This is a genomic window from Aeromonas sp. R5-4, from assembly GCF_040908215.1.
In the GTDB taxonomy this organism is placed as follows: domain Bacteria; phylum Pseudomonadota; class Gammaproteobacteria; order Enterobacterales; family Aeromonadaceae; genus Aeromonas; species Aeromonas veronii.
In genome coordinates this window covers 83,126-137,825 of the sequence record NZ_JBFODG010000036.1, presented here as the reverse complement: position 1 = coordinate 137,825, position 54,700 = coordinate 83,126, and the positions used below count along the sequence as shown (strand labels likewise).

Annotated in this window: 59 protein-coding genes (2 of these 59 cut by a window edge); 18 read left to right on the top strand and 41 right to left on the bottom strand. The window is 58.8% G+C overall.

Annotation, left to right across the window (positions count from 1 at the left end; genetic code table 11):
- The 4 genes from lspA to murJ all read right to left on the bottom strand — a co-directional run.
- Window positions 1-353, bottom strand: partial view of a signal peptidase II gene (lspA, locus tag AB5Y83_RS20810; RefSeq protein WP_005340447.1) — the 5' portion only. The gene continues 145 nt to the left of window position 1, outside the view; the window shows 353 of its 498 coding nt (coding positions 1-353); the start codon lies at window positions 351-353; the stop codon falls past the left edge of the window.
- Window positions 353-3,235, bottom strand: coding sequence for an isoleucine--tRNA ligase (ileS, locus tag AB5Y83_RS20805; protein WP_368175887.1), 2,883 nt, complete (start codon window positions 3,233-3,235; stop codon window positions 353-355). Before ileS ends, lspA begins: the two co-directional genes overlap by 1 nt.
- Window positions 3,235-4,209: a bifunctional riboflavin kinase/FAD synthetase gene (ribF, locus tag AB5Y83_RS20800; protein ID WP_111901026.1), complete on the bottom strand. Its 975-nt coding sequence runs from the start codon at window positions 4,207-4,209 to the stop codon at window positions 3,235-3,237. Before ribF ends, ileS begins: the two co-directional genes overlap by 1 nt.
- A 155-nt stretch (window positions 4,210-4,364) precedes the next feature.
- Entirely contained in the window at window positions 4,365-5,927 is a 1,563-nt protein-coding gene (gene murJ / locus AB5Y83_RS20795; protein ID WP_368175886.1) for a murein biosynthesis integral membrane protein MurJ, read from the bottom strand.
- Between the two features lie 191 nt (window positions 5,928-6,118).
- Here murJ and rpsT point away from each other — a divergent pair, with 191 nt between their 5' ends.
- A complete protein-coding gene (rpsT, locus tag AB5Y83_RS20790; protein WP_005308808.1) occupies window positions 6,119-6,382 on the top strand; it encodes a 30S ribosomal protein S20 in 264 nt (87 codons plus the stop codon).
- A 49-nt stretch (window positions 6,383-6,431) separates the two neighbouring features.
- Here rpsT and AB5Y83_RS20785 read toward each other — a convergent pair whose 3' ends face one another.
- The 8 genes from AB5Y83_RS20785 to rppH form a co-directional block, all read right to left on the bottom strand.
- Complete coding sequence (locus AB5Y83_RS20785; protein WP_013724128.1) at window positions 6,432-6,734, bottom strand: metalloregulator ArsR/SmtB family transcription factor; 303 nt, start codon at window positions 6,732-6,734, stop codon at window positions 6,432-6,434.
- Between the two features lie 51 nt (window positions 6,735-6,785).
- On the bottom strand, window positions 6,786-7,718 hold the full coding sequence (gene nhaR, locus AB5Y83_RS20780; protein ID WP_005340434.1) for a transcriptional activator NhaR: 933 nt from the start codon (window positions 7,716-7,718) through the stop codon (window positions 6,786-6,788).
- The gene (locus AB5Y83_RS20775; RefSeq protein ID WP_019445581.1) at window positions 7,705-8,112 is read right to left on the bottom strand and encodes a hypothetical protein; all 408 of its coding nucleotides are present in this window, start codon (window positions 8,110-8,112) and stop codon (window positions 7,705-7,707) included. Before AB5Y83_RS20775 ends, nhaR begins: the two co-directional genes overlap by 14 nt.
- Complete coding sequence (nhaA, locus tag AB5Y83_RS20770; protein ID WP_064338810.1) at window positions 8,109-9,299, bottom strand: Na+/H+ antiporter NhaA; 1,191 nt, start codon at window positions 9,297-9,299, stop codon at window positions 8,109-8,111. Before nhaA ends, AB5Y83_RS20775 begins: the two co-directional genes overlap by 4 nt.
- Window positions 9,300-9,523: 224 nt before the next feature.
- Window positions 9,524-10,318 (bottom strand): thymidylate synthase, encoded by a 795-nt coding sequence (gene thyA, locus AB5Y83_RS20765; RefSeq protein WP_021230959.1) that lies wholly within the window; start codon window positions 10,316-10,318, stop codon window positions 9,524-9,526.
- A complete protein-coding gene (gene lgt, locus AB5Y83_RS20760) occupies window positions 10,318-11,142 on the bottom strand; it encodes a prolipoprotein diacylglyceryl transferase (protein WP_031227775.1) in 825 nt (274 codons plus the stop codon). Before lgt ends, thyA begins: the two co-directional genes overlap by 1 nt.
- A gap of 67 nt (window positions 11,143-11,209) precedes the next feature.
- Window positions 11,210-13,489 (bottom strand): phosphoenolpyruvate--protein phosphotransferase, encoded by a 2,280-nt coding sequence (gene ptsP / locus AB5Y83_RS20755; protein WP_005340422.1) that lies wholly within the window; start codon window positions 13,487-13,489, stop codon window positions 11,210-11,212.
- Window positions 13,490-13,503: 14 nt separating this feature from the next.
- On the bottom strand, window positions 13,504-14,031 hold the full coding sequence (rppH, locus tag AB5Y83_RS20750; protein WP_005340421.1) for an RNA pyrophosphohydrolase: 528 nt from the start codon (window positions 14,029-14,031) through the stop codon (window positions 13,504-13,506).
- A 733-nt stretch (window positions 14,032-14,764) separates the two neighbouring features.
- Here rppH and mutH point away from each other — a divergent pair.
- Window positions 14,765-15,439 (top strand): DNA mismatch repair endonuclease MutH, encoded by a 675-nt coding sequence (gene mutH, locus AB5Y83_RS20745; protein ID WP_042059668.1) that lies wholly within the window; start codon window positions 14,765-14,767, stop codon window positions 15,437-15,439.
- A gap of 80 nt (window positions 15,440-15,519) precedes the next feature.
- Window positions 15,520-15,843, top strand: coding sequence for an isoamylase early set domain-containing protein (locus AB5Y83_RS20740; RefSeq protein WP_005348910.1), 324 nt, complete (start codon window positions 15,520-15,522; stop codon window positions 15,841-15,843).
- Between the two features lie 108 nt (window positions 15,844-15,951).
- On the opposite strand, the gene rplS is transcribed toward AB5Y83_RS20740, so the two are convergent.
- The 5 genes from rplS to ffh all read right to left on the bottom strand — a co-directional run bounded on the left by rplS (window position 15,952) and on the right by ffh (window position 19,465).
- The gene (gene rplS / locus AB5Y83_RS20735; RefSeq protein WP_005313505.1) at window positions 15,952-16,299 is read right to left on the bottom strand and encodes a 50S ribosomal protein L19; all 348 of its coding nucleotides are present in this window, start codon (window positions 16,297-16,299) and stop codon (window positions 15,952-15,954) included.
- Window positions 16,300-16,331: 32 nt separating this feature from the next.
- Entirely contained in the window at window positions 16,332-17,081 is a 750-nt protein-coding gene (trmD, locus tag AB5Y83_RS20730; RefSeq protein WP_005340400.1) for a tRNA (guanosine(37)-N1)-methyltransferase TrmD, read from the bottom strand.
- Window positions 17,082-17,115: 34 nt separating this feature from the next.
- Window positions 17,116-17,637, bottom strand: coding sequence for a ribosome maturation factor RimM (rimM, locus tag AB5Y83_RS20725; protein WP_005340394.1), 522 nt, complete (start codon window positions 17,635-17,637; stop codon window positions 17,116-17,118).
- A gap of 24 nt (window positions 17,638-17,661) precedes the next feature.
- Window positions 17,662-17,910 (bottom strand): 30S ribosomal protein S16, encoded by a 249-nt coding sequence (gene rpsP / locus AB5Y83_RS20720; protein ID WP_005340392.1) that lies wholly within the window; start codon window positions 17,908-17,910, stop codon window positions 17,662-17,664.
- 178 nt (window positions 17,911-18,088) lie between these two features.
- A complete protein-coding gene (ffh, locus tag AB5Y83_RS20715; protein WP_005340391.1) occupies window positions 18,089-19,465 on the bottom strand; it encodes a signal recognition particle protein in 1,377 nt (458 codons plus the stop codon).
- Between the two features lie 209 nt (window positions 19,466-19,674).
- On the opposite strand from ffh, the gene ccsA reads away from it, so the two are divergent.
- Window positions 19,675-20,463: an inner membrane protein YpjD gene (ccsA, locus tag AB5Y83_RS20710; protein WP_005340390.1), complete on the top strand. Its 789-nt coding sequence runs from the start codon at window positions 19,675-19,677 to the stop codon at window positions 20,461-20,463.
- A gap of 42 nt (window positions 20,464-20,505) precedes the next feature.
- A complete protein-coding gene (locus tag AB5Y83_RS20705; protein WP_005348906.1) occupies window positions 20,506-21,786 on the top strand; it encodes an HlyC/CorC family transporter in 1,281 nt (426 codons plus the stop codon).
- A 40-nt stretch (window positions 21,787-21,826) separates the two neighbouring features.
- Here the strand turns inward: AB5Y83_RS20705 and AB5Y83_RS20700 are convergent, their stop codons facing one another.
- The gene (locus AB5Y83_RS20700) at window positions 21,827-22,297 is read right to left on the bottom strand and encodes an Rrf2 family transcriptional regulator (protein ID WP_005340388.1); all 471 of its coding nucleotides are present in this window, start codon (window positions 22,295-22,297) and stop codon (window positions 21,827-21,829) included.
- 111 nt (window positions 22,298-22,408) lie between these two features.
- On the opposite strand from AB5Y83_RS20700, the gene hmpA reads away from it, so the two are divergent.
- On the top strand, window positions 22,409-23,602 hold the full coding sequence (gene hmpA, locus AB5Y83_RS20695; RefSeq protein WP_368175885.1) for an NO-inducible flavohemoprotein: 1,194 nt from the start codon (window positions 22,409-22,411) through the stop codon (window positions 23,600-23,602).
- A 99-nt stretch (window positions 23,603-23,701) separates the two neighbouring features.
- Here hmpA and AB5Y83_RS20690 read toward each other — a convergent pair whose 3' ends face one another.
- The 6 genes from AB5Y83_RS20690 to AB5Y83_RS20665 all read right to left on the bottom strand — a co-directional run bounded on the left by AB5Y83_RS20690 (window position 23,702) and on the right by AB5Y83_RS20665 (window position 28,661).
- Window positions 23,702-24,286 carry a sel1 repeat family protein gene (locus AB5Y83_RS20690; protein ID WP_213387709.1) on the bottom strand — a complete coding sequence of 195 codons (585 nt, stop codon included), beginning with the start codon at window positions 24,284-24,286 and terminating at the stop codon, window positions 23,702-23,704.
- Between the two features lie 395 nt (window positions 24,287-24,681).
- Complete coding sequence (gene mdh, locus AB5Y83_RS20685) at window positions 24,682-25,617, bottom strand: malate dehydrogenase (RefSeq protein ID WP_005340384.1); 936 nt, start codon at window positions 25,615-25,617, stop codon at window positions 24,682-24,684.
- Between the two features lie 221 nt (window positions 25,618-25,838).
- On the bottom strand, window positions 25,839-26,501 hold the full coding sequence (gene artM / locus AB5Y83_RS20680; protein WP_005348902.1) for an arginine ABC transporter permease ArtM: 663 nt from the start codon (window positions 26,499-26,501) through the stop codon (window positions 25,839-25,841).
- Between the two features lie 3 nt (window positions 26,502-26,504).
- Window positions 26,505-27,155 (bottom strand): arginine ABC transporter permease ArtQ, encoded by a 651-nt coding sequence (gene artQ, locus AB5Y83_RS20675; protein WP_005357976.1) that lies wholly within the window; start codon window positions 27,153-27,155, stop codon window positions 26,505-26,507.
- Between the two features lie 3 nt (window positions 27,156-27,158).
- Window positions 27,159-27,896, bottom strand: a complete 738-nt coding sequence (locus AB5Y83_RS20670; protein WP_019445594.1) for a transporter substrate-binding domain-containing protein — start codon at window positions 27,894-27,896, stop codon at window positions 27,159-27,161.
- Window positions 27,897-27,920: 24 nt separating this feature from the next.
- Entirely contained in the window at window positions 27,921-28,661 is a 741-nt protein-coding gene (locus AB5Y83_RS20665) for an ATP-binding cassette domain-containing protein (protein WP_101530180.1), read from the bottom strand.
- A 201-nt stretch (window positions 28,662-28,862) separates the two neighbouring features.
- On the opposite strand from AB5Y83_RS20665, the gene argR reads away from it, so the two are divergent.
- Complete coding sequence (gene argR / locus AB5Y83_RS20660; protein ID WP_005340378.1) at window positions 28,863-29,333, top strand: transcriptional regulator ArgR; 471 nt, start codon at window positions 28,863-28,865, stop codon at window positions 29,331-29,333.
- A gap of 90 nt (window positions 29,334-29,423) precedes the next feature.
- On the opposite strand, the gene AB5Y83_RS20655 is transcribed toward argR, so the two are convergent.
- The 5 genes from AB5Y83_RS20655 to glnK all read right to left on the bottom strand — a co-directional run bounded on the left by AB5Y83_RS20655 (window position 29,424) and on the right by glnK (window position 34,819).
- On the bottom strand, window positions 29,424-30,329 hold the full coding sequence (locus AB5Y83_RS20655; RefSeq protein WP_136502300.1) for a Dyp-type peroxidase: 906 nt from the start codon (window positions 30,327-30,329) through the stop codon (window positions 29,424-29,426).
- A 103-nt stretch (window positions 30,330-30,432) separates the two neighbouring features.
- Window positions 30,433-31,467 (bottom strand): ABC transporter ATP-binding protein, encoded by a 1,035-nt coding sequence (locus AB5Y83_RS20650; RefSeq protein ID WP_368175884.1) that lies wholly within the window; start codon window positions 31,465-31,467, stop codon window positions 30,433-30,435.
- Window positions 31,468-31,549: 82 nt separating this feature from the next.
- Window positions 31,550-33,175, bottom strand: coding sequence for an ABC transporter permease (locus AB5Y83_RS20645; protein ID WP_368175883.1), 1,626 nt, complete (start codon window positions 33,173-33,175; stop codon window positions 31,550-31,552).
- A gap of 39 nt (window positions 33,176-33,214) precedes the next feature.
- Window positions 33,215-34,222, bottom strand: a complete 1,008-nt coding sequence (locus AB5Y83_RS20640; protein WP_005340374.1) for a Fe(3+) ABC transporter substrate-binding protein — start codon at window positions 34,220-34,222, stop codon at window positions 33,215-33,217.
- 258 nt (window positions 34,223-34,480) lie between these two features.
- A complete protein-coding gene (gene glnK, locus AB5Y83_RS20635; RefSeq protein WP_005341406.1) occupies window positions 34,481-34,819 on the bottom strand; it encodes a P-II family nitrogen regulator in 339 nt (112 codons plus the stop codon).
- A gap of 201 nt (window positions 34,820-35,020) precedes the next feature.
- Between glnK and arfB the strand changes: the two genes are divergently transcribed.
- Window positions 35,021-35,437, top strand: a complete 417-nt coding sequence (arfB, locus tag AB5Y83_RS20630) for an alternative ribosome rescue aminoacyl-tRNA hydrolase ArfB (RefSeq protein ID WP_368175882.1) — start codon at window positions 35,021-35,023, stop codon at window positions 35,435-35,437.
- Between the two features lie 32 nt (window positions 35,438-35,469).
- Window positions 35,470-35,961, top strand: a complete 492-nt coding sequence (locus AB5Y83_RS20625; protein ID WP_368175881.1) for a methylated-DNA--[protein]-cysteine S-methyltransferase — start codon at window positions 35,470-35,472, stop codon at window positions 35,959-35,961.
- A 362-nt stretch (window positions 35,962-36,323) separates the two neighbouring features.
- Here the strand turns inward: AB5Y83_RS20625 and AB5Y83_RS20620 are convergent, their stop codons facing one another.
- From AB5Y83_RS20620 to tapT, 4 genes are all read right to left on the bottom strand, one after another.
- A complete protein-coding gene (locus tag AB5Y83_RS20620) occupies window positions 36,324-36,749 on the bottom strand; it encodes a hypothetical protein (protein ID WP_236316900.1) in 426 nt (141 codons plus the stop codon).
- 194 nt (window positions 36,750-36,943) lie between these two features.
- The gene (yaaA, locus tag AB5Y83_RS20615) at window positions 36,944-37,717 is read right to left on the bottom strand and encodes a peroxide stress protein YaaA (RefSeq protein ID WP_236316899.1); all 774 of its coding nucleotides are present in this window, start codon (window positions 37,715-37,717) and stop codon (window positions 36,944-36,946) included.
- A 47-nt stretch (window positions 37,718-37,764) separates the two neighbouring features.
- Window positions 37,765-38,874: a type IVa pilus ATPase TapU gene (tapU, locus tag AB5Y83_RS20610; RefSeq protein ID WP_005340356.1), complete on the bottom strand. Its 1,110-nt coding sequence runs from the start codon at window positions 38,872-38,874 to the stop codon at window positions 37,765-37,767.
- 28 nt (window positions 38,875-38,902) lie between these two features.
- Window positions 38,903-39,937 carry a type IVa pilus ATPase TapT gene (tapT, locus tag AB5Y83_RS20605; protein ID WP_005340354.1) on the bottom strand — a complete coding sequence of 345 codons (1,035 nt, stop codon included), beginning with the start codon at window positions 39,935-39,937 and terminating at the stop codon, window positions 38,903-38,905.
- 39 nt (window positions 39,938-39,976) lie between these two features.
- On the opposite strand from tapT, the gene AB5Y83_RS20600 reads away from it, so the two are divergent.
- From AB5Y83_RS20600 to AB5Y83_RS20580, 5 genes are all read left to right on the top strand, one after another.
- Entirely contained in the window at window positions 39,977-40,678 is a 702-nt protein-coding gene (locus AB5Y83_RS20600; RefSeq protein WP_019445603.1) for a YggS family pyridoxal phosphate-dependent enzyme, read from the top strand.
- Between the two features lie 142 nt (window positions 40,679-40,820).
- Window positions 40,821-41,645, top strand: coding sequence for a pyrroline-5-carboxylate reductase (gene proC / locus AB5Y83_RS20595; protein ID WP_368175880.1), 825 nt, complete (start codon window positions 40,821-40,823; stop codon window positions 41,643-41,645).
- Between the two features lie 11 nt (window positions 41,646-41,656).
- The gene (locus AB5Y83_RS20590; RefSeq protein WP_005341416.1) at window positions 41,657-42,208 is read left to right on the top strand and encodes a YggT family protein; all 552 of its coding nucleotides are present in this window, start codon (window positions 41,657-41,659) and stop codon (window positions 42,206-42,208) included.
- Window positions 42,208-42,510 carry a DUF167 family protein YggU gene (gene yggU / locus AB5Y83_RS20585; RefSeq protein ID WP_103251367.1) on the top strand — a complete coding sequence of 101 codons (303 nt, stop codon included), beginning with the start codon at window positions 42,208-42,210 and terminating at the stop codon, window positions 42,508-42,510. The genes AB5Y83_RS20590 and yggU overlap by 1 nt, the downstream gene beginning before the upstream one ends.
- A 43-nt stretch (window positions 42,511-42,553) precedes the next feature.
- A complete protein-coding gene (locus AB5Y83_RS20580; protein ID WP_005340339.1) occupies window positions 42,554-42,973 on the top strand; it encodes a DUF4426 domain-containing protein in 420 nt (139 codons plus the stop codon).
- 101 nt (window positions 42,974-43,074) lie between these two features.
- Here the strand turns inward: AB5Y83_RS20580 and AB5Y83_RS20575 are convergent, their stop codons facing one another.
- The 7 genes from AB5Y83_RS20575 to AB5Y83_RS20545 form a co-directional block, all read right to left on the bottom strand.
- Window positions 43,075-44,271: a NupC/NupG family nucleoside CNT transporter gene (locus AB5Y83_RS20575; protein ID WP_160881766.1), complete on the bottom strand. Its 1,197-nt coding sequence runs from the start codon at window positions 44,269-44,271 to the stop codon at window positions 43,075-43,077.
- A 182-nt stretch (window positions 44,272-44,453) separates the two neighbouring features.
- A complete protein-coding gene (locus AB5Y83_RS20570; protein WP_005340335.1) occupies window positions 44,454-45,389 on the bottom strand; it encodes a LysR family transcriptional regulator in 936 nt (311 codons plus the stop codon).
- Window positions 45,390-45,471: 82 nt separating this feature from the next.
- On the bottom strand, window positions 45,472-46,008 hold the full coding sequence (locus AB5Y83_RS20565) for a glutathione peroxidase (RefSeq protein WP_005340333.1): 537 nt from the start codon (window positions 46,006-46,008) through the stop codon (window positions 45,472-45,474).
- A 58-nt stretch (window positions 46,009-46,066) separates the two neighbouring features.
- Window positions 46,067-46,630 carry an NnrU family protein gene (locus tag AB5Y83_RS20560; RefSeq protein WP_042053314.1) on the bottom strand — a complete coding sequence of 188 codons (564 nt, stop codon included), beginning with the start codon at window positions 46,628-46,630 and terminating at the stop codon, window positions 46,067-46,069.
- Window positions 46,631-46,862: 232 nt separating this feature from the next.
- Complete coding sequence (locus tag AB5Y83_RS20555) at window positions 46,863-47,996, bottom strand: glycerate kinase (protein ID WP_279488825.1); 1,134 nt, start codon at window positions 47,994-47,996, stop codon at window positions 46,863-46,865.
- Between the two features lie 9 nt (window positions 47,997-48,005).
- Window positions 48,006-49,268, bottom strand: a complete 1,263-nt coding sequence (locus AB5Y83_RS20550; RefSeq protein ID WP_005340326.1) for a GntP family permease — start codon at window positions 49,266-49,268, stop codon at window positions 48,006-48,008.
- A gap of 118 nt (window positions 49,269-49,386) precedes the next feature.
- On the bottom strand, window positions 49,387-50,502 hold the full coding sequence (locus AB5Y83_RS20545; protein WP_204382214.1) for a sugar diacid recognition domain-containing protein: 1,116 nt from the start codon (window positions 50,500-50,502) through the stop codon (window positions 49,387-49,389).
- A 209-nt stretch (window positions 50,503-50,711) separates the two neighbouring features.
- On the opposite strand from AB5Y83_RS20545, the gene AB5Y83_RS20540 reads away from it, so the two are divergent.
- On the top strand, window positions 50,712-51,086 hold the full coding sequence (locus AB5Y83_RS20540) for a YacL family protein (RefSeq protein WP_026034971.1): 375 nt from the start codon (window positions 50,712-50,714) through the stop codon (window positions 51,084-51,086).
- A gap of 66 nt (window positions 51,087-51,152) precedes the next feature.
- The gene (locus tag AB5Y83_RS20535) at window positions 51,153-51,449 is read left to right on the top strand and encodes a hypothetical protein (RefSeq protein WP_005348860.1); all 297 of its coding nucleotides are present in this window, start codon (window positions 51,153-51,155) and stop codon (window positions 51,447-51,449) included.
- A 68-nt stretch (window positions 51,450-51,517) separates the two neighbouring features.
- Here the strand turns inward: AB5Y83_RS20535 and AB5Y83_RS20530 are convergent, their stop codons facing one another.
- Complete coding sequence (locus tag AB5Y83_RS20530; protein ID WP_368175879.1) at window positions 51,518-52,255, bottom strand: substrate-binding periplasmic protein; 738 nt, start codon at window positions 52,253-52,255, stop codon at window positions 51,518-51,520.
- Between the two features lie 120 nt (window positions 52,256-52,375).
- On the opposite strand from AB5Y83_RS20530, the gene AB5Y83_RS20525 reads away from it, so the two are divergent.
- Window positions 52,376-53,206, top strand: coding sequence for a CPBP family intramembrane glutamic endopeptidase (locus tag AB5Y83_RS20525; RefSeq protein WP_236381137.1), 831 nt, complete (start codon window positions 52,376-52,378; stop codon window positions 53,204-53,206).
- A gap of 198 nt (window positions 53,207-53,404) precedes the next feature.
- On the top strand, window positions 53,405-54,700 hold the 5' portion of the coding sequence (locus AB5Y83_RS20520) for a sphingomyelin phosphodiesterase (protein WP_368175878.1). The gene runs 21 nt beyond the window's last position; only the first 1,296 of its 1,317 coding nucleotides appear in the window; it begins with the start codon at window positions 53,405-53,407; its stop codon lies off the right edge, out of view.

The window sequence follows — 54,700 nt, the reverse complement described above, 5'->3', positions numbered from 1 at the left end:
ACCAGTCGATCAAAGACGTTGCCAAGGGCGCCGCCGATGATGAGTGAATAGGCGATACCGCTCCAACGCTGGGTCACCGACTGCTTGCGCAGCCAGTGGATCAGCAATCCACAGATGGCAAAAGCCAGCACCGCGAAGAACCAGCGCTGCCAGCCCCCCTGATCAGCCAGAAAGCTGAATGCGGCCCCCTTGTTGTAGACGTGAACCAGGTTGAAGAAGGGGGTGATCTCCACCCCCGGGTAACCAAATGGCAGCAACTTGACCACGGCGAGCTTGCTCGCCTGGTCCAGTACAAAGGCCAGCACTGCCAGCCACAGCCAACGCAGGCCGCTTTTATGTTGAGTCATGTTCATCAGGCAAATTGACGAGTTTCGCCGTCACCCTCAACGTTGGTGACGCAGCGCCCACAGATCTCTTCGTGACCCGCGATAGTGCCCACGTCCTCTACATGGTGCCAGCAGCGGTCGCACTTTTTGGCTTCAGAAGGCATCACTTGAACTCTGAATACGAGATCCAGAGGCTGAAGACCAAACAGTGTTCCAGGGACTGATTCATCCTCAACGTTCGAAACCTCATGAATTTCCACTTTCGATGTCAAGAAGACAAAGCGCAGTTCATTCCCAAGCTGTTTTAACCTATTAGCCAAGCTCTCCTCAGCATAAAGTTTCAGGCTAGCTTGTAGAGAACTACCAATCAGCTTTTCGCTACGAGCTGTTTCGAGTGCTTTATTCACCTCACCACGAACTGCCAACAAGTCATCCCAAAAACGGTTATCCAATAACTCATCATCAGCCAAACCAAATAAACCCTGATACCACTCCTCAGTAAACACGAACTCGCCACGATCACCCGGCAGCAGTGCCCAAATCTCGTCAGCGGTAAAGCTCATGATCGGCGCCATCCAGCGCACCATGGCCTCGGCGATGTGATAGAGCGCAGTCTGGCAGGAGCGACGGGCCAGGCTGTCAGCCTTGGCGGTGTACTGACGGTCCTTGATGACGTCCAGATAGAAGGAGCCCATCTCGATGGAGCAGAACTGCATCAGCAATTGGGTCACACCGTGGAAGTTGTAGGCATCAAACGCCTCTGTGATCCCTTTCTGTACCGCTTTGGCACGACCCACGGCCCAGCGATCCACCACCACCATGTCGGCAGGGGCCACCATGTCGGTCGCCGGATTGAAGCCGTTCAGGTTGGCCAGCAGGAAGCGGGCGGTGTTGCGAATACGGCGATACGCATCGGCAGAGCGCTTGAGGATCTCGTCGGAGACGGTCATCTCGCCGGTGTAGTCAGTGCTCGCTACCCACAGACGCAGGATGTCTGCACCCAGCTTGTTCATCACGTCCTGCGGGCTCACCACGTTGCCGATGGACTTGGACATCTTGCGACCCTGACCATCCACGGTGAAGCCGTGAGTCAGCACCTGGTTGTAGGGAGCCTTGTCTTTCATGGCCACACCGATCATCAGGGAGGACATGAACCAGCCACGGTGCTGGTCAGAACCTTCCAGATACATGTCGGCCGGCTTGCCATTGAACTCGGGACGGGCATCAACCACGGAAGCGTGGGTAGAACCGGAGTCGAACCAGACGTCCAGAGTGTCAGGCACCTTGTCGTACATGTCGGCATCGGCACCCAGCAGCTCGGCCTTGTCGAGATCCCACCATGCCTGAATGCCGGACTGCTCGACCCGCTTGGCGACCTCGTGCATCAGGCGCACGGATTCCGGGTGCAGTTCCTGGGTCTCTTTGTGGACGAACAGGGAGATGGGCACACCCCAGGTGCGCTGACGGGAGATACACCAGTCAGGACGGTTCTCGACCATCGCCTGAATACGGTTTTTACCCCAGGCCGGTACCCAGCCGCTCTGGCCTTGCTGGGCAATGCCGTCCTTCTCGATGCGCTCGATCTCTTCCAGCGCGCGCTTGCGCAGACCCTTTTGCTCCATGCTGATGAACCACTGTGGAGTAGCACGGAAGATGATCGGGGTCTTGTGACGCCAGCAGTGCGGATAGGAGTGGTTGAACACCTTGTGATGCAGCAGGGCGCCGCGCTCGGTCAGCACTTCGATCACGGAGGCGTTGGCCTTGAACACATGCTGACCGGCAAACAGTTCGGTATCCGGCAGGTAAACACCGTTGCTGCCAACCGGGTTGGCCACTTCCAGACCGTACTTCTGACCGACCACGAAGTCTTCCTGACCGTGGCCAGGTGCGGTGTGAACGGCACCGGTACCGGCATCCAGGGTGACGTGGTCACCCAGTACCACCGGCACGTCGAAGCTGTAGAAGGGGTGGTTGAAGCGCAGCAGCTCAAGCGCGGCGCCCTTGGCGTAACCCAGATTGTGGAACTTCTCGATACCGGCGCGATCCATCACATCCTTGACCAGCTCGGCGGCCAGGATCAGACGCTCGGGATGCTCACCTTCAACCTGCACCAGTGCGTAATCCAGATCGGCGTGCATGGCGATGGCGCGGTTGGCTGGCAGGGTCCACGGAGTGGTGGTCCAGATCACCGCAGAGATCGGGCCCTTGCCGGTGTGGCCTTCGGCGCAGTCAAACTTGGCGGCAACGGTCGCCTCATCAACGGCCTTGAAGCGCACATCGATGGAGGGGGAGTTTTTGTCGTAGTACTCAACCTCGGCTTCAGCCAGCGCGGAGCCGCAATCGGTACACCAGTGCACCGGCTTGGAGCCTTTGTGCAAGTGGCCGTTTTCAACGATCTTGGCCATGGAGCGGATGATGTTGGCTTCGGTGCCAAAATCCATGGTCAGGTAGGGGTGTTCCCAGTCACCCAGCACCCCCAGACGGATGAAGTCGGTCTTCTGCGCTTCGATCTGGGTCTTGGCGTATTTGCGGCACTCGGCGCGGAATTCGGCAGCGGAAACCTTCTCGCCCGGCTTGCCGACCATGCCTTCCACTTTCAGTTCGATAGGCAGACCGTGGCAATCCCAACCCGGCACATAGGGGGAATCGAAACCGGAGAGGCCCTTGGACTTGATGATGATGTCTTTGAGGATCTTGTTGACCGAGTGACCGATGTGAATGTTGCCGTTCGCATAGGGGGGGCCATCATGCAGAATGAAAGAAGGCTTGCCCGCTTTGGCGCGGCGAATAGCGCCGTAGAGATCCTGATCGTACCAACGTTTCAGCATGTTGGGTTCGCGCTTGGCCAGATCGCCACGCATCGGAAACTCGGTTTCCGGAAGATTCAGGGTGTGTTTATAGTCGCTCATCAGTCCTGGGTTCCCTTCTTTTCTAAAAGAGTGCTGGGTAAATTGAATTGTGGCAGCCCGAACCAGGCTCGGGCCGCCAGGGCATCTCGTTCGATCTGCTCTTTCAAGGCAGTGAAAGAGGCAAACTTCTGCTCTTCGCGCAGCTTGTGGCGAAGCAGCACCTTGACCTGCTGACCATATAGATCACCAGAAAAATCAAACAGATGTACTTCCAATCTGGCTTGTGTACCGCTCAAGGTCGGCCGTACACCCACATTGGCTACACCGGGGAAGGTCTTGCCGGAACATATCACTTCCACCGCAAACACGCCACCGACCGGGATCACCTGACGCTTGAGGGCCAGATTGGCAGTGGGAAAACCTATGGTGCGCCCCAGCTTGTCGCCGTGGGCCACCCGGCCGCTGATGGTGTAGGGGCGGCCAAGCATCAGCTCCACCTCCGCCATCCGGCCCGCCTTAAGGGCTTCACGCACCAAGGTGCTGCTGACCCGCTGCCGTTCGAGCTGGAAGCTCTGGGTGCTGATCACCTCGAAGCCGAAGCGATGGCCCGCCTCCTCCAGCAGGTGGAAATCCCCTTCCCGCCCCTTGCCGAAGCGAAAATCATCGCCGACCACCAGATAGCGCACCCCGAGCTTCTCCACCAGCAACTGCTCGATGAAGGTCGAAGCCGCCTGCTCGGCGAAGCGGTGGCTGAAGCGCACGCAGAGCATGCGATCGATATCCAGCCCCTGCAGCGCTTCGTACTTTTCCCGCAACCGGCTCAGCCGGGCGGGCGCCGCCGTGCCGGCAAACAGCTCCAGCGGCTGCGGTTCAAACAGCATGACGCAGGCGGGCAATCCCAGCTGGGCCGCTTTCTCCTTGAGACGTGCCAATACCGCATGGTGACCCTGATGAACCCCATCAAAGTTGCCAATGGTTAATACACATCCCCGGTGACGGGGCTTGAGATTGTGAATGCCGCGAATAAGCTCCATCAGTGCCTTGTGCGTTGCTGCCATGGAAATCGGCGGATTATATATCAGGCAGCAGGCAGGGTCAGCCCTCATAGCCTGATTTCAACTATCCGGGCCCAATCCCGCCCCTTGGCGGCGCCATGGGGCACTATCCCCATGGCGCAGCAGGATCACGGCTACTGCTGCCCCGATTTAAGGTGACGCGGCCGAATGCCCAGCAGCAGCAACACCACGGCATAGACCGCAGCCCCCAGCGACAGCAGCATGGTCAGCTGCAAACTGGCCTTGCCCATGCTCCATGCGCCCCACTGGGCCAGATCCGGCGACAGATAGGCGAGCACGCCCCCCATCAGCACGCTGGCGACCAGCAGCTTGAGGCAGAACACGCCGGTATGGCGGGAGGGACGATAGACGCTCTGCTGGTACAACCCCTTGAACAGCAAAGCCGCATTCAGAGTGCCCGAGCAGGCGGTCGAGAGCGCCAACCCCACGTAACCGAGCGGGTAGATGAAGATGAGGTTGCAGGCCATGTTGGCAATCATCGACATCACCCCGATCCGCACCGGCGTCTTGGTGTCCTGACGGGCGTAATAACCGGGTGCCAGCACCTTGATCAGCATCAGGGAGAGCAGACCGGTAGTGGAGGCCAACAGACTGGCACTCGACATGCTCACTTCATGCAGGCCGAACTCGCCGCGCATGAACAGCACCCGCAGAATCGGCTCGCGCATGACCGCAATGCCTATCATGGCGGGCAGGCCGAGCAGCATCACCATCCGCACCCCCCAATCCATGGTGCGGGAGAAGTCGGCCGGATCGGCATCCACATGCTTCTTAGCCAGCGCAGGCAGGATCACGGTACTGATGGCTACCGCAAACAGCCCGAGGGGGAACTCCAGCAGGCGATCCGAGTAGTAGAGATAACTGATGGCACCGGTCGCCAGGAAAGAAGCCAGCATGGTGTTGACCAGCAGGTTGATCTGGCTGACCGATACCCCGAACAGGGCGGGGATCATCAGGGTGCGGATCTTCACCACCCCCGGGTGATTCCATCCCCACTTGGGCCATACCAGCATGTTGATTTGGCGCAAAAAGGGGTACTGGAACAGAAACTGCACCAAACCGCCCAAAAAGACACCAATCGCCAGCGAGATCTCAGGTTTGTCCATCAGCGGCGCAATCCACCAGGCCGCCGCAATCATGGTGATGTTGAGAAACACCGGCGTGAACGACGAGACTGCAAAGCGGCCGAAGGTGTTGAGGATGGCTCCCGCCATGGCGGTAAAAGTGATAAACCAGAGGTAAGGGAAGGTGATTTTGAGCATCAGACTGGCGAGTTCGAACTTCTCGGCCGCGGGGCCGCCGTTCAGCCAATCCCAGAACCAGCCCCAGCCAAACAGCGCGGTCAGCACACCCGACCCCAGCACCCCGAGCAGGGTGACCACAGTCACTATCCCCCCCAGCGTGCCCGCTACCGCCGCCAGCAATTCACGCACTTCCCCCTCGTCGCCATTTTTCTTGTACTCCGTCATCACGGGAACAAAGGCCTGGTTGAAGGCACCTTCGGCGAACAGACGACGCAGAAAGTTGGGAATGCGATTGGCAAAAAAGAAGACGTCGGCGGCCACCCCGGCACCGAGCAGATTTGCGATGACCACATCGCGAACCAAGCCCATTACGCGGGATGCCAACGTCATTCCGGACACTATCATGCCGGATTTGATCAATTTCTTACTCAAGACGAGGCCTCTGGAACTGTCAGAATGAAAAGAATGCTGCTAGAATCGGCCGACAGTTTAACCGTCTCCCTACTGACACACCACCGGGAGGCGGTGTTTATTTGCACAAATCATTTGACAATATGTGGTTGGAAGGGCATATTTCCGGGCCTTTTCAATACACTCGCTAAGACAGTTTTAGGAGTTTTACCTTGGCTAACATCAAATCTGCTAAGAAGCGCGCTCTTCAGTCAGAAAAACGCCGTCAGCACAACGCCAGCCGTCGTTCCATGACCCGTACCTACCTGAAGAAAGTCATTGCTGCTATCGCCTCTGGCGACAAAGCTGCCGCGACTGCCGCTTTCGCTGTTGCTCAGCCGATCATGGATCGTATGGCGACCAAAGGCCTGATCCACAAGAACAAAGCTGCTCGTCACAAGAGCCGCCTGTCTGCCCAGATCAAAGCTATGGCTTAATCAGCGTCTGCTGATCAAAGCTGAAAAAACCGGCCTTAGTGCCGGTTTTTTATTTATCTGCGCTGCAATAAAGTCGATGCAGCAAACTGATCATTTCACGCACCTCATGGCTGCGCAGCGAATAGTAGACCGTCTGGGCCTCTTTGCGCGTCGTCACCAGCTCATCCCGCCGCAACAGCGCAAGATGCTGTGACAAGGCCGACTGACTCAATCCCAATCGCTCGTTGAGCTCCCCCACCGACAGTTCACGCTCCAGCAACTGGCACAGAATAAACAGCCGCCGTTCGTTGGCCAGCGCCTTGAGCAAGGCCACCGCTTTACTCGCATTGGCTTCCATCTCTTCAAGTTGCATCACATCTCTCCTCTACCACTGATCGCCGATGATACGTGGTGACGGGTCGTTTTAAAACGACAGGGTGGCCGGCTGGATGGCGGAGAAGTTCTCTTGGCCGGAAAAGAGAAAGGTAAAATCGCTCTCACAGACCCGCTTCACCGCCGGATGCTGGATCATCCGCTCGGCGAAGATGACGTAATACTCCTCCATCAGATCCTGAGTTTCCCCGATCAGCATCACCCCCTCCCCCTCGAGGATCTCCTCCCGATAGATGGTGGGAGCCATAAAGATGCCCTGATTGAAGAAGCCAAACGCCTTCATCAAGGCGGCATCATCAAACTCGCCAAGAATGCTGGGAGAAACCCCCTGCTGCTCGAACCACTGGGTCAGCTGACGCCCCATGGCGGTACGGCGACCGGGGATCAGTAGCTTGCGCTCTTCCAGACAGGCGGGAAAGGGCTTTTCGGGCAATGGCGCCTTGCAGAAGAAGCTGACGCCACAGCCGCCCAACCGCTTGGAGAGCAGCCCCGCATGCTGGCTGGAGTCCACTGGGCAGTCGGAGAGGATCATATCGAGCTTGTGTTCGCTCAGCTGCTCCAGCAGCAGTTCGTGGGTCGATTCGAAACAGCGCAGATGGATGGAACCATCATTGGGGATGACAGAGAGCAGCACGCGGCTGGCAAGGCGCTTGGAGAGGGCATCGGCGATGCCGACGTCGAACAGGATCTGGCTCTCCTTGCGGTAGTTGACGATATCGAGCATCTCGTAGGAGAGGCTGAACATCTTGTCGGCATAGCGAAACACCAGCTGGCCCAGCTCGGTCGCCTCAAGAGAGCGCCCCTTGCGTTTGAGCAGCTTGCCCCCGAGGCGCTGCTCCAGCAGCTTGATCTGACCGGTGACGGTTTGCGGGGTCAAAAAAAGGGCTTCCGCTGCCTGGGTAACGGAGCCCTTCTTCTGAGTCATCCAGAAATAGTAGAGATGGTTGTAGTTAAGGTGTGACATCCGATGGGGTTCCCGCTTGACGCGGACTCCGGTAGCAGCTGAGTTCAACCGCCAGAATGTCATACATGTCGCTAACCGAGTCAACCTTGTTCGCGCCAAACTGCTCCATCAGACTGGCCTTGAGGCGTGCCTTGTCCGGCATCCGGTCAGCGCAATAACGCTTGTTGGAGCGCTTGACCATCTCGCCAGCCCGGCTGCTTAGCGCCCGCTCGGAGAAGGTCTCGCCAAAGCGCGCCTTGGCCTGCTTGTCCCCCAGCAGCAGGGCACTGTCTACCACTCCGTTCAGATAGGCAGAGCAGTTCGCCGAAGCGGCGTCCTGCTTGCAATCCTCCAGCCCGCCGGCCCAGGCCGCTGGGCTCAACAACAGCATCAACAACCCTGTATGCAGCTTCATAGTCCCTCCGTACTCTGTTCCCCTTCACCCTTGGGAAGGGCCATGCGCAAGGCCAGATAGCCGACTACCGCCGCCATGGTGGAGCCCACCAGGATCCCGAGGCGAGAGTAGCTGCCGTAATCCAGCCCACCGTGCTCGAAGGCGAGCGACGCGATAAACATCGACATGGTGAACCCGATGCCACAGAGGATGCTGACCGCAAAAATCTGCTTGAAGTTGACCCCAGGCGGCAACTGGGCGATGCCCAGCTTGACCGACAGCCAGCTGATGGTGAACACCCCGAGCGGCTTGCCGATAAACAGCCCCAGCATGATCCCCATGGGTACCGGACTCAGCAGGGAGGAGAGACCAATCCCTTCCAGCGATACCCCTGCGTTGGCAAAGGCAAACAGAGGCAGGATCAGATAGGCACTCCAGGGGTGCAGTTGATGCTCCAGATACTTGAGTGGCGAGGCGTAACGCTTGCCGTTAAGCGGAACCATAAAGCCCACCACCACACCGGCCAACGTCGCATGGACACCAGACTTGAGCACCGCAACCCAGAGCACCAGACCAACCAGCATGTAAAGGCTGATCCTGTCCTCACCACGACGATTCATCCAAAGCAGAGTGAGGGTTGCCAGAATACCGATGGCCAGCGCCTCCAGCGACAACTGCTGGGTATAGAAGAGTGCGATGATGATTATGACGCCGAGGTCATCCATGATGGCCAGCGCCAACAGGAATACCTTGAGGCTCACCGGCACCCGCTTGCCAAGCAGCGCCATCACCCCGAGGGCAAAGGCGATGTCGGTCGCAGCCGGGATCGCCCAGCCAGCGCGCGCCACTTCATCCGAATAGTTGAAAAAGGCGTAGATCAAGGCCGGAGCCAGCATGCCGCCCACCGCCGCGATGGCCGGAAAAGTCGCTTGCACCCGAGAGGAGAGCGCCCCTTCCAGCATTTCACGCTTCACTTCCAGACCAACCAGCAGGAAGAAGATCGCCATAAAGCCATCGTTGATCCAGAGCAGCAGTGGCTTGTTGATGTCGAGAGCCGCGATGCGCACCTGCACCGGCGTGTCGAGAAACGCCTGATACCCGCCAGCCAGCGCGGTATTGGCTAAAATCATTGCCAGCATGGCAGCCATGATCAGAATAATTCCGGAGGCGGCCTCCAGCTTCAGGAACTTTTTGATTACGTCACTCATGGTTAAATTTTCCACCGTATTGCTTTGGTTTGAGTCTATCCCTTGCAACAACCAATGGAAAATCGTTTCTTGCTGCTCAATACAACGAAAAAACCGAAGGCAAAATAGAACATACCTGCTATAAGCAGGTTTTTCCTCGTCTCTGGCTACCGTTTTATTAATCAATAAAATGAATTTTCAATTATTTAACTGCATAAAAAAAGGCGCCCTGAGGCGCCTTGCTATCAGATGGCGACGGGCGCCTTGATGCCGGGATGGGGGTCATAACCCTCGATCTCGAAATCCTCGAACTTGTAATCGAAGATGGAGTCAGGTTTGCGCTTGATCACCAGGGTCGGCAGCGGGCGCGGCTCGCGGGAGAGCTGCAGAGCTGTCTGCTCCATGTGGTTGGAGTAGAGATGCACATCACCGCCAGTCCAGACAAAGTCACCCACTTCCAGATTGCACTGCTGGGCCATCATGTGGGTCAGCAGGGCGTAGCTGGCGATGTTGAACGGCAGGCCGAGGAACACATCACAACTGCGCTGGTAGAGCTGGCAGGAGAGCTTGCCGTCCGCCACATAGAACTGGAAGAAGGCGTGGCAGGGAGCCAGCGCCATCTTGTCCAGCTCGCCCACGTTCCAGGCGGAGACGATGATGCGGCGCGAATCCGAGTTGTGCTTGATGTCATCCACCGCCTTCTGGATCTGGTCGATGACAGACCCGTCGGCCGCAGGCCAGGAGCGCCACTGCGCGCCGTAAACCGGCCCCAGATCGCCATTCTCGTCGGCCCACTCATCCCAGATGCTGACGCCATTTTCCTTCAGATAAGCGGTATTGGTATCCCCATTGAGGAACCAGAGCAGCTCGTGAATGATGGAACGCAGGTGGCACTTCTTGGTGGTCACCAGCGGGAACCCCTCCGCCAGATTGAAGCGCATCTGATGGCCGAACAGGGAGACAGTACCGGTGCCGGTACGGTCAGACTTGACGGTCCCCTCATCGAGGATTTTCTGCATCAGGTCGAGATAAGCTCGCATTATTTCGCCTCCTTCACGGCATTACCGAACAGCTGCGGACGCTTGTAGGCGGCCCAGATCATCAGGGCACCGGCGATAATCATCGGGGTGGAGAGGATCTGGCCCATGCTGATCTCCTGGAAGTAGAGACCGAGCTGGCTGTCCGGTTGGCGCACAAACTCCACCAGGAAGCGGAACAGGCCGTAGAACAGCAGGAACATGCCGGAGATGGCACCGCGCGGCGGATTCTTGCGCCAGAACAGGTTGAGGATGATGAACAGCACCACCCCTTCCAGTGCGAACTGGTAGAGCTGGGAGGGATGACGCGGCTCGGGGCCAGCCTCCGGGAAGATGATGGCCCAGGGCACATCGGTGACCCGGCCCCACAGCTCGCCGTTGAGGAAGTTGCCGATCCGGCCAACGCCGAGACCGAACGGAATTAGCGGTGCCACAAAGTCGGCCACGGTGAAGAAGTGGCGCTTGGTCTTGTGGGCAAACCAGATCATCGCGGTGATCACCCCGATCAACCCACCGTGGAACGACATACCGCCGGTCCAGATCTTGAACAGATAGGTGGGATCCGCGAGGAAGAGATCGAAGTTGTAGAACAGTACGTAACCGACACGGCCACCGAGGATCACCCCGAGGAAACCGTAGAACAGCAGATCCGATACCTCGTTGCGGGTCCAGCCGCTGTTCGGTGCATCGGCGCGACGGCCAGCCAGCCACATGGCAAACGCGAAACCGAACAGGTACATGAGACCATACCAGCGTACCGATAGTGGTCCCAAACTGAATGCTACGGGATCAATCTGCGAGAAAACCCAATATCCATCGTGCTGCATATGCGGCCCCAGTCAAAATAAAAGCCGCATTTTCCGATCATTCGTCAGCAGGGACAAGGCATGATTATCAATCACTCTGTTTCGATTTATGACCGGCTCGCAGCAAACCGCCCAAACCATGCTCCTCCAGATAGCGGGCAAACAGGCCCCGCAGTACGTGGGGGTTGTCATGTTTGAGGCCATCGGCCATCAGTTCGGTCAACTCGCTCAGGGTGGATTGACGCAGCACGTACTTGATCCGAGCGATGTTGTGGGTGTTCATACTGAAGCGGCGATAGCCCATGGCCAGCAGCAGCAACACACCAACCGGATCACCGGCCAGCTCGCCACACACCGACACCGGCTTCTGGTAACGGTGGGAAGCATCAACCAGCTGTTGCAGGGCGCGGATCACCGCAGGATGGAAGGCATCGTAGATGTTGGCAACCCGGGAGTTGTTGCGATCCACCGCCAGCAGGTACTGGGTAAGGTCATTGCTGCCCACAGACCAGAAGTCGATGAGCGGCGCCATCTCCGGCAAAATAAAGAGGGCTGAGGGCACCTCGATCATCACCCCAAGGCTGGGGTAGCGGATCACCGCATCGCGGCTCGCCGCCTCTTCCGACACTTCCCGCCACGCCTGATCCAGCAGACGACGGGAGGCTTTGATTTCGCTGACGCTGCTGATCATCGGCAGCATGATGGCCAGATTGTCCAGCCCTTCACTGGCCCTCAGCATCGCCTTGAGCTGCACCAGAAACAGTTCGGGGTGATCCAGGGTGATCCGGATCCCCCGCCAGCCAAGGAAGGGATTTTCCTCGACGATGGGGAAATAGGGTAACGGCTTGTCGCCGCCCACATCCAGCGTCCGCATGCAGACCGGCCGGTTGCGGTAGGTCTCCAGAATGCCGCGATAGCGGGCAGTCTGCTCCCACTCGGAGGGGAAGCTCTCCTGCAGCATAAAGGGGATCTCGGTGCGATAGAGACCGACCCCGTCCGCCAGCTGATTGAGGGAGATCTCGGTATCGGCACTGAGCCCGGCGTTGAGCAGCAGAGAGACCTTGGTGCCGTCGGCCGTCTCGGATGGCAGGTTGTCGACGCTGCGCACCAGGGTATCGAGCGCCCGCTCTTCGCTCAGCAGCTGACGATACTCGGTCAGGATCACCTGATTGGGCTCGATGAAGAGATCGCCGCTGTAGCCATCGACGACCAGCATGCGACCACCGATGTCACCAAGGGGCAGATCTACCCCCATGATGGCGGCCACCCCCATGGCGCGGGCCAGAATGGCCGCATGGGAGTTGGTTCCCCCCTTGAGCGAGACCACCCCGGTCAGATACTCGCGGGGCACTTCCGCCAGAATGGTGGCTGTCACCTCGTCGGCGACCAGCACCACCGGCTCGCCGATGGAGATATGTTCCGGTTCATTCTGCACCAGTCGGCTGATCAGCCGCTGGGCAATATCCTTCACGTCGGTGGAGCGCTCCTGCAAGTAGGGATCCTTCATCCCCTTGAACTGCTCGATCAAGCGATCACTGATGAGCTTGACCGCAGAGACCGCAGTCCAGTGCTCCTTGCTCACCTTGTTGCGAATCGGCTTGATGTAGCCGGGATCGTTCAGCAGATGGAGGTAGATATCGAAAATCGCCACCGAATCCTGGCTGTAGCTCTCGCGAAAACGCAGCGCCAGACTCTCCAAGTCGTGCCGCACCTCCTCAACCGCCAGCTCCAGCCGCGCCAGCTGGCTGGCATGGTCTTCATCCTTGCGCGGGGTAATGGACGAGAGCGCTTTGCGGGGCCGCCACACCCAGGCCTTGGCCATGGCGATGCCGCTGGCACCGGCAATACCACGCAGTGGCTTGCTCCAGTCGGTCTTCTGCAACCACCCCTTGGCTTGCGCCTGAGCGATCCGCGCCGCCAGCTGGGCCGCCAGGGTGACCATGAAGGACTCTTCACCCTCATCGAAGCGGCGACTCTCCTTCTGCTGCACCACCAGAATGCCAACCACCTGACGCTGGTGCATGATGGGAGCGCCGAGGAAGGAGCGGAACGCCTCTTCGGCAACATCGGGCAGGAATTTGAAGCTGGGATGCGCGGGGGCATCAGCCAGGTTGATCAGTTCTTCTCGCTGACCCACCAGACCGACGATGCCCTGCTCGTAGGGCAGAGTCACCTTGCCGACTGCGGACGGGGCCAAGCCGTCGGTAGCCGCCAAGCGATAGCGGCGCACCTCGGGTTCCGAGACATAGACGGAGCAGCAGTCCACTGCCATGGCGTGCCGGGTCTGGCTCACCAATGCCTGCAAGGCCTGCTCGAGGGTATTGGCCTCGGCCATGCTCTCGACGATACGTCTCAGTTCCGTTAACAACTAATCTGTGCTCCTTAACGGGCGCGATTGCGTCGCCCATCCTTCTTGTTGACCTGCACTGCCGGCACTGGCATCGCCAGCGGGGCAAACTCTTTCATGACCCGGCGATAAACCTCCCGCTTGAACGAGACGACCTGACGCACCGGGTACCAGAAGCTGACCCAACGCCAGTCGTCAAATTCGGGATGGCCATGACAGCCGAACTGGATCCGCGACTCCTTGCCCGAATTCAGCTGTAACAGGAACCATTTTTGTTTTTGGCCAATACAGACCGGTGAACTGTCCCAGCGGACAAGACGTTTGGGTAAACGGTATTTTAGCCAGTTACGACTGGTGGCCATGATGGTCACATCTTCGGGCTTGAGGCCAATCTCCTCATACAGCTCTCGATACATGGCCTGCTCTGGCGTTTCACCATCATCAACCCCCCCCTGCGGAAACTGCCAGGAGTGCTGCCCATAGCGTTTAGCCCACAACACTTGTCCTTCACGGTTACAGATCACGATACCGACATTGGGACGAAATCCGTCGCCATCAATCACGTGATCACCTTATAAAGGCTGAATCTATAAGGAGATTGTTCCACATTCACTCCGTGGCAGCAAACAAGGAGTGAATCCCCTGTTTCATGAATAACTTTCAATTTCAAACATACTTATAAACAAATCCAAGGATCCGCGCCCCCAAGTTGCCCACCCAGGCTGTGCATAAAGCTGTTAGCAAACGGGTATATACAGTACTTTTTAACTGTACGCGAAAAGTGCCCCTCCGTATCACCACGCGACACAAAATATAAAAAATCATTATTTTTTATAAGCTTGAGATAAAACAACTGGATCTAGATCCATGTTCCCCCAAGAGTCAGATCCATGATCCGGATTGTGAACAAGTTCAACTGCTCAAAGATCCACCGCGGCGAAATTATCCACAGGAGTGGCACAATATCTACCCCGTTTACCCTGTGAAAATGGGGTGGCATTCACAATTTTTTGTAACATATCAGCGACTCCAACCACTTTCATCCACTTATCCAAGATTTCTGTGGATAACTGTGTGTAACATCATGCACAAACCCTTGGACAACTATTTCGAGGTCAAACCAGACCTGGCTTACTGCTCGATAAAACAGACAAAACCCTTTAAAATCATCACGATGAGCTGATGGCCCCCAAATTCTCTGCATTTGATCTTATCCACTCAGGATCGGTTATAAAAACAGCGATCCTTCTCGGGATCCTCCCCTGTTAGAATATGGCGAGCAAGATGGAGCCAAACATGCCAAGCAATCCCCAATCCGAGCAGGAGTTATTGAGCCGCGCCTATGCCATGGCTGGCTTCACGCTGGCGCAGCTGGCCGCCGAGGCTGGCGTCGCGGTGCCCAACGATCTGCGCCGTGACAAGGGGTGGGTCGGTCAGTTGATCGAGCTGCAACTGGGGGCCAGCGCAGGGAGCAAGCCGGAACAGGACTTCCCGGAGCTGGGGATCGAACTCAAGACGATCCCCGTGGATCCTCAAGGCAAGCCGCTGGAGACCACCTTCGTCTGTGTCGCCCCGCTGATCGGCGTCAGCGGCCAGCGCTGGGAGGAGTCCAACGTGCGCAACAAGCTCTCCCGGGTGCTCTGGATCCCGGTGGAAGGAAGTCGGGAGATCCCGGTTGGCGAGCGGCGGGTCGGCATGCCGCTGATGTGGAGCCCGAATGAAGAGGAAGATCGGCTACTGCGTCAGGACTGGGAGGAGCTGATGGACATGATAGTGCTGGGAGAAGTGGAGCAGATCAGCGCACGCCACGGCCAGGTGATGCAACTGCGGCCCAAGGCGGCCAACAACAAGGCGCTGACTCGCGCCATCGGCCGCGATGGTCAACCCATCATGACCCTGCCGCGCGGCTTCTATCTCAAGATCGACTTCACCCACAGTTTGCTGCAACGCTATTTTGCCTTGCCGACTTGATCTGCCTTATCAACATCTTTGTCATATGGTGGTATAAAAATAGACAGGAGCCATTTTTAACTCACAGACAAGGAGGCGTCATGCCACTGATCAAACAGTTTTTGAAGTCCAAGCCCGAGGTCAAGGTGACCTTTGCCGTAGAGAAAGAGGCGGCTGCAGGAGCGGAACAGGTGATGCTGATCGGCGAGTTCACCCAGTGGCAACCGGTCGAGCTGAAACGCATGAAGAGCGGTGAGTTCAAAGCCACCCTCAATCTGCCGACCGACGGCCCTGGGTACTTCGAATATTGCTACCAGCTCATCACCCCGGCAGGGGAGACCCTCTACGAGAATGACTGGGCAGCGGATGACTATGTGCCAGGCCCCTTCGGGCGAGACAACTCGGTGGTACGGGTCATCCAGTAACGGCAACCAGAGAGCCAATAGACGGATACAAAAAAGGCTCGCCATTGGCGAGCCTTTTCACTACCTGTCGAGCTATTTGCCGACATATCGACACCAATTCGAATCGAATTAGTTGAGCTTCTCTTTGATACGAGCAGCTTTGCCGGACAGGTTGCGCAGGTAGTACAGTTTGGCGCGGCGAACATCACCACGACGCTTCAGTTCTACACTGTGGATCAGCGGAGAGTGAGTCTGGAATACACGCTCAACACCTTCGCCGTTGGAGATCTTGCGAACGGTGAAAGCAGAGTGCAGACCGCGGTTACGCTTGGCAATAACGATGCCTTCGAAAGCCTGCAGACGCTCTTTACCACCTTCTTTAACACGAACTTGAACACGTACAGTGTCGCCCTGGGCAAAAGCCGGGATGTCGGTACGCAGTTGCTCTTGTTCAAGCTGCTGAATAATCTTGCTCATTGTCTTTCCTTACCTAGGATAAACTGAAAACTCTACTTAACGCTGTCACGCACTTCGCGGACATACTCGGCAAGAAGTGATTCTTGCTCGTCAGTCAGAGCTAGGTTGTTAATAAGTTCCGGCCTTCTTTGCCAGGTTCGTCCGAGCGACTGCTTGAGACGCCAGCGTCGAATCACTTCGTGATTGCCGCTTGTCAGCGCCTCGGGCACCGCCAATCCATCCAACACCTCCGGCCGAGTGTAGTGGGGATGATCCAGCAAGCCATCCGTAAAGGAGTCTTGCTCGGCACTGGCCTGATCACCCAAAACCCCGGGGACCAGACGCGAAACCGCATCGATCAGGGTCATGGCAGGCAACTCGCCACCACTTAACACGTAATCCCCGATAGACCACTCTTCGTCGACTTCGGTTTGTATCACGCGTTCATCGATACCTTCGTATCGACCGGCTACCAGAATCAGTTTCTGATTCGTCGCCAACTCGGTTACGCCCGCTTGAGTCAGCTTGCGTCCCTGAGGAGAGAGATAGATGACTTTCGCCCCGTCTCCCGCTGCTTGCTTGGCTGCATGAATCGCGTCACGCAGCGGCTGAACCATCATTAACATGCCGGGCCCACCACCATAAGGACGATCATCGACCGTACGGTGTTTGTCGTGGGTAAACTCCCGGGGGTTCCAGCACTCAATCTGCAGCAAGCCACTCTTGACGGCCCGACCCGTTACCCCGTGCTCGGTAATGGCTCGGAACATTTCAGGGAAGAGGCTAATAACCCCAATCCACATAAGAAACCTCCGGCACCCGTGTTAGCGCGGGAAACTAGAAACCAGGATCCCAATCAACTTCGATTGTTCGAGCAGTCAGATCAATATTCTTGATCACCTGCTCTTCCAAGAACGGAATCAACCGCTCCTTTGCACCAAAGGCATCTTTTACATTGGCCTCAACCACCAACACATCGTTGGAGCCGGTTTCCATCAATTCGGTCACCTTGCCCAGGTCGTATCCCTTGGTGGTCACCACGGAGCAACCAATCAGGTCACGCCAGTAGAACTCACCTTCAGGCAACGCAGGCAACAGATCGGCGGGTACGCCAATCTCGACATTGGTCAATGCCAGGGCATCTTCGCGCACATCGATACCATCGAGTTTGCAGATCAGACCCTTGTTGTGACGTTTCCAGGATGAAACCCGAATTTCACGCCACGCCCCGTTCTGATTAATCAGCCAGGGGTTGTAATCGAAAATCGCTTCGGCAACATCGGTGAAGGAGTTCACTTTAAGCCAGCCCTTGATGCCATAAACGGTACCCAGGGTGCCCAGAACTACAGGTTTTTCCACCTTAACTCCTTACCGTTGGGCTGATTAAGCAGCTTTTTTAGCGTCTTTGATCAGCTTGGCAACGCGGTCAGAAACAGCGGCACCAGTAGCAACCCAATGCTCGATACGAGCCAGGTCCAGGTTCAGCTTTTCAGCTTGACCAGCAGCAACCGGGTTGAAGAAACCAACGCGCTCGATGAAGCGACCGTCACGGGCGCAACGGCTGTCAGAAACTACTACCTGGTAGAACGGACGCTTTTTCGCGCCACCACGTTGTAAACGAATGGTTACCATATCGTCCTCATTAACATCTAATGAACAAGGCCCGCAAACACGCGGACCCTAGCTTAAAATAAGCCGCGTAATTCTACTTGGATTCGTAATAATTGCAACCAAGCCAGCCATTTTTTGCGCAGAGCGGCAATGAAAAGGGGCCTGCAACTGCAGACCCCCCATCAACACGCAGGCCGGATCAGAACGGGCCGCGACCGCCACCGAACCCGGGGGGCATCATGTTCTTCATCTGGCTCATCATCTTGCGCATGCCGCCCTTGCCGGACATTTTCTTCATCATGCGCTGCATCTCGGTGAACTGCTTGAGCAGCTTGTTCACATCCTGCACCTGCATGCCGGAGCCTGCTGCGATACGGCGTTTGCGGGAACCCTTGATTAGATCGGGGTGGGCGCGCTCCTTCGGCGTCATGGAGCTGATGATGGCCTCCATCCGCACGGTGAGCTTGTCATCCATCTGATCTTTAACGTTATCCGGCAGCCCGGACATGCCGGGCAGCTTGTCGAGCATCCCCATCATGCCGCCCATGTTGCGCATCTGGGCCAGCTGCTCGCGGAAATCTTCCAGATCGAAGCCTTTGCCACTCTTGACCTTGCTGGCCAGCTTGGCCGCTTTCTCTTTATCGACGTTGCGCTCAACTTCCTCGATCAGAGAGAGCACATCGCCCATACCGAGGATACGGGAGGCGAGACGATCCGGGTGGAACGGCTCCAGCGCATCGGTCTTTTCACCCATACCGATAAACTTGACCGGCTTGCCGGTGATGTGACGTACCGACAGCGCGGCACCACCACGGGCGTCGCCATCCGCCTTGGTGAGGATCACACCGGTAAGCGGCAGCGCTTCGTTGAACGCCTTGGCGGTGTTGGCGGCATCCTGACCGGTCATGGCATCCACCACGAACAGGGTCTCGACCGGCTTGATGGTGGCATGCAGATCCTGGATCTCGGCCATCATCTCGCTATCAACGTGCAGACGACCGGCAGTATCGACGATCACCACGTCATAGAATTTCTTGCGCGCCTGATCGATGGCGGCGGTGGCGATATCGACCGGCTTCTGGCTGGCATCGCTCGGGAAGAAGTCGACACCGATGTCGCTGGCCAGGGTCTCCAGCTGCTTGATCGCCGCAGGGCGATAAACGTCAGCACTGACCACCAGCACCTTCTTCTTGCTGCGCTCTTTGAGCAGCTTGGCCAGTTTGCCAACCGTGGTTGTCTTACCGGCACCCTGCAGACCGGCCATCAGGATGATGGCGGGCGGCTGGGCAGCCAGGTTGAGCTGTTCGTTGGCCTCCCCCATTACGGTGACCAGTTCACCGTGCACAATCTTGATGAATGCCTGGCCCGGGCTCAGGGATTTGGCCACCTCCTGCCCGACTGCGCGCTCTTTGACACGCGCGACGAAATCCCGCACGACCGGCAGGGCGACATCCGCCTCGAGCAGCGCCATGCGGACTTCGCGCAGGGTTTCCTTGATATTGTCTTCGGTCAGGCGACCACGGCCACTGACATTGCGCAAGGTGCGCGAGAGTCGTTCAGTCAAATTCTCAAACATGACGGATTCCGGTTCTTGGCGTAATAAATTGGGGGCATTATAACCCAGAGCGGGCGCGAGGACGATTATTCACCGCACCGCAGCAGCAGGGAGCTTCTCCCTATACCCTATATATGGGCAGATCGGCCGTTGCACAACTGGCGAGCACTTCTCGTGCAAGGTATACTGCCCCTCTTACCCTCAAAAGCTTGTGCAACAACGACCTGGTTATGATCGTAATCTCTGTTCTGGCCCTGGCGTTTTATCTGCTGGCCATCATCGCCTCCCTGCATCTGTTACTGAGCGCCAAGCCGGTGGGACAGCGCTCCCTGTTTGCCTGTATCGGATTGGCCCTGATCGCCCACGCCAGCGCCCTCGGTTCAGAGGTATTACAGAGTTACGGCCAGAACCTGAGCATGCTCAACGTTGCCTCGCTGGTCAGCCTCATCATCAGTTGCTTCATGACATGCGTAACCCGCCGCTTCAACGGCTGGATCCTGCTGCCGGTAGTCTATAGCTTCTCGGCCCTGTTGCTGGCTGCCAGCGCCTTGATCCCGGGTCGCTACATAACCCATCTGGAGGCCCATCCCCAGCTGTTGCTGCACATCGGCCTCGCCCTGATGGCCTACTCGGTATTGATGATCGCCTGTCTGTTTGCGCTGCAGCTCGCCTGTCTGGACAAGCAACTAAAATCTCGAAAAATCAGTAACCTGCCAGCCATGCCGCCACTGATGACAGTGGAAAAACGGCTGTTTCAGTTGATCTCTGCGGGAGTGCTGCTGCTGACACTCTCCATCGCCTCCGGCCTCTTCTTCCTCGAAGATATGTTCGCCCAGGGCAAATCCCACAAGGCAGTGCTCTCCATCCTGGCATGGTGTGTCTACGTTCTGCTGCTGTGGGGTCATCACACCTATGGTTGGCGCGGCCGCAAAGTCATCACGCTCAGTCTGATCGGCAGCTTCATCCTGACTCTTGCCTACTTTGGCAGCCGCTTCGTCAAAGAAGTGCTGTTGAGCTGACACCTATACTCTTTTAGCCATACCATCCAACAGGAGCCCTTTTTGGACAGCATCTCAACGAGTACATTACTGATTGTTCTCGTTATCTTGATCCTTCTTTCCGCCTTTTTCTCCAGTGCCGAAACCGGCCTGATGTCCATCAACCGCTACAAACTGCGGCATCTGGCACAGACCAAACACAAAGCCGCACGTCGCGTCGAGCAACTGCTCGCCCGCCCCGATCGCCTGCTGGGGCTGATCCTGATCGGCAACAATCTGGTCAATATCCTCGCCTCCGCCATCGCCACCATCGTCTGTATCCGGCTGTTTGGTGATCTCGGGGTCGCCATTGCCACCTTCGGCCTGACCCTGGTGGTACTGGTATTCGGTGAAGTGACCCCCAAGACCCTGGCCGCCATGTTTCCGGAGAAGATCGCCTATCCCGCCTCCTGGATCCTCAAGGGGCTGATGGTGCCGCTCTCACCGCTGGTCTGGCTGATCAACGGCATCACCAGCGGCCTGCTCAAGATGCTGAAGATCAATCCCAACAAGGATGACTCCCTCAACACCGAGGAGCTGCGCACCATAGTCAATGAGGCGGGTAACCTGATCCCCCAGCGTCATCAGGAGATGCTGCTGAGTATTCTGGATCTCGACAAGATGCTGGTCGAAGACATCATGGTGCCGCGTAGCGATATCTACGCCATCGACATCAACGATGACTGGAAGAGCATCCAGCGCCAGCTGGCCCACTGCGCTCACACCAAGATCCTCCTCTATCGCGACAATATCGACGACGTTGTCGGCTTTTTGCACGCGCGCGATGCCCTGCGGCTGGTAGCCAGGGACCAGTTCAACAAATCGAGTCTGTTGCGGGAAGTAGACGAGATCTACTTCATTCCGGAAGGTACGCCGCTCAACGTGCAGCTGGCCAAGTTCCAGCGCAACAAGGAGCGAATTGGCCTGATCGTCGATGAATACGGCGACATTCAGGGGCTAATCACTCTGGACGACATTCTGGAAGAGATCGTCGGCGACTTCACCACCTCCATGACGCCAGCGCCGAGCGACGAGATCCATCCCCAGTCAGATGGTTCTTATCTGGTCGAAGGCTCAGCCAATATTCGTGAGCTGAACAAAGAGATGAACTGGCACCTGCCCATCGACGGCCCGCGTACCCTCAACGGCCTGATCCTCGAATATCTGGAAGAGATCCCCCAGCCCAACATCGGGATCCGGCTGGCCGGTTATCCTATCGAGATCCTCGATGTGGAGAACAACATGGTGAAGATGGCGCGGATTATGCCGGCATCGTACCGAGCGGAGTCGGATTCACAAGATTGAAAAAGGGCTGCCAGTGGCAGCCCTTTTCTATTGCTCATCGTCACTGTTCATCTTCATCATCCGGCTCCAGCACCAGCGTCGGGATCAACTCGCCAAACACCCTCTGTAGCTCGTCACGGTTGGCCAGCAGGTCTTGCAGCGTATAGCTGTCCATCACCGCCAGAAACGCATCCATCGCCTCTTTCAGCGCACTCTTGAGCAGACAGACAGAGACGATGTGGCAAGCGGGCGAGCCGCAGTCAATGCCGTCCAGATTGCCTTCCAGCGCCCTGATCACCTGCCCGATATTGATGGTGGCGGGATCGCAAGCCATGCGAATACCGCCATTCTTGCCCCGCTGGGATTGCAGATAGCCCAGCTTCACCAACTGATTGACCACCTTCACCATGTGGTTGCGGGAAACGCCATACAGGGCCGATACCTTGGCAACGCTCGACAACTCCCCTTCCGGCAGGGTGGCAAGATAGAGCAGGGCTCTCAATCCAAAATCTGTATAACTGGTTAGTCTCATAAAACCTGATTAGCGCGATGCGAAAAGTGGAGTATTGATTCAAATCAAATAAACATCTAGGATGCCACTTATTAAATGACATTTTATATGTTCAATTAGAACGAGGCCCCTATGCTAGATCAAACCACCGTTGCCGTCATCAAAAGCACCATTCCGCTGCTCGAATCGGCAGGCCCTGCCCTCACCCAGCACTTCTACCAGCGGATGTTCAGCCATAACCCGGAGCTGAAAGATATCTTCAACCTTGCCCACCAACGAAGTGGCGGCCAGCCGCTGGCCCTGTTCAATGCAGTCGCCGCGTATGCCAAGAATATCGACAATCTGGGGGCTCTCGCCGGTGCAGTCGAGCGGATTGCGCACAAACATACCGGATTCCTGATCCAGCCGGAACAATATCACATTGTAGGTAGTCATCTCTTGGCCACGCTCAAAGAATTGGGCGGAAGTGCGGTCACCGACGAGGTGCTGGAGGCATGGGGCAAGGCGTATGGCGTGCTGGCCGACATCTTCATCGGCCGCGAGCGGGAGATCTATCAGGAGAAGGCCAATCAGGATGGCGGCTGGCAAGGTACCCGCACCTTCATCATCAAGGAGAAGCGAGCCGAGAGCGACCTCATCACCTCCTTCCTGCTGGCGCCGGAAGATGGCAAGCCGGTACTGACCTTCAAACCGGGCCAATACCTCAGCATCAAGCTGGTTCACCCCGAGCTAGAATATCAGGAAATCCGCCAATACTCCCTCTCCGATGCACCCAATGGACAGGATTACCGCATCAGCGTCAAACGCGAGCCACAGGGTCAGGTCTCCAACCTGCTGCACGATCACCTGCAGGCGGGTGACAAGATCGAAGTGATGCCCCCCACCGGCGATTTCTACCTGAAAGCCGACAGCCAGACCCCGGTGGTACTGCTCTCCGCCGGTGTCGGCGTGACACCGATGATGAGCATGCTCAACCAGCTGCTGGCGAGCGGCCATCAGGCTGATATCACCTGGCTACACGCCTGCGAACAGGGTGCTGTACACGCCTTCCGGGAGGATATTCAGCAAAAATCCCGCCAGCATCCCAACTTGCTGAGCCGGGTCTGGTATCGGGAGCCGGAGGCCAGCGATGTACAGGGTGAAGATTACGACCTGGCCGGCACCATGGATCTGACTGCCGTGAAGGAGCGCATCACGTCGCAGGCCCACTACTACTTCTGTGGCCCTGTCGGCTTCATGCAAGAGATCAAGCGGCAGCTGCTGGCGGCTGGGGTACCAACGGGGCAGCTCCATTACGAAGTTTTTGGCCCCCACCAAGATCTCTAAAGCGCGGGCAGCCATATAACAGAGGGAGGTTCCGGCCTGTCATGGCACGGCGGCTGGAACCGGACCCACAGGTGCTGATCTGTGGGTCATTTTTTTGGATCAGTGCATCGCCTTGGCGCGGGCCACCACGTTGGCCGGCATCCTGTTGCCAAGACGGTTGAGCAGACTCGCCGCCTTCTGGTGCAGCACCTTGTCACCTATGACGGAGCCATGGAGCCAGCGATAGGCGTCCTCATAATCGAGCGGACTGCCCATCCCCTGCAACAGCATCTCGACCCACTCGATGCGAGCCCGCAGAAAACCGAGGCTGGCTGCCTCGCGCATCAGGGTCTCGGCTCGCACCAGATCCTTCTGCACCAGGGTTCCTTTCCAGTAGTAGCGACCCAGCTGCTCCAGCGCCGGTGCCAACCCCTGATTGGCCGCCTCCCACATATATTGCACGCCAAGCTCGGCATTGGACTTGGTGCAGACACCCCACGCCAGCATATCCCCCCAGAGGAATTGATAGGCCGGGATCTTCATCACCGAGGCGCGAGCTTCGATATCCTGCGTCAGCTGACAGCGATCCTGCTTCACCTGAGTGAGGTGGCGCCCCTGCTCAATCCAGTTGAGCAGCTCGTCCTGACGATAGAGCGGCACCGCCTGCAACTCGCCTGCGGCCAGAGGTGCGGGAGGCGCCACCACAGCGGCAGACTCCGCCGGTTTTGGCAGCGGCGCGGCCCCCTCGCCACTGCTGGCAACGGGAGTGACCGGCTCGGCCGGAAGCAAGACGGGGACGGCCTCAGAGGGCGCTGGCGTAGCAGCAGAGACAGGCGCCGTTGCCACCGCAGCACTGCTTGTAGTCGGTACCGATGCAGTTGCTGCAGGCGCATCGCTCGATACGGCAGCCGATATCGCTTCGGCACCATAGAGGGGCGCGGTGAATGCACCGACAAGAATGAGTAGGGTAAGGGGTTTCATCATAAGGATCTCCTGCTGCACTCTGTTATCGGCACCAAGCCCCATCCCCTTAGCCTGCCGGGCGGATCTCATCAATACAAAAGGGAGCCGAAGCTCCCTTGTTGGCACGGTTGACCCGCTTACTTGACGAAATCGACACCCAGCTGGATATCGGCTTTCAGGGTAGCCAGCATGCCTTCCATCGCTTCCTGCTCGAAGGCGCTCAGCTTGCCGTAATCCAGTACGGTTTCGACGCCGTTCTTGCCCAGCAGTACCGGCTGCGCGAAGAAGGTGGCGTGCTCGCCGTTGCCTTCCACGTAGGCGCACTCGACAACGTTGGCTTCGCCCTGCAGACCCTTGATGAGGGAGAGACCGAAACGGCAAGCCGCCTGACCCATGGAGAGGGTCGCAGAACCACCACCGGCCTTGGCTTCTACCACTTCGGTACCGGCATTCTGGATGCGCTTGGTCATGGCTGCCACTTCTTCAGCGGTGAAGGAGGCGCCTTCAATCTGGGAGAGCAGCGGCAGAATGGTCACGCCACTGTGACCACCGATCACATTGACGCGTACCTTGTCGATGTTCAACCCTTTGGCGGCGGCCACGAAGGTCTCGGCGCGGATCACGTCCAGGGTGGTGACACCGAACAGGCGACGCTTGTCATAGACACCGGCTTTCTTCAGCACTTCGGCGGCGATGGCTACAGTGGTGTTGACCGGGTTGGTGATGATGCCGATCAGTGCTTTCGGGCAAGTGGCCGCGCACTTCTCGACCAGATTCTTGACGATACCGGCGTTGATATTGAACAGGTCAGAGCGATCCATCCCCGGCTTGCGTGCCACACCGGCGGAGATCAGCACCACATCGGCCCCAACCAGCGCAGGAGTCGGATCTTCACCGCAGAAGCCCTTGATGGCGACGTCGGTAGGAATATGACTGAGGTCAACGGCCACACCCGGAGTAACCGGGGCGATGTCATACAGGCTCAGCTCGGAGCCAGCCGGCAGACGGTTTTTCAACAGCAGAGCGAGGGCTTGACCGATGCCACCAGCGGCACCCAGAACGGCAACTTTCATGATCAACTCCATGTTTAAGCGTAGGTTTAAGGTTGTTTGTTGTTGTGCGCCCAACCTTAATGGATCCCCCCATAAAAAACAATCTGATAACAGTTGCAGTCACGGGTTCTGTGAGCCACGAAACATGCGGGAGCAAAAATTGGAGGGAAATACAAAAAGTTGGAGGAGAAGCACAGTTTTTCTGCACTTCTCCTTACCATAAAGAGGTAGATCTGAGGGTCTCAGGATTGGAATGCCAGCGCCCGTTTTTCACACCAGCGAAAACCAATTGTTAACAATCCGTTCATCGCCAGATAAAGCCCGCCAGCCACCCCGAACACCGCCAGGGTATCGTAGGTCTGAGCGTTCAACCCCTGCGCCAGCCCCATGATGTCCATGATGGTGATGGTACTGGCGAGGGAGCTCCCCTTGAGCACCAGGATCACCTCGTTGGAGTAGGCAGGCACCAGATGACGGGCGGCATGGCGCACCTTCATCCACAAGGTCTGGCGGCCGTTAAAGCCAAGCGCACGACACGCCTCCACCTCACCAGCCGGGATGGCATCGAGCGCCCCCTTGAACAACCGGGTGGAGTAGGCCGCCGTGTTGAGGCCCAGCGCCAGCACGGCGCAGAACCAGGGCTGCTTGAGCAGCGGCCAGAGCGGGCTGGCTTTCAGCCACTCAAACTGACCCGGCCCGTAGTAAATCAGGAAGATCTGAATGAGCAGCGGCGTACCGGTAAAGAGCAGCACCCACAGCTGCACCAGCTGGGTCGCTACCGGCAGGCGCAGCTCCAGCACCCAGGTCATCAGGGCCGCCAACACAATCCCCAGCAGCAGGCTGAACAGGGTCAGCTCCAGCGTGGTGACAAGGCCGCCCAGCAACGTAACGAGATACTCTTGCATCAGTTAGCCTCCGTAGCGGCGGGTGTAGCGGGCAGCCAGCCCGAGGCCGTACTCGCTCACCAGACTGATAGCCAGATAGATGAGGGCCGCGGCGGCATACCAGGTGAAAGGCTCATAGGTACTGGCCGAGGCCATCTGCGCCTGACGCATCATCTCGTTCACCCCGATAAGCGACACCAGCGCAGTATCTTTCAGCAACACCAGCCACTGGTTGCCGAGGCCCGGCAGGGCATGACGCCACGCCTGCGGCAACACGATGCGAAAGAAGATGTGGCTCTTGCCAAGACCCAGCGCCATCGCCGCCAACCGTTGACCTGAAGGCACCGCATTGAGCGCTGCCCGCAGGGTCTGGGTCGCATAGCTGGCGAACAGCAGGGAGAGCGCCAGCACGCCACAGGCGAACGGGCTGAACTCCACATACTCGCCAGTGAGGAGGAACAGCACCTGGGTCGAGCCGAAGTAGATGAACAGCACCACCAGCAACTCGGGCAGGCCACGGATCAGCGTGGTCAGGGTGGCCACCGGCCACACCAGCGCACGCTGCTTGCTGAGCTCGGCGGCACTGAACGCCAGTGCCAATACCATGCCCCCGACCAGTGATGCCAAGGCCAGCCCGAGGGTCATCCAGGCTGCATCCAACAACAGGCTCAACATGGCTTACTGCGCGAAGTATTTGTCGAAGATTTTCTGATAGGTGCCGTTGGCCTTGATCTCGGCCAGCCCCTTGTTCAGCTGGGTCAGCAGCTCCTGATTGCCCTTGGCGACCGCGATGCCAAAGCCGGTACCGAAGTACTTGGCATCGGTCACCGGCGCCCCCACCACCGCATACTCCTTGTGCTGCTTCAGCCAGTCGGCAGCAACTGCAGTATCGGCAAAGACACCGTCGGTACGGCCATTCATCATGTCGAGGAAGGCGCTCTGGTAGCTGGCGTACGGCACGGTCAGCAGGCCCTTGCTCACCCAGTTATCCACCAGATAGGACTGGTGAGAGGTACCGTTCTGCACACCGACTGTCTTGTCGACCATCTCTTCCGGCCCCTTGAAGGCCCCTTTCTTGGCGACGAATACGGCAGAGTTCTCGTAATAGATGTCGGAGAAATCGACCTGAGCGGAGCGCTCCGGGGTCACGTCCATGGCGGCAATGGCGGCATCATAGCGACGGAATTTGAGGCTGGGGATCAGGCTGTCAAAGGCCTGGTTATGGAAGCTGCACTCCAGCTTGGCCTGCTCGCAGATGGCGCGCGCCAGATCGATGTCAAAACCCTGAAACTCGTTCTTGTCATCCAGGTATTCGAACGGCGCGTAGGTGGCCTCGGTGGCGAACTTGATCTCTTTGGCCATGACGGAGGTACTCAACAGGCCCATGGCAGCAACCAACAACAGACTCTTTTTCATGACAGCTTCCTTATCGATTCAATATCAATGCATCAAGAATTCGGCAAACCGGCTGGTTTGCGGGGATTGGAAAATGGCAGCGGTGCCGGACTCGATGATCCGCCCCTTCTCCAGATAAATCACCTGACTGGCCACCTTGCGGGCAAAGTCAACCTCGTGGGTCACCACCACCTGGGTAATGCCGGTCTGGCTCAGGTTGCGGATGATCTCGGCCACCTCCTTGGTGATCTCGGGATCGAGGGCAGCAGTCGGCTCGTCAAACAGCAACACTTCCGGGTCCATCATCAGGGTACGGGCAATGGCCACCCGCTGCTGCTGACCGCCGGAGAGACGTGCCGGCCAGGCATCGCGCTTGTCGGCCAGTTGCAGCTGGGCCAGCAGGAAGGCCCCCTTCTCGATGGCGGCCTCCTTGCTCATGCCAAGCACCTTGACCGGCGCTTCAATCAGATTCTCCATCACAGTGAGATGTGGCCAGAGATTGTACTGCTGGAACACCATGCCCACCTTGCGACGCAGCAGTTGGGACTGGCGGTTGAATTCGGCAGCAGAGAGGGAGTTCGGGAAAGAAAATTCACTTTCACCAATCCGCAGAACACCCGCATCCGGGGTATCCAGCAGGTTCATCATCCGTAGCAGGGAACTCTTGCCAGCACCGCTCGGGCCCAGCAACACCAAGGTTTCACCGGGGGATGTTCGAAAGCTGACCTGTTGCAGAACCGGCACCTTGTGCCAGGACTTCTCGATACCTATTAATTCAATACCCATACAGCCCAATTGAATAAGTTTTCAAAATTTCATCCCGATTCTATCCCTAATAAAGGTTGATGCAAGCCATTTTTGAATCAATATGCAGAACAAGCGCCGCTTCCTTGCAAAAAACGGCATATGAATGCAAAATGGCCACGCTGTTCGTATCTGCCGCCTGTATCGCACAGGCCGCCACACCTCCTCATTCGTGAGACCAAGATGAAACACAACGACAAGCAAGAAAAACTGGCCAAGGCCTTTAAAGCCTTGCTGAAAGAAGAGCGCTTTGGCTCCCAGGCAGAAATCGTCACCGCCCTGCAAGAGCTGGGCTTCGAGAACATCAACCAGTCCAAGGTATCGCGCATGCTGAGCCGCTTCGGCGCCGTTCGCACTCGCAATGCCAAGATGGAGATGGTCTACTGCCTGCCGGTGGAACTGGGCGTGCCCACCACCTCCAGCCCGCTCAAGAATCTGGTGCTGGACGTCGATCACAACGGCGCACTGGTGGTGATCCACACCAGCCCGGGCGCTGCCCAGCTGATCGCCCGCCTGCTCGACTCCCTCGGCAAGGCAGAGGGGATCCTCGGCACCATCGCCGGTGATGACACCATCTTCATCACCCCGACCAGCGACACCGATATCGAAGAGCTCTATCTCTCCGCCCTCGAGCTGTTCGAACAGACGCCGTAATGGCCGCTACCGCGTCATAGCGGTCACGCCAGAACGAAAAATCCCGGCCAAGGCCGGGATTTTTGTTTTCTGCAGCTTCGTCAGGCGGGCTTATTTGCCCTGCGCCATCAGAAAACCCTCCGATGGGGCGAAGAAAGCCGCGCCGGTCACGGCCTTGGTGAAGCGCAGCAGGTGGTCGAAGTGGCTGCCCTCCCCCTTGTACATGCTGGCCAGCATGGCGTTGAAGTGCTGCGGTGTGCGGCAGCAGGAGATGAAGTAGAGCCCCTGCTCGGTCATGGTGCCCCAGGGCATGCTCTGGCGCAGGATCTCCATGGACTCCCCTTTCGGGGTCTTGAGGTTGACCCGCTTGATGTGGGCGGTCAACGGCTTGGCAGCAGACTCATACTCGATATTGTCGGGCTTGGTGCGACCGATAATGTCTTCCTGCTCTTTCTGCGCCAGCTTCTCCCAGTCGCTCATGGCGTGGACCCAGCGCTGGACGTGAATATAGGAGCCACCGGCAAACTCGCCATCGGCCAGCAACGCCACTTCGGCACGGTGTTCATCCTGCGGGTTCTCGGTGCCATCAACGAAACCGGTCAGGTCACGGAAATCCAGGTTGCGGAAACCGCGCACCTCTTCAGCCAGCTCTACCAGTCCGGCCAGCAGCGCCATCACACGGTGACCGGCGTGGTGCAGCACATCCACCCGATCGGCGCGCAGCTGAATAAAGAGATCAAACGGGGTGTTGGGGGCTTCCTGACCGTTGGCGGATTGCGCCATAAAGCTGCGGAACTGGGGCGGACGGGCGGCAGGGTAGAGACCATCCCAGGCATCGGCGCCAACGGCAACCAGACCGCTGAACCCGGCATCGGGGAAATCGGCAGCCACCGCCTGCCACAGGGCGGGCAGTTTGGCCAGACGGCCGACCAGTTCGGCGGCATCGCCTGTGCGATTGAACATCAGATAGAGGGCGTGCAGATTCGGCTCTGCGCAGATCCCGGCTTGGGCTTTCATATATCTCTCCCCTGAGTAGGCGTTAGCGTTACGGGCTATTTGCGTTGCGCGATTATAAACCAGAGTGGATCCAGTTCTTTGATTTCACGACGATATCACGCGTTCAGGGCAAAGGGTCAAACAACACCAACCCATGGGGGGCAACCTTGATCCGTGCCCGCATCCCATCAAGGGGCTCGCCAATGCTCGCCTCCAGCTGCAGATCGCCACACTCGAACAGCACCCGGCAGTGGTGGCCGAGGAACTGCTGCTCCACCACCTTGAGCTCGCCATCTGCGGCGCTCTCCAGCAACAACTGCTGGGGTCTGAGCATCAGCTGCAACTGCTCGCCCACCGCGCGGCCATGAGGCTCGCTGCCACAGATGACCCCGAGCGCCGTCTGCACGCAGTGGCTGTCCACCACCTCGGCAGCCAGATAGTTGACCCCGCCGAGAAACTCCGCCACGAAGCGATTTTGCGGGCGGCGATAGAGCTGCTCCGGCAGGCCCACCTGCTCGATGTGACCGGCGCGAAACAGCGCCAGCCGATCGGCGAAGGCAAACGCCTCCTCCTTGCTGTGGCTGACGAAGATGGCGCCGATCCCCTGCTGCTTGAGCAGGGCGCGGATCTCGAGGATCAGCTTCATACGCACCTGTGTATCGATGTTGGAGAAGGGCTCATCCAGCAGCATCAGCCGTGGCTTGCACACCAGCGCCCGGGCGATGGCTACCCGCTGCTGCTGGCCGCCGGAGAGCTGGTGCGGATAGCGATCCCCCAGCCCCTGCAGATTGACCAGCGCCAGTGCCTCGTCTACCTGCTGCTGGCGGGCACTGCGGTCGAGTTTGGTCAGCCCGAAACCGACGTTGTCGGCCACCGTCAGGTGGGGAAAGAGGGCGTAATCCTGAAAGATCATCCCGATATTGCGCGCCTCGGGTGGCACGCTGGCACCGGGCCCGTCGAGCAGGGTATCGCCGAGGCGAATCGAGCCCTCTGCCAACGGCAGCAGCCCGGCGATGGCCTTGAGCAGCGTGGTTTTGCCGCAGCCGCTCGCCCCCAGCAGGCAGACGATCTCGTTGTCTGCCACCGTCAGGGAGAGCTGCTCCAGCACATTGCGGCCGTTGTAACGGCAGCTGACATTTTCAACCTGCAAACAGGACAAGGCTGACTTCCTCTCGTTTCTGGCGGCGCGCTGCCTTTCGGTTCAGCACACCGCATGCAATTTCATTGACCGACGCGGCGACTCAGTGGCCCGGACTGTCCAGACTGCGGTTGACCCAGATCAGCGGCAACAGCCCCACCAGCACAATGACGATAGCCCCCAGCGCGCCGCGCTCCAGCATCTCGTCCGAGACAAACTGATAGACGTGGGTCGCCAGAGTATCGAAGTTGAACGGCCGCAGCAGCAGGGCGGCGGGCAGCTCCTTCATGGATTCGATGAATACCAGCATGGCACCGGCAAACAGACCACGGCGCACCAGCGGCAGATGGACCCGGCGCAGCATGCCGCCATCCCCCTGACCCAGGGAGCGAGCCGCCATGTCGAGACTGGGGGAGATCTTGCCCATGCTACTCTCCACCGAGCCGATGGCGATGGCCACGAAGCGCACCAGATAACCGAACACGATGGCGGTGATGGTGCCGGTCAGCAGCAAGCCCGGGCCCTGACGACCGAGCCACTCGGCCAGATCGTTGATGGCAAAGTCGAGGGCGGTGAGCGGCACCAGCACCCCGATGGCGAGCACTGTGCCCGGCATGGCATAACCCATGGCGGCGATGCGCAGCGGCAGCAAACTCTTGAACCCGCCATCGAGACGGCGGAAGAAGCCGAGCAGCAGGGCGATGCCCATCGCCAGCAGGGCGGTCAGCGCCGAGATAGCCAAGCTGTTGCCGGCGAAGCGGACAAACTCCGGCGTCCACGACAATTCGAAGTAGCGCACCCCGTAATCGAGCAGGATGACAAACGGCAGGCCGAAACCGGCCAGCACCAGCCCCCAGCACCACAAAGCGGCCAGAGCGCGACTCATCCCCTTAAGCGGATAGCGCAGCGGCTGCTCATGGCCCATGGACTTCTGGAACACCTGCTGCCGACTGCGCGAGCGGCGCTCCAGCGCGATCAGCAGCACCACAGCCAGCAGCATCAGGCAGGAGAGTTTCGCCGCGGTGGCCAGACTGCCGTAGCCGAGCCAGGTATCGTAGACCGCCGTGGTCAGGGTGTTGATGGCAAAGAAGTGGACGGTGGCGAAATCGGCCAGCGTCTCCATGGCCACCAGCGATACAGCCACCATGATGGCGGGGCGCGCCAGCGGCAGACTGAGACGGCGAAAGCTCTGCCACGGGGTGCAGCCGAGCAGGCGGCTGGAGTGGATCAAGCTGACTGACTGCTCGAGAAAAGAGGCGCGGGTCAGCAGATAAACATAGGGGAACAGCACCAGCGCCAGCACCCAGGCGGCGCCGCCAAGGGAGCGAATGGCCGGAAACCAGTAATCGGCTGGACTGTTCCAGCCAAAGAGTGCTCGCAACCCGGCCTGTAGGGGGCCCGAATAGTCGAGCAAGTCGGTATAGACGTAGGCGACGATATAGGAGGGCATGGCCATTGGCAGCATCAAGGCCCACTGCAGGGCACGGCGCCCCGGCACCTGACACATGGCCACCAGCCAGGCGGTGGGCACGCCAAATAGCAGGCTTAGCAATACTACGCCGACCACCAGCCCCAGGGTATTGCCCAGATAATCGAGCAGCACGGTATCGGCGAGGTGGCGAAACAGCTCCCCCTCAGCCGAGAAGGCAGAGAAAAGCAGGGCTATAACCGGTAAACCCAGCAGCAGGGCGGTGGCCCAGCTGCCGGTCATCCATCCAAAATTTTTCATGAGACCACAGATGTTGATGGGGCCGTTGGCCCCATCTGATTACAAGTCGAACTTCACTTCATCCAGCAACTGCAAGGCGTCCTTGCGGTGCTTGGCGTAATCGCTGACCGGTAGTGCGTCAGACTTGAAACTGCCCCAGGACTTGACCATGGCGGAAGGCTCGACTCCGGCCTTGACCGGATATTCGGCGTTCACGTCCGCATACATGTGCTGGGCGGTATCACCAGCCAGAAACTCCATCAGCTTCTGGGCCTCGGCCTTGTTCTTGGCATACTTGGTCATGGCCACGCCACTCACGTTGACGTGGGCACCGCGGTCAGCCTGGTTCGGGAAGTTGATATAGACCGCATCCGCCCAGGACTTCTGCGCCGGATCTTTCAACATGGCGCCCAGATAGTAGCTGTTGCCGAGTGACACGTCACAGATACCATCCTTGATCGCCTTGACCTGATCCCGGTCGTTGCCCTGCGGCTTGCGCGCCAGGTTGGCCTTGACCCCTTCCAGCCAGGTTTTGGTCTCGGCCATGCCGTGATGGGCAATCATGGAGGAGACCAGCGCCACATTGTACTCATGCTTGCCGCTGCGGGTGCAGATTTTTCCTTTGAATTCAGGCTTGGCCAAGTCTTCGTAGCTGATGGTGTCGAGCTTGCCGAGGCGATCCTTGCTGGAGTAGATGGCGCGCACCCGGGTGGTCAGGGCGAACCAGCGATTCTCCGGATCACGATAGATGGCGGGGATGTTCTCCTGCAGGATCTTGCTGTCCACCGGCTGCACCAGCCCCTTGTCCACCAGATCGGTCAGACGGCTGATATCAACGGTCAGCATCAGGTCGGCCGGAGAGAGCTTGCCTTCCCGCTCCAGACGCTCGTTCAACCCCTCTTTGGCGAACACCACGTTCACCTTGATGCCAGATTCCTTCTCGAACTGCTGGATGATGGGCTTGATCAGCTCATCCTGCCGGTTGGAGTAGACATTCACTTCCCCGGCCGCCAATGCCGACTGAGCTGCCAACGCAGAGAAAGCCAGTGCCAACATCTTCATTTTCATCATCCATTCCTTGATTAGCTATACAGAGTGATAACGATTTCCGTTTGCATTCTGCATACATCTTATAAGCGGATCAAGAAAGCTCGCCGTCGCCACATCACATATTTAATCGCCCATAAATGAAAAGGGCCGGATGGAATCCCATTCGGCCTCTTCTAAGCAAAACGTTATGTTGATCAGGCTTCAATAAGCGCTCACGCCATCGGGAATTCCCGAGATCGGGAGGTCAACAGATCTGTACGTCACGGATGCGGTTCATCACAGCGCCTCGTCGTCACTTTCGCCGGTGCGGATGCGCACCGCCTGCAGCAAGTCGTAGACAAAAATCTTGCCGTCGCCGATCTTGCCGGTATAGGCCGCCTTGCAGATCGCCTCGATCACCCCTTCCACGTTATCATCAGCGGTAGCAATCTCCAGCTTCACCTTGGGCAGGAAGTCGACCTGATACTCGGCTCCCCGGTATAATTCGGTGTGTCCCTTCTGGCGGCCAAATCCCTTGACCTCGGACACGGTCAGCCCTTCCACCCCCAGGTTGGCAATAGCCTCGCGGACATCGTCCAACTTGAACGGTTTGATAATCGCACTAATCAGCTTCATCTGGTTGCTCCCAATCCATGGTGTGTCATGAATCGGGTTTCAATTCTTATGCCAAGTATTTTTATTGTTTTATTTCATATAGATAGAGTTTAATGCCTGCGCCATTCGTCAGGCACATCCCCATAACCGGCCAGCACGCCCCATAATGAGGCACCATGCTGCAGCGGTCAGCGGGTATGCACCAAACAAGAGCAAAACAGCATGTTAGTTATCTCCAACAGCGTCACGATTCCCTGGCATGAGCTGCAATTTCAGACCATGCGGGCACAGGGCAACGGCGGACAGCACGTCAACAAGACCGACTCCGCCGTCTGGTTGCGCTTCGATTACCGCAACTCTCCCAGCCTGACGCCCCTCTACAAGGAGGGTCTCGACAAGCTGAGCGACAGCCGGGTACACGATGGCTTTGTCCTGATCCGGGTCGAGAGCCATCGCAGCCAGGACATGAACCGCAAGGAGGCGATGAGCCGTCTGGTGGAGTTGCTGAAAAAAGCAGCCTGGCGCCCCAAGGCTCGCCATGCCACCAAGCCGACCCGCAGCTCCCAACGCAAACGGGTCGATGCCAAAAAGCGCAAGGGGGATATCAAATCCGCCCGCGGCAAGCCAGTTCTGGGCTGAGCCAACCCCCAACTCCCAAAGGATGTCAGCCGATGAGATACAGTTTTTGCAACAGCGCCCGCGGCCCGCTGCTGGTCGCCATCGATCAGGATGGCCTGCGCCACGTAGAGTTCATGCTCGGGGAGCGGCCCGTCATGCCGCAAGCTGACTGGCAACGGGATGACAAAGCGCTGGCGCCCTATCTTGCCCAGTTCACCACCTATTTTGCCGGAAAATTGCAGCAGTTCGATCTGCCCATGGCAGCGAAGGGCACACCGTTCCAGCAAACGGTGTGGAACGCTTTGTGTGATATCCCCTATGGCGAGACCGTGAGCTATCTCGAGATTGCCCAGGCTATCGGCAATCCCAAGGCAGTGCGAGCAGTAGGCGCTGCCAATGGCCGCAATCCGCTGAGCATCATAGTACCCTGCCATCGGGTGATCGGACGCAGCGGCGAGCTGACCGGCTATGCTGGCGGCATTCCCATCAAGCGCTGGTTGCTGGCACTGGAACAGACAGGCACAACATTCGAGCTGGCCCCATGACACGATGAGCCCCCGTGGAGAGGGAATGAACAATATCGTGGCCAGAATGAAAAGGCTTTCTGCCAGTGGCCACGCTTTGCTGACAAGATGAACAGAAAATGAAGAATCGCCTCAGAACTACTTCAGATTGAGCGTGGCATGATGGCTCCATACTTGAATGGCACGGCTCATTCGCTGATTCAAGTAGCACCCATGTGACGCTTCCAATCTGTCTTTTTCCCCGCGCCTCCTCTGAGGCGCTTTTTTTGTGCCGACACAACAGGCCACCACCCAAGCTGAATGGCCTGAACGCCACAAAATCTGCACCACCGTAAAAACCAAAGAGGCGAAGGATCACCCTTCGCCTCTGGCGTGACAGCTGACTACTCACTCTGGGGCAGGAACTGCAGTTCCGGCGTGGAGGAGGTCAGCACATCGGCGCAATAATCCCAGGTCGAGATGCGATAGTGCTGCAGATCTTCATCCAGATGCAGACCGTCCGACTCCTGATGGAACCAGCTGGCAAAACGGGATGGGGTGATGAGCTGGATCTGCTCTTCGATGGCGTGACTATCCTTCCCCTCAGCCAGATCGCAATCCTCGATTACCCGCAGGGCATAGATGTGGCGAAAATAGACCCGGCAGAGGATTTGCGGGGGCAGATCGATGCTGCGTGCCCGCCCCAGCATGATGGTCAGGGAGTCGCACCAGAGATCCTGATGCAGCTCGGCCACAACCAGACCGGGCGGTAGCTGGCGGGACGGAGCCCAAGGGACGGCAACCTGCCGAATGGCATTTTTCTGTTCCATATTCACCTCGCGACGACTCGCTCCCTGTCTTGAGTCTATCTGAACCACATAGTCCCGGCGAAGGCAATCGATGGACAGTAAAAACGGCAATAAAAAAGCCGACGTATCAAACGTCGGCGAATAAAAAGTGCTTACAACAGAGGATTCACATATTCAGACCCGCGGGTCGAAAGATTGGTTCCCTCTTTTTGTAATTAATTTTCGGCGCGTTTAAACATCAGGGTATTGGCATCCGACTCTTCCGGCACGAAGTAGTAACCCTCGGCGTTGAAACCGGTCAGCTGCTCCACCTCGGTCAGACGGTGCTTGATGATGTGGCGAGCCATCATGCCGCGCGCCTTCTTGGCGTAGAAGCTGATGATCTTGAACTGGCCGTTCTTCTCATCCTTGAACACCGGTGTGACAATCCGCCCTTTCAGGCTCTTGGGTCGTACCGACTTGAAATACTCGTCGGAGGCCAGATTGATCAGCACTTCATCCCCCTGCGCTGCCAGCGCGTCGTTGAGATGGTGAGTGATCACCTCCCCCCAGAACTGGTAAAGATCCTTGCCGCGACTATTGTCGAGCTTGGTCCCCATCTCCAACCGATAGGGCATCATCAGGTCGAGGGGGCGAAGCACGCCGTAGAGGCCAGAGAGCATCCGCAAATGTGCCTGAGCGAAGTCAAAATCGGCCTCGCTGAAATCCTCCACCGCCAAACCGGTGTAGACATCCCCCTTGAAGGCCAGCAGCGCCTGACGGGCATTGGCTGGGGTGAAATCTGACTGCCACTCGGCAAAACGGGCGGCATTGAGACCGGCCAGCTTGTCGCTGATCTTCATCAGTGTGGCGATCTGGTCAGGGCTCAGTTGGCGGGCCCGGCTAATCAGTTCGGCGGAGTGATCTAGCAGCTCGGGTTGGGTGAAACGGGGTGTCACCAGCGGTGACTCGTAATCCAGCGTCTTGGCCGGGGAAACCACAATCAGCATAACGTTCCTTTATGGCGAGGGGCCGAACGGCAGAGCGGCCCCATGATTCATTCATCCAGCGTCACATTGTCCAGCGTGCCTGTGCCGAGCCGTTCGCGACCGGAGAGCTTGATCAGCAGTCGCAGGTCGTTGGCCGAGTCAGCGTGGGCGAGTGCCTCACTGTAGCCAATCTGGCCGGCGCAGAACAGGCTGAAAAGCGCCTGATCGAAGGTCTGCATACCCAGCTCGGTGGATTTGGTCATCACCTCCTTGAGGCGATGCATCTCTCCCTTGCGGATGATGTCGGTGATGAGCGGGGTATTGAGCAGGATCTCGAACGCAGCGCAGCGCCGCTTGCCATCCATACTTGGCACCAGCTGCTGGGCGACGATGGCCTTGAGGTTGAAAGAGAGATCGAACAGGAACTGGCGGTGCTTGTCTTGCGGCACCAGATGCAGGATGCGATCCAGCGCCTGGTTGGCATTGTTGGCATGCAAAGTGGCGAGACAAAGGTGTCCCGTCTCGGCGAACTGCAGGGCAAACTCCATGGTCTCCTGACTTCGGATCTCGCCGATCAGGATCACGTCCGGTGCCTGACGCAGCGAGCTTTTCAGCGCCACATCGAACGACTCGGTGTCGATCCCCACCTCTCGCTGGGTCACCAGACTGCGACCATGCTGATGGACGAACTCCACCGGATCTTCCACCGTCAGAATGTGACCATCGGCATGCTGGTTGCGATAGCCGATCATCGCCGCCTGGGTGGTCGATTTGCCCGCCCCGGTGGCGCCAACAAACAGCACCAGCCCCCGCTTGGCCATCGCCACCTCTTGCAGGATCTTGGGTAGCTGCAGATCTTCAAAGGTGGGAATGCGGGTCTCGATACGCCGCACCACCATGCCAGGCAGCTCCTGCTGCCAGAAGGCACTGACCCGAAAACGGCCAAGCGCTTCGCGATAGATCGCGTAGTTGGCCTCCTTGGTGCGGATATAACGCTCGAAGTGATCGCTGCTGAGGGTATCCCTGACCAGCGTCAGCGCCCCCTTCTTGTCGAGCGCTTCGCCCCCCAGCGACACCAGATGGCCATTCACCTTGAGGGTGGGCGGCGAGCCCACCGTCACAAACAGATCCGATCCCTTTCGCTCGACCAGCTCGCTCAGCAGATCATCCAGATTCATCATCTATCCCTCCCTGGGTGCGAGTCGCTTAAATGCTGTTGGGATCAACAGCCTTGGCCTTGGCATCGAGGGATGCCACCACGCCACGACTCACCAGCTGCTTGAGGCTCTGATCCATGGTCTGCATGCCGTGGGTCATCCCGGTCTGGATCACCGAGTAGAGCTGGGCAATCTTGTCCTCCCGGATCAGGTTACGCACCGCAGGAATGCCCATCATGATCTCGTGGGCCGCCACCCGGCCACCGCCAATACGCTTGAGCAGGGTCTGGGAGATGACCGCCCGCAGGGATTCGGAGAGCATGGAGCGCACCATGTCCTTCTCCGCGCCGGGGAAGACGTCGATGATACGGTCGATGGTCTTGGCCGCCGACGAGGTGTGCAGGGTGCCAAACACCAGATGGCCAGTTTCGGCGGCGGTCATGGCCAAACGAATGGTCTCAAGGTCGCGCATCTCGCCCACCAGAATGATGTCCGGGTCTTCCCGCAGGGCCGAGCGCAGGGCGTTGCTGAAGCTCTTGGTATCTCGATGTACTTCCCGCTGGTTCACCAGACAACGCTTGTTCTCGTGGACGAATTCGATGGGGTCTTCGATGGTGAGAATGTGGTGATGGAAGTTTTCGTTGATGTAGTTGACCATGGCAGCCAAGGTGGTCGACTTACCGGAACCGGTCGGGCCGGTCACCAACACCAGACCCCGCGGGAACTCGGCGATCTTGCGGAAGATCTCCGGCGCATCGAGATCCTCGAGGCTCAGCACCGTGCTGGGGATGGTACGAAATACCGCGCCCGAGCCGCGCGCCTGCTGGAAGGCGTTAACCCGGAAACGGGCCAGATTGGGCACCTCGAACGAGAAGTCGACCTCGAAGTTCTCCTCCAGCTCCTTGCGCTGATGGTCGTTCATGATGTCGTAAATAAGGGCATGCACTTCCCGGTGTTCCAGGGCGGGCAAATTGATCTTGCGAACCTCACCATCAACCCTGATCATCGGGGGAACCCCAGCCGAGAGGTGTAGATCCGAGGCTTTATGCTTTACACTGAAAGCCAATAACTCTGTGATATCCATAGACTTGTCATTCTCCCATCACAAGATCACTAACGAAATATGAACCAGATTGCCCAGCACCTGTTTCAGGTAAAGGAACGCATTGCCCAGGCCGCCGAACGGGCGAGCCGCAACCTGCAGCAGATCCGCCTGCTGGCCGTGAGCAAGACCAAACCGGTCGAGGCCATCATGGCCGCCCATGCCGCAGGTCAGCGCTGCTTTGGTGAATCCTACGCCCAGGAAGCAGCGGCCAAGATCGATACCTTGCGCCAGCAGCCGGAATATAGCGACATAGAGTGGCACTTTATCGGCCCTTTGCAATCGAACAAATCCAAACTGGTCGCCGAACGGTTCGACTGGGTGCAGAGCGTGGATCGGGACAAGCTGATCGACCGCCTCAACAACCAGCGCCCAACTACAATGGCACCGCTAAATGTTTGTCTGCAAATCAATATTAGCGGAGAGAGCAGTAAATCCGGAACGTCGGAACAAGAGATTTTCCGCCTTGCCGAGCTGGTCTCCCACAGTGAGCGGCTGGTGCTGCGGGGGCTGATGGCCATTCCCGAGCACACCAGTGACGAGGGCGTACTGGCCGCCCAAATGACCCGTATGCAGACTCTGTTCACCGAGCTTGCGCGACAATACCCCACGGTGGATACCCTCTCGATGGGGATGACCGAGGATCTTGAACTGGCGATAGCCCACGGCAGCACCATGGTGCGGGTCGGCACCGCCATCTTCGGCGCCCGTGACTACTCATAGGCAAGGCCAGCGGATAACCCATACGTCCGCCTCTTGCCGCGACTTCATCAACAGGAGCGTTTGATGGAACACCGAATTCTGGCGTCAGGTGGTGCAGGCAGCGCCAACCTCGCCGCGACCCCATATGCTACAGGAGCATCTGATGCAGCATAGAACGCTGGCCTTTATCGGCGCGGGCAACATGAGCCGCAGCATCATCGCCGGACTGGTCAAGTCGGGTTATCCCGCCGGGCAGATCACGGCTGCCAACCCCAGTCTGCCCAAGCTGGAGGCGCTGGCGAGCGAACATGGCATTCGCATCACCCAGAATAATGCCGAGGCGGCCCGTGACGCCGAAGTGATCGTGCTGGCGGTCAAACCGCAGCTGATGGCCGGCATGCTGTCAGCACTGGTTGAAGAGTTGGGCTCCCTTGAGGGCAAGCTGCTCATCTCCATCGCGGCGGGCATCAAGGTGGCGCGCCTTGGCGAGATGGCCGGTGGCCACGACTGCATCATCCGCACCATGCCCAATACCCCTGCCCTGCTTGGTCTGGGCATGACCGGCCTCTATGCACCCGAACATATTGCCGCCGCGGATCGCGACTTTGCCGAGCAGATGATGCAGGCGGTCGGCAAAACCCTCTGGGTGGAGCAGGAGTCTGGCATCAACGGCGTCATCGCCGCGGCGGGCAGTGCTCCGGCCTACTTCTTCCTCTTTATGCAGGCGATCGCCGAAGAGGCTGAGGCGATGGGCTTCTCGCCCGATCAGGCACGCCTGCTGGTGCAGCAGACCGCACTGGGCGCAGCCGCCATGGTGGCGCAAAACCCCGATCTGGCGCTACAAACCCTGCGTGAGCAGGTCACCAGCAAGGGCGGCACCACCTTTGAGGCGATCAACACCTTCCAGCAGCAGGGGCTGATGCCGCTGACTGCGCAAGCCATGCAGGCGGCCGTCGCTCGTGCCACCGAAATGGAAACCCTCTTCTAACAGGAGCCCAGATGAACACTGCTTACTTTCTGATTAACACCGTTTTCGATCTCTACCTGATGGTGATCCTGCTGCGCGTCTGGCTGCAGTGGGCCCGCGCCGACTTCTACAACCCGATGAGCCAGATGGTGGTCAAGCTGACCAATCCGCTGGTGATCCCGCTGCGCCGCGTTATCCCGGGCTTTGGCGGCATCGATCTCGCTTCCGTGGTGCTGGCGCTGGCCATCGCCTTCGCCAAGCTGGCCCTGCTCAAGAGCATGAACGTGCTGCTGGCGGACTGGCTCAGCATCAGCCTTTTCGCGGCACTGACTGTGTTGAAGAAAGCGGGCTCGATGATCTTCTGGGTACTGCTGATCCGCGCCATCCTGAGCTGGGTCAGCCAGGGCCGCAACCCCATCGAATACGTGATGCATCAGCTGACCGAGCCATTCCTCGCCCCTATCCGCCGCGTACTGCCGGCACTGGGCGGACTGGATCTCTCGGTGCTGGTCGCCTTTATCGGCCTGCAAGCCATCAACTACCTGCTGGGTGACCTGTTCGGCCAGCTGTGGTGGATGATTTGATGCCAGCCGTCCTGCAACAAGGGGATGAACTGGTACTGCATCTGGTGATCCAGCCCAAGGCGAGTCGGGATCAGATCATCGGATTGCATGGCGAAGAGCTGAAAGTGGCCATCACGGCGCCGCCCATCGATGGCCAGGCCAACAGCCATCTGATCAAGTTTCTGGCCAAGCAGTTCAAGGTGGCCAAGGGACAGATCACCATAGTGCGGGGCGAGCTGGGGCGGCACAAAACCGTCGCCATCGACAGCCCCAAACAGTTGCCGCAAGAAGTGAGTGCACTGCTGAATGACACGCAAGGCTGAATGAATCGGCCTGCGCCAACCGTAGATATGAGAGGGATGACAGATGAAAACAGCCTGGATGAGTGGCCTGCTGGCACTGCTGATGACCCTGCCGCTCAAGGCAGAACAGATGAAGGAACTGGGGCCCTGGCTGGTGCACTACAACGCCTTCAACTCCAGCTTCCTCACACCAGAGGTCGCCAAGGCGTATGGACTGGAGCGCAGCCGCTACAACGCCATCATCAATATCGCGGTACAGGACAAGCAGAAAGTGGCACAAGCAGTGGGGATCACCGGTGAGGCCAAGAACCTGACCGGCACCATCCGCACCCTGAACTTTCAGGAGGTAAAAGAGGGCGATGCCATCTACTATCTGGCGACCCTCCCTTACCGCAACGAAGATACCTATCAGTTCACCCTGAAGATCATGGGCGGTGGACAGCAACAGAACCTCAGCTTCCAGCAGACCTTCTACGTCGACTGAGCAGCAACAAGAAGCCCCGACCAAGGTCGGGGCTTCATTTTATCCATATGACAAGGGCGCCATCAGGGCGCCCTTGTTACATCTATTCCGTACCGCGGCGGTTACAGGGCGAGGAACAGGCCGGCCAGACAGGCGCTCATCAGGTTCGCCAGCACGCCGGAGAGAATGGCGCGCATGCCGTAACGGGCGATGAAGGATTTGCGCTCCGGTACCATGGAACCCAGACCGCCGATCAGGATCGCCATGGAGGAGATGTTGGCAAACCCGCACAGGGCGAAGGTCACGATGGCCTTGCTCGACTCGCTCAGGGTCTGATCCTGCACCAGACCGATAAAGGCGACGAACTCGTTGACCACGATCTTGGTACCGATCAGGGCGCCAGCGGCTTGCGCCTGATCCCAGGGCACACCGATCAGCCAGGAGACGGGGGCAAACAGCCAGCCCAGAATGATTTGGAAGCTCAGATCCAGCCCCACCAGACCACCAGCCCAGCCGAGCAGACCATTGAGCATGGCGATCACGCCAACGAAGGCCAGCAGGGTGGCACCGACCGCCACCGCGATATTGAGGCCGGACATGGCGCCATCGGCCGCCGCTTCAATCACGTTGGTGGCGCGGGGGATCTCGACATCCTGATGGTGATCGACCTCTTCAGCTCCCGGCGGCACCAGGATTTTGGCCATCGCCAGACCGGCAGGGGCCGACATGAAGGCGGCAGCGATCAGGTATTTCAGCTCAACCCCGAGGCTGGCATAGCCCACCAAGGTGCCACCGGCGACGGAGGCGAGACCACAGCTCATCACAGCGAAGAACTGGGAATCGGACATCTTGGAGAGGTAGGGTTTGACCACCAGCGGCGCTTCCACCATGCCGACGAAGATGTTGGCGGTCGCGGAAAGACTCTCGGCGCGGCCGGTGCCCAGCAATTTCTGCAAGCCACCACCCAGCAGGGCGATCACCCGAGGCATGATGCCAATGTGGTAGAGGATGGCGATCACCGCGGAGAAGAAGATGATGACCGGCAACACGTTGAAGGCAAAGATGAAGCCCAGCTTGAACTTGGCCAGATCGCCGAACAGGAAGGCGATCCCCTCCTGACCATAACCGATCACGCTGCTTACGCTCTCGCTGACCCCGTTCAGCACCTGCTGACCGGCAGGCAGCCAGAGCACCAGACCGGCAAACATGATTTGCAGGCAGAGGGCAAGGCCAACTGTTCGCAACGGGATACGACGACGATTATCAGAGCAGATGACGGCAAGCGCCAGGATACTCAGGATGCCGAGCAGGGCAATCATAGGGACTCCATCAGGTGGGGCAAAAGATGGGCGCGGATTCTGCGCCTCTCCCCCCGTCACTGCAAGTCCGCTTGGTTACAACCCTGTTAGAAAAAACGTTTGCACGATATCGGTTGCGCCAACTGGCTGATTTGGTTCGATTTTAGTATCAAAAGAAATCAAGAGTTCTTGTATGGAAACAATCATTCCTCACCGCCGGACAATTTACCCCCGAGCCAGGGGGCCAGTCGCTGCTCCCAATAGGGTTCGGGGCCAAAGCGGGCCTTGAGGAAATCGATGAAGAGACGGATCTTGGGATCCAGATGTTCGCGACGGGCATAAACGGCGTGTACCGCCATCTGCTGGTTTGGTCGCCACCCTGGCAACACCGGGATCAGCTTGCCGCTCTGTAACTCCTTGTCCAGCAAGTAGTTGGCAATATAGGCGATGCCGAGACCGGCCAGCGCCGCATCCCGCACCGCCTCCGCCATATCCACCCGATAGTTACCCGCTACCTGCACCGTCTGGCGCTCCTTGCCCTGGCGAAACGACCACTGGTGATAGCGCCGCTCCCGACTCTGGTAAGTGATGCAGTTGTGCTGGGCCAGATCCTTGGGATGGAGCGGCGTGCCGTGGCTCAGCAGGTAATCCGGCGAAGCCGCCACCACGAAGCCAATGTCGGCCAGCCGCTGTCCCACCAGCCCTTCCGGCTTGTCCTCATAGGTGGTGAGCCAGAGATCCAGCCCCTCATCCACCAGATTGGTTCTGTGGTCGAACAGCGAGACTTCCAGCTCGAGCTCGGGATAGCGATCCTGAAACGCCTTGAGATGGGGAATGACGTGCAGACGGCCAAAAGATTGGCCCACCCCGAGATGGAGCACGCCGCTCACCTTGCCGCGCCGCTCGGCGATCATGGAGTCAGCCTCCTGCGCCACCGCCACCAGCGCATGACAGTGACGGGCATACTCCTGACCCAGCTCGGTCAGGACGAAGCGGCGGGTGGTGCGCTGCACCAGCTGGGCGCCAAGGGTGGTCTCCAGCAGCGCCAGCTGCTTGCTGATATGGGATTTGGAGACCCCGAGACGACGGGCGGCGGCAGAGATCCCCTGCTCGCGCACCAGCGCATCGAAGATCACCATTTGAGGAAGACGTTGCAGCACAGGATAACCGGATTGAGTGGCGGGAGCCCATTATTCCAGAGCCGCCCGCCAAGGGGTAGGGTCAGAGCCCCAGCGCCCGGGTGATCTGCAGTTTGAGGGGGTCGTCAGCCGGATTCTGGTTGGCGCCGTAGCTGGCGATCAACTTGCCATCGCGCCCCACCAGATACTTGTGGAAGTTCCAGTTCGGCTCATCCCCATCAGCGGCCGCCGCCAACCCCTTGAACAGTGGCACAGCATCGGAGCCCCGCACCGCTACCCGATTGAACATGGGGAAGGTGACGCCATAGTCGCGGCGACACACCTCGGCGGTCTTGGTCTCGTTGCCCGCCTCCTGCCAGAAGTCGTTGGAGGGGAAACCGAGAATAATCAGCCCCTTATCCTTGTAGCTCTGGTAGAGCTTCTCCAGATCGCGGAACTGGCCGCTGTAGCCGCAGTAGGAGGCGGTATTGACCACCAGCACCACCTTGCCCTCGGTCAGCTGACAGAGGTTGTGGCGCTGAGAGTTGTTTAGCTCCCGCATCTCCACATTGAAATAATCGGGGCACGCCGCAGAGGCCGCGCCAGCCCCCAATAACAGCAACAGAGTGAACCATTTCATCGCCAAGACTCCTTTTGTTTTGTCCATCATACGCGGTTACCAGAGCCGCAGTTCACTCTCAATGCAATGGAATGCCGGTCAGCCAGCCGTGGCCCCAGAACACCAGCAGCGCGGTGGCAGCCAGGCCCGCCCCGACGCTGATGCCGGTGCCCGTCCAGTTGGCCGCAGGACGGGGATATCGCTGCCAGTCCCGCACCGAAATCCAAACCATGCTCACCAGCGCCCAGAGTCCGATGCCGCCAAACAACACCAGAGATCGCGCCTCGCTGTTGACCAGCAGATGAGCCACCGCCCAGAGCAGGGTACCGAGCAGTTGGGGATGTACCAGCCAGCGGCGCAGATGGTTGGGCCCCTGGCCGGAGAAAAAGAGGATCAGCGCAAAGGGCATCATCACCGTCATGGTCATCGGCCCCCAATCCGGCAGGAAGTAGAGCGGCAGCGAGCTGGCCGAGCGCCAACCGGCGATGATGCAGGCAATGGCGACAAACACCAGCAGGGAGAAGAGCCCCTTGTAGCGATTCTCACCCAGCCGTTCTCTCAGTCGCGCCCGATGGGCCACCGCAAAACAGGGGTAGAGATGGATCAGGGTAAACAGCGCAACCCCCAGGGTCAGCAGGAACATGAGTCTCTCCTTGTACTTGGTACGACCACTATGCCGTAAAGGGAGATTTGCGCCTATCAAAACCGCGCTTACCCATGGAGTCAAAAGTGTGGCAAGACAAAGGAGCAGAAAGAAAAGAGCCGATCACTATGGATCGGCAAATAAGTGCCAGGGCAGTCAGACATCTCGCGGGATGGGAGATGCCCCAAACGGGGATATTGAGTGGCCGATGGGGCGCATCGGCCGAACCGGATCAGCCCTTGAGCTGATAGAGCGCTGCTACGTTGCGCGCAGTGAGTTGAATGTTGGTGCTGGCGCTCTCCAGCGCTTCCGGCAGAGACATGGCACGGTTGACCACGGCGAAAACTGCATCCAGCCCGTGCTCGTGCACCACGCCGCAATCATCGGTCAGACAGCCGGAGATACCGATCACCGGCTTGCCGAACTGCTTGGCGCAACGTGCGACACCGATTGGCGTCTTGCCATGGATGGTCTGGCTGTCGATGCGACCTTCCCCAGTAATGACCAGATCCGCATCGGCCACTTCCTCGGCCAGTTTCAGCGCTTCGATGACGATCTGGATGCCGGGCTTGAGCTCGGCACCAAGCAGACCGACCAGCGCGGCCCCCATGCCACCGGCAGCGCCCGCCCCCGGAATATCCTTCACCTGCTTGCCAAGGGCCTGTTCAATGCAGTCGGCATAACGGGAGAGGTTGGCATCGAGCTGCGCCACCATCTCGGGGGTCGCCCCCTTTTGCGGGCCAAACACCGCAGAGGCGCCTTTCGGGCCGCAGAGCGGGTTGTTCACATCGCACGCCACCTCGATAATCAGATCGCTCAGGCGCGGATCCAGACCGTTCAGATCGATGGTCGCGAGTTCGGCAAGACCGGCGCCACCCAGCTCGATGGCAGAGCCATCCGCTTTGAGCAGCTTGCCGCCGAGCGCCTGGATCATGCCGGCACCGCCGTCATTGGTGGCGCTGCCGCCGATACCGAGAATAAGGTGCTTCACCCCCATCTCCAGCGCGGCCAGGATCAGCTCACCGGTCCCGAAGCTGGAGGTGTGCAGCGGATTGCGCTGCTCGGGAGCGACCAGATGGATACCGGAGGCGGCGGCCATCTCGATGACGGCGCGCTCGCCATCACCCAGCAGACCGACGAAGCCCTGCACCTTGTTGCCAAGGGGCGCGGTCACTTCGACCGGCAGGATCCGGCCACCGGTGGCATCGACCAGCGATTGCACCGTGCCCTCGCCACCATCGGCCATCGGCAATTTGACGTAGGTGGCGTTCGGCAGTACCTGCTTGAAACCGGCCTCGATGGCATCAGCCACCGCCATGGCGCTCAGACTCTCCTTGAATGAATCGGGGGCAATAACAATTTTCATATCAATTCCTTAGGCGAGGCCAAACACGCCAAACATCAGGGTGGAGACAGTGGCAATGGTCAGACCGACTGCAGTTTCGTAAGGGATAAGTTTCAGGCGCTCCCCCACCCCCATGTGGACGCTGCCACCGGTGGCGTGGAAGAAGGAGCCGTGGGGCATGTGGTCAAACACAGTGGCACCGGCATGGATCATGGCTGCTCCGGCCAGACTGCTGATCCCCAGTTCAATCAGGGTGGAGCTGAATACGTTGGAGGCCACCACGGTACCGGCGGTGGTCGAGGCGGTCGCCAGCGACATCAAAGCACCGGAGATAGGCGCCAGCAGGTAAGAAGGCAGACCGGAGGCGGTCAGGCCGCTGATCAGCACATCTTTCAGGCCAGAGTTGGCAATGATGCCCGCCAGGGTACCGGTACCCAGCAGCATGATGGCGACCGGCGCCATGCGGGCGAGACCGGAGACCGCAAACTGGTTCACCTTGCTGAATTTACCCATCATCAGGGCACCAACCAGACCACCGAGGGGCAGTGCAATCAGCGGATCCACCACGATACCGGCAACAGGACGCAGGGCCAGCAGCAGGATGGCGACCAGCGGTGCACTGATGGCGGCGGCAAAGCCTGGCAACTTGGCACCGGCAAAGCTCACCACTTCGTCGGCGGCCACCTTGCTGCCCTTGTTGTTCAACCTCTTGGCCAGCCAGTAGGCCATCACCAGACCGAACAGACCCGGAATGATGCCCGCCGCCATCACAGAGGTCAGGGGCAGATGGAAGGCATCAGCCGCGGCAATGGCGTTAGGGTTGGGGGACATGACGTTACCTGCCTTGCCGCCGCCGATCATCGCCAGCAGGATGGCCGCCTTGGAGAGGTCGGCACGGCGGGCGATGGCCAGCGCAATGGGGGCGACCGTGATGACGGCCACATCCACGAACACGCCGACCGCAGTCAGGATCAGGGTTGCCAGCGCCAGCGCCAGCAGGGCGCGGGTTTCACCGAGCTTTTTGACGATGGTCTCGGCGATAGTGGTGGCGGCACCCGATTCGATCAGTACGCCCGCCAGTACACCGGCCGCCAGGATCCGCATCACCGCTGTGGTGATCCCCTGGGCGCCGCCGATCATCAGGGCGACGGTCTGGGTCAGATCGGCACCGCCAATCAGGCCACCGGCCAGGGCACCCACGATCATGCCGTAAGCGGGCGGCACCTTCTTCAAAATGAGGATGATGGCGATGGAGAGCGCCGCGATGGCGCCAAGGGCTGTAACCGGGATCATGACGGACACCTTCAATGGGAGTGAATGGCCGCCATTATGGAGATCTGCAATCAGAATGCTTTGGCTGAATAGCCAAAAATAACATCATTTAAATGTATTTTTTTGTCTAACTTTACAATTACAAGTCGAGATTAAGGCCGAGATAGAGCAAAAATTTGTCGTCTAACTTGTTGAAATTCAACCCGGTTATCTGCTCTATCCGCCCCAGACGATAGCGCAGGGTATTGGGGTGAATGAACAGGGCTTCGGCACAGCGATGCAGATCACAATCCTGCAAGAAATAGTGGCGCAGGGTCTTCTGCAGCGCCCCCTTGCCATCTTCCCGGGCCAGTTTCTGCAGCGGTGTGCGCAGCTGATCCGCTTGCCAGGAGTCCGCCAGACTGCCCAGCAGCACCGGCAAACGGTAGTCCTCAAAGAAGTAGACCTGTTTGCGCGGCGCCTGCCGCATGCCACGGCGCAGGGTATCTCGCGCCGTCTGGTATGAGCGCGCCAGCCCGTCGATCCCGGCGAAGTAATCGCCCACCGCGATATGCACCTTGAAGTGGGGAATGCGGGCCAGCAACTGCTTGATCCGGCTGCGCTCCTGCGCCGATTGCCAGACGCCATCACTCAATTGCGCCGGTTTGAGCACCACTATCTCGTCGAGCCCGTTGATGGCGACCAGATTGTCCCGCTCCGGATTTTCCAGCTGATGGACCAGCTCTCGCAGACGCGCCGGATCCGCCTCCTCCAGCGCCAGCACGGCCACCACCCGAGGCTGGGCCAAGTCCAGTCCGAGAAAGCGGGCCGCCTGCTGCAATTGATCAACTCGCCCCTCACCACGAATGAGCTGCAACACCAGCTCCTCCTTGTGGCGCTTGTCCCACTGCAACTGCTCGGTGAGCGCTGCCTGCTCCAGGATCAGTTCTGCCGTCATTCGCACCAGTTCGGCGTAAGCACGAACGATGTCCGGATCACCAGAGATGCCGATCACCCCGATCAGCTCCCCCTGATAGGCGATGGGAAGGTTGATACCGGGACGCACCCCCTTGAGCTCGCGGGCGGTCGCTTCGCTGATCTCCACCACCCGGTTTTCGGTCAGTGCCAGCACGGCCCCCTCGTGACGCTGATGGAGCCGCTCCGGATTGCCGGACGCAATGATGAGGCCGTGTTCGTCCATCACGTTGACCGAGAACGACAGGATCTTCATCGCCCGTGCGACGATCTGGCGGGCAAGATTATCGTTTAGCTGCATAACATCTCCGGACAAGGGGCTGATCTGGCTACGTCACCATGGGTCGATTCAGAGCACATGGGCGCAAAGATGCCACATCATCAAGACAAGCGAGAGGGGGATCGCTAGAATAGGCCACTTTACCCGATGTGTGCCCCGCCATGGAGCAGGAATTGCGTGCTTGCACCCGCCTGCCCGTGATGGCCCATCCCTCCGATCTGGACTGTGCTATGGATTATGAATTTCGCCGCGACCCGTTTGGTGGCTATCGCGCCCGGTTCTCCATGGGCCATGAAGCCATCGGTCAGTGGCTGATCGACGAGGTTGGCAAGGATGAGGAGAAGCTCGACGAGCTCTTCTCCATCATTGATCAGCTCTCCAACCGCACCCGAGTCGAATATCGGCTCAACGGCGGTGACTACTCCCTGCTGCTGACCCATGAAGAGGCGGAGGTGAAAGCCAACGCCCTCAATATCGAGCTGGGTGAGGATCTTGACGATCTCGCCTACTACGATGATGAACAGCTGGCCATGTGCGGGCTGGAAGATTTTGCCCAGGTGCTCACCTCCTGGCGCGCCTTTATCCGTAACGAGGATATGGGCTGATTGACCCAATGTCGGATTACTATGTCGGGCAAACGTGCCCTTTTGCCTAACTCAACAGGATTGACTATGTCTATTTACGATTTTGATGACGAACTGCCGGAAGACGAAGAACAGGAATCCACCAAGAAAGCGGCTGCACCTGCCAAGAAGAAAGGCAAGCAGGTGATGAACACTCAGGTCAACCTGAGCCCGCGCGATGCCAGCCGCCTGAACGGTATGCACGTTGAAGCGATCGCCACGCTGGACGATGTCAGCCTGCCGAAGAACGTCATCTTCAAGGCTGGCCTGATCGCCCTGGGCGAACTGGAAGCCGGCAAGCGCGCCGATATTATCGCCCGCGTGATCGCCGAATCAGGCCGCTAATCACCCCTGAAGGCATAAAAGAAAGCCGGAGCCACTGCTCCGGCTTTTTGTTTTCCGCCTAGGCACTCTCAACGGCAATCGATCCCCTTTCCGGCTCGGGAGATCAGTTGGTCATAGCGACCATCGGCACGGGCGGCAGCCAGAGCATGATTGAAGCGCTCAAGCAGGTTGGCGGCCTCCGGGTACTGCCGTGAAATGATCAGATAAAAAGTGTCGCTCTGGCGAAAGTGGGGCAATGCCTGCAGATGGCAGGGGTCGCCAAACAGCTGACGGCTGGCATCCCGGGTCACCGTCTCGTTCATCGGCAGCAGATCGATCCGTTTACGATCCAGCAGTTGCAGACACTGTGCCAGGGTCTTGGGGCGCTGCAGATCCAGCCCGAAACGCTTGATCACCCCGTCGGCATGGCTGGTGCTCCATCCCAGCGGAATGCAGACTCGCAACCCTTGCCAGCGGCCAGCCTGAATGGCCTCGCTCCCCCGATAGGTGAACCAGGAGAGGCGATCTATGTGAATGGGAGCGCTGTAGTGGAAAAGCTTGGCCCGCTCGGCAGTCCAGGCGTAGGGGAAGGTGGCCGCGACCAACCCATTACGGGTCAACTGATAGCCGCGGGGCCAGGGCAGGTAGTCGACCTGGATCTCCCGATACCCGGCCTCTTGCAGCAGGGTCGTCACCAGCCGGGTGCTCTCGCCGCCTGCAGGCAGTGCCTTGCCGGTATAGGGGGTGAACTCACCGGTCACCAGCAGCAAGGGTGCCGCCTGCAGCCAGACACACCAACAACACAACAACCACAGACAGTGCTTCATCAGCTGCTCTCCCTTTACCCTGTTGATGAGTATAGAGAAGGGATCCGACCACCTCCTGCGCGGTTGTCCTGCTGACGCCCACTTGTTAAGGTTGCCGCCTGCCTCGATCAAGGAGATCCAATGTTACCCCTCCCCGACTCATTTATCTGGGGCGCGCTGGCGCTGGCCGTGCTGCTTGCCCTCTTCCGCCAGCGTCTTCCCGCCTTTGCTCTGCTGGGACTCTCCCTGCTGCTGGCACTGTGGCTTGACCGAATGACGCTACCCGCCCTGCTGGTCTCGGTCGCAGGATTACTGCTGGCGTGGCGTGCGCCAACCCTCCCCGCCCGCTGGGCGATGGTGACCAGAGTGGTGCTGATCCTCTGGGCGATTGCGCTGACCCTGCACCTCATCCCCGGCTTCAACAATCTCAAGGCGCTGGATCAGGCGCTGGCAGGCCCCGCCAGCGTGCCGTTCAACATGTATCTGAACCTCGACAAGCCGCTGCTACTCTTTGGCTTGCTGCTGGCCTGCCCGATGCTGCTGGGCAAGGGGGGCGCAATCCGCTGGCGCCCGCTGGCCCTGTTACTGCTGCCGCTGGGTGCCCTGTTGGTCATCGCTTGGCAACTGGGGGCACTGAAACCGGAAGTGGGTCTGCCCCACTGGTGGTGGCTGTTTGCACTCAACAATCTGCTGTTCACCTGTGTGGCGGAAGAGGCGCTGTTTCGCGGCGCGATCCAGCAGGGGCTGACCGAGCGTTACCGCCCCTGGATTGGCATCGTCGTGGCTGCGCTACTGTTCGGAGCCATCCACTTGCCCGGTGGCCCACTGCTGGCGCTGTTTGCGACCCTGGCAGGCTGCTGCTACGGCCTGGCATTCCAGCTCAGCGGGCGACTCTCCGTGGCCATCCTGATCCACTTCGCCTTCAACTTCGCCCATCTGGCGCTCTTCACCTACCCGCTGGCCCACCGCTAACTCCTGAAGGCGCCTGACACGGGCGCCTTCCCTCGCACTTCCCTCTCTCTTTAAGCGTGCTGCCTCAATCGCTTTACACCTCCACAAAGCTCCAAACAAAACCAATTCATTTACTTGTAACCAAAGTGTAAACAAACTGACCTCTGCATTCGCCATAACAGTCACTTTCCATTGCCCTGCAACCAAAAGGATCCTGTGATGCAGAAAACCCTCAGTTATGCCGCCCTGCTGCTGGTCAGCCAGTTCCCGCAACTGGCACTGGCCGATACCGATGTCTATCTCACCAACAACAGCCCTGAACCGCTCCAGATCGACATCCGCCAAAGCGGCAGCGGCCAGCTGCAACCCGGCAGTCAGTGGCTTCAGCACCGCACAGAGCTGGGCCCATGGGAGAGCGCCATGGTACTCAGCTTCAATCGCTATGAGGGGGTAAAAGCGGGCAAGAGTTATCTGTTCGAAACCCGCGTGACCACAGCGGGTGGCGACGTCTATCGCCTCAACCAGCTGATGGAGGGAACCTGGTGGAACACCACCTTGCAGCACGGTGGCGAGACACCGACCAGCGCATCCGGCTGGCAAAACGATAGGGCGATCCATCGCGTTGCGGGGCCACAAGAGCTGGCCTTTGCCGCCAAGTTCACCGGCCGCTACGACGATCTGCACTATATGATCACGCCCCCCCAAAAACGGGAGCAACCGGAACCGGCAGAAAATAGGCTCAAGGTGGCCAGCTACAACGTCTGGGCGCTGCCGGTGATCGCCTCCAGCATCGGCGAGCGGTTGACCCTGCTGCCTGATTATCTCAAGGGCTATGACGCCCTGCTGCTGCAAGAGGTATTCGATGGCCGCCGCGAGGGCTTTTTGCAGGCGCTGGCGAAAGAGTACCCCTACCAGACCAAGGTACTCGACAAGCCCGGGGTCAACATTCATGACGGCGGCGTGGTGATCGTCAGCCGCTATCCCATAGTGCGGGAGGCCCAGCTGGTCTATCCCCAATGCACCGGCACCGACTGCTTCGCCGACAAGGGAGTGATGTACGCCGAGGTGATCAAGGGGGGCAAGGCGTGGCACCTGTTCGCTACCCACACCGCCAGCTTCGACACCGACGAGGCGCGCAAGCTGCGGCAGATCCAGTTCGGTCAGATCCGCTCTCTGGCTGCCAGCCTCAAGATCCCGACCACGGACACCGTCATCTACGGCGGCGACTTCAACGTCAACAAACGCAAGTTTGCCGATGACTACGCCAACATGCTGGCCAATCTGAACGCCCATGAGCCCGCCTATGGCGGCTATACCGAAGCCACCTTCGATCCCAGGATCAACCCCTATGCCGGTGGCCCGCTCTCCGGTGGCGCCAACGTCGAGTATCTGGACTATCTGGTAGTGAGTCGGGAGTACGGCAACGCCAGCCACAACCTCAACACGGTCTGGATCCCGCGCAGCAGCGATGGCAGCCTCTGGCCCGCCAGCAACCTCTCAGACCACTTCCCGGTC

What these genes read in the sequence shown, in the direction of transcription:
- AB5Y83_RS20620 (WP_236316900.1), bottom strand. Translation starts at nt 36,749, where the DNA reads ATGGAACAGAAAAATGCCATTCGGCAGGTTGCCGTCCCTTGGGCTCCG.
- rplS (WP_005313505.1), bottom strand. Translation starts at nt 16,299, where the DNA reads ATGAGCAAGATTATTCAGCAGCTTGAACAAGAGCAACTGCGTACCGAC.
- tapU (WP_005340356.1), bottom strand. Translation starts at nt 38,874, where the DNA reads ATGAATCTGGATGATCTGCTGAGCGAGCTGGTCGAGCGAAAGGGATCG.
- AB5Y83_RS20600 (WP_019445603.1), top strand. Translation starts at nt 39,977, where the DNA reads ATGAACCAGATTGCCCAGCACCTGTTTCAGGTAAAGGAACGCATTGCC.
- trmD (WP_005340400.1), bottom strand. Translation starts at nt 17,081, where the DNA reads ATGTGGATTGGGGTTATTAGCCTCTTCCCTGAAATGTTCCGAGCCATT.
- proC (WP_368175880.1), top strand. Translation starts at nt 40,821, where the DNA reads ATGCAGCATAGAACGCTGGCCTTTATCGGCGCGGGCAACATGAGCCGC.
- yaaA (WP_236316899.1), bottom strand. Translation starts at nt 37,717, where the DNA reads ATGCTGATTGTGGTTTCCCCGGCCAAGACGCTGGATTACGAGTCACCG.
- argR (WP_005340378.1), top strand. Translation starts at nt 28,863, where the DNA reads ATGAAACACAACGACAAGCAAGAAAAACTGGCCAAGGCCTTTAAAGCC.
- AB5Y83_RS20555 (WP_279488825.1), bottom strand. Translation starts at nt 47,996, where the DNA reads ATGAAAATTGTTATTGCCCCCGATTCATTCAAGGAGAGTCTGAGCGCC.
- AB5Y83_RS20545 (WP_204382214.1), bottom strand. Translation starts at nt 50,502, where the DNA reads ATGCAGCTAAACGATAATCTTGCCCGCCAGATCGTCGCACGGGCGATG.
- AB5Y83_RS20580 (WP_005340339.1), top strand. Translation starts at nt 42,554, where the DNA reads ATGAAAACAGCCTGGATGAGTGGCCTGCTGGCACTGCTGATGACCCTG.
- mutH (WP_042059668.1), top strand. Translation starts at nt 14,765, where the DNA reads ATGCCAAGCAATCCCCAATCCGAGCAGGAGTTATTGAGCCGCGCCTAT.
- nhaA (WP_064338810.1), bottom strand. Translation starts at nt 9,299, where the DNA reads ATGAGTGACGTAATCAAAAAGTTCCTGAAGCTGGAGGCCGCCTCCGGA.
- AB5Y83_RS20570 (WP_005340335.1), bottom strand. Translation starts at nt 45,389, where the DNA reads ATGGTGATCTTCGATGCGCTGGTGCGCGAGCAGGGGATCTCTGCCGCC.
- artQ (WP_005357976.1), bottom strand. Translation starts at nt 27,155, where the DNA reads ATGTTGAGCCTGTTGTTGGATGCAGCCTGGATGACCCTCGGGCTGGCC.
- thyA (WP_021230959.1), bottom strand. Translation starts at nt 10,318, where the DNA reads ATGCGAGCTTATCTCGACCTGATGCAGAAAATCCTCGATGAGGGGACC.
- ffh (WP_005340391.1), bottom strand. Translation starts at nt 19,465, where the DNA reads ATGTTTGAGAATTTGACTGAACGACTCTCGCGCACCTTGCGCAATGTC.
- hmpA (WP_368175885.1), top strand. Translation starts at nt 22,409, where the DNA reads ATGCTAGATCAAACCACCGTTGCCGTCATCAAAAGCACCATTCCGCTG.
- AB5Y83_RS20640 (WP_005340374.1), bottom strand. Translation starts at nt 34,222, where the DNA reads ATGAAAATGAAGATGTTGGCACTGGCTTTCTCTGCGTTGGCAGCTCAG.
- AB5Y83_RS20665 (WP_101530180.1), bottom strand. Translation starts at nt 28,661, where the DNA reads ATGGGTATTGAATTAATAGGTATCGAGAAGTCCTGGCACAAGGTGCCG.
- AB5Y83_RS20550 (WP_005340326.1), bottom strand. Translation starts at nt 49,268, where the DNA reads ATGATCCCGGTTACAGCCCTTGGCGCCATCGCGGCGCTCTCCATCGCC.
- AB5Y83_RS20525 (WP_236381137.1), top strand. Translation starts at nt 52,376, where the DNA reads ATGTTACCCCTCCCCGACTCATTTATCTGGGGCGCGCTGGCGCTGGCC.
- glnK (WP_005341406.1), bottom strand. Translation starts at nt 34,819, where the DNA reads ATGAAGCTGATTAGTGCGATTATCAAACCGTTCAAGTTGGACGATGTC.
- AB5Y83_RS20565 (WP_005340333.1), bottom strand. Translation starts at nt 46,008, where the DNA reads ATGAAATGGTTCACTCTGTTGCTGTTATTGGGGGCTGGCGCGGCCTCT.
- artM (WP_005348902.1), bottom strand. Translation starts at nt 26,501, where the DNA reads ATGCAAGAGTATCTCGTTACGTTGCTGGGCGGCCTTGTCACCACGCTG.
- tapT (WP_005340354.1), bottom strand. Translation starts at nt 39,937, where the DNA reads ATGGATATCACAGAGTTATTGGCTTTCAGTGTAAAGCATAAAGCCTCG.
- arfB (WP_368175882.1), top strand. Translation starts at nt 35,021, where the DNA reads ATGTTAGTTATCTCCAACAGCGTCACGATTCCCTGGCATGAGCTGCAA.
- AB5Y83_RS20625 (WP_368175881.1), top strand. Translation starts at nt 35,470, where the DNA reads ATGAGATACAGTTTTTGCAACAGCGCCCGCGGCCCGCTGCTGGTCGCC.
- AB5Y83_RS20785 (WP_013724128.1), bottom strand. Translation starts at nt 6,734, where the DNA reads ATGCAACTTGAAGAGATGGAAGCCAATGCGAGTAAAGCGGTGGCCTTG.
- lgt (WP_031227775.1), bottom strand. Translation starts at nt 11,142, where the DNA reads ATGCAGCACGATGGATATTGGGTTTTCTCGCAGATTGATCCCGTAGCA.
- mdh (WP_005340384.1), bottom strand. Translation starts at nt 25,617, where the DNA reads ATGAAAGTTGCCGTTCTGGGTGCCGCTGGTGGCATCGGTCAAGCCCTC.
- rpsP (WP_005340392.1), bottom strand. Translation starts at nt 17,910, where the DNA reads ATGGTAACCATTCGTTTACAACGTGGTGGCGCGAAAAAGCGTCCGTTC.
- AB5Y83_RS20560 (WP_042053314.1), bottom strand. Translation starts at nt 46,630, where the DNA reads ATGTTCCTGCTGACCCTGGGGGTTGCGCTGTTTACCCTGATCCATCTC.
- AB5Y83_RS20575 (WP_160881766.1), bottom strand. Translation starts at nt 44,271, where the DNA reads ATGATTGCCCTGCTCGGCATCCTGAGTATCCTGGCGCTTGCCGTCATC.
- nhaR (WP_005340434.1), bottom strand. Translation starts at nt 7,718, where the DNA reads ATGTCACACCTTAACTACAACCATCTCTACTATTTCTGGATGACTCAG.
- AB5Y83_RS20645 (WP_368175883.1), bottom strand. Translation starts at nt 33,175, where the DNA reads ATGAAAAATTTTGGATGGATGACCGGCAGCTGGGCCACCGCCCTGCTG.
- AB5Y83_RS20540 (WP_026034971.1), top strand. Translation starts at nt 50,712, where the DNA reads ATGGATTATGAATTTCGCCGCGACCCGTTTGGTGGCTATCGCGCCCGG.
- AB5Y83_RS20590 (WP_005341416.1), top strand. Translation starts at nt 41,657, where the DNA reads ATGAACACTGCTTACTTTCTGATTAACACCGTTTTCGATCTCTACCTG.
- ccsA (WP_005340390.1), top strand. Translation starts at nt 19,675, where the DNA reads ATGATCGTAATCTCTGTTCTGGCCCTGGCGTTTTATCTGCTGGCCATC.
- ileS (WP_368175887.1), bottom strand. Translation starts at nt 3,235, where the DNA reads ATGAGCGACTATAAACACACCCTGAATCTTCCGGAAACCGAGTTTCCG.
- AB5Y83_RS20535 (WP_005348860.1), top strand. Translation starts at nt 51,153, where the DNA reads ATGTCTATTTACGATTTTGATGACGAACTGCCGGAAGACGAAGAACAG.
- AB5Y83_RS20530 (WP_368175879.1), bottom strand. Translation starts at nt 52,255, where the DNA reads ATGAAGCACTGTCTGTGGTTGTTGTGTTGTTGGTGTGTCTGGCTGCAG.
- AB5Y83_RS20670 (WP_019445594.1), bottom strand. Translation starts at nt 27,896, where the DNA reads ATGAAAAAGAGTCTGTTGTTGGTTGCTGCCATGGGCCTGTTGAGTACC.
- AB5Y83_RS20655 (WP_136502300.1), bottom strand. Translation starts at nt 30,329, where the DNA reads ATGAAAGCCCAAGCCGGGATCTGCGCAGAGCCGAATCTGCACGCCCTC.
- AB5Y83_RS20775 (WP_019445581.1), bottom strand. Translation starts at nt 8,112, where the DNA reads ATGAAGCTGCATACAGGGTTGTTGATGCTGTTGTTGAGCCCAGCGGCC.
- AB5Y83_RS20700 (WP_005340388.1), bottom strand. Translation starts at nt 22,297, where the DNA reads ATGAGACTAACCAGTTATACAGATTTTGGATTGAGAGCCCTGCTCTAT.
- ribF (WP_111901026.1), bottom strand. Translation starts at nt 4,209, where the DNA reads ATGGAGCTTATTCGCGGCATTCACAATCTCAAGCCCCGTCACCGGGGA.
- AB5Y83_RS20740 (WP_005348910.1), top strand. Translation starts at nt 15,520, where the DNA reads ATGCCACTGATCAAACAGTTTTTGAAGTCCAAGCCCGAGGTCAAGGTG.
- yggU (WP_103251367.1), top strand. Translation starts at nt 42,208, where the DNA reads ATGCCAGCCGTCCTGCAACAAGGGGATGAACTGGTACTGCATCTGGTG.